General features: G+C 44.7%; 39 protein-coding genes and 1 riboswitch. Of the genes, 10 read left to right on the top strand and 29 right to left on the bottom strand.

Translation table 11 applies throughout. The annotated features are described in order from the left end of the window. Window positions 1–159: 159 nt before the first annotated feature. The 5 genes from ndoA to acpS form a co-directional block, all read right to left on the bottom strand. On the bottom strand, window positions 160–510 hold the full coding sequence (gene ndoA / locus J7E32_RS20055; protein WP_041967053.1) for a type II toxin-antitoxin system endoribonuclease NdoA: 351 nt from the start codon (window positions 508–510) through the stop codon (window positions 160–162). Window positions 511–514: 4 nt separating this feature from the next. Then, entirely contained in the window at window positions 515–796 is a 282-nt protein-coding gene (locus J7E32_RS20050) for a CopG family ribbon-helix-helix protein (protein ID WP_031308192.1), read from the bottom strand. A gap of 192 nt (window positions 797–988) precedes the next feature. Further along, on the bottom strand, window positions 989–2,146 hold the full coding sequence (gene alr, locus J7E32_RS20045) for an alanine racemase (RefSeq protein WP_214911089.1): 1,158 nt from the start codon (window positions 2,144–2,146) through the stop codon (window positions 989–991). Window positions 2,147–2,430: 284 nt separating this feature from the next. Beyond that, a complete protein-coding gene (locus tag J7E32_RS20040) occupies window positions 2,431–3,444 on the bottom strand; it encodes a LolA family protein (RefSeq protein ID WP_214911081.1) in 1,014 nt (337 codons plus the stop codon). Window positions 3,445–3,691: 247 nt separating this feature from the next. Next, window positions 3,692–4,045 carry a holo-ACP synthase gene (acpS, locus tag J7E32_RS20035; protein ID WP_214911079.1) on the bottom strand — a complete coding sequence of 118 codons (354 nt, stop codon included), beginning with the start codon at window positions 4,043–4,045 and terminating at the stop codon, window positions 3,692–3,694. Window positions 4,046–4,203: 158 nt separating this feature from the next. Between acpS and J7E32_RS20030 the strand changes: the two genes are divergently transcribed. Then, window positions 4,204–4,788 (top strand): rhomboid family intramembrane serine protease, encoded by a 585-nt coding sequence (locus J7E32_RS20030; protein ID WP_214911077.1) that lies wholly within the window; start codon window positions 4,204–4,206, stop codon window positions 4,786–4,788. Between the two features lie 45 nt (window positions 4,789–4,833). Here J7E32_RS20030 and J7E32_RS20025 read toward each other — a convergent pair whose 3' ends face one another. The 9 genes from J7E32_RS20025 to J7E32_RS19985 all read right to left on the bottom strand — a co-directional run bounded on the left by J7E32_RS20025 (window position 4,834) and on the right by J7E32_RS19985 (window position 15,773). Beyond that, complete coding sequence (locus J7E32_RS20025) at window positions 4,834–6,300, bottom strand: PH domain-containing protein (RefSeq protein WP_214911076.1); 1,467 nt, start codon at window positions 6,298–6,300, stop codon at window positions 4,834–4,836. Further along, a complete protein-coding gene (locus tag J7E32_RS20020) occupies window positions 6,293–6,775 on the bottom strand; it encodes a PH domain-containing protein (protein WP_214911074.1) in 483 nt (160 codons plus the stop codon). The genes J7E32_RS20025 and J7E32_RS20020 overlap by 8 nt, the downstream gene beginning before the upstream one ends. Before the next feature lie 100 nt (window positions 6,776–6,875). Then, window positions 6,876–7,841, bottom strand: coding sequence for a UV DNA damage repair endonuclease UvsE (uvsE, locus tag J7E32_RS20015; protein ID WP_214911072.1), 966 nt, complete (start codon window positions 7,839–7,841; stop codon window positions 6,876–6,878). 341 nt (window positions 7,842–8,182) lie between these two features. Beyond that, window positions 8,183–9,658, bottom strand: a complete 1,476-nt coding sequence (gene cshA / locus J7E32_RS20010; protein ID WP_286183610.1) for a degradosome RNA helicase CshA — start codon at window positions 9,656–9,658, stop codon at window positions 8,183–8,185. Window positions 9,659–9,985: 327 nt separating this feature from the next. Then, on the bottom strand, window positions 9,986–10,696 hold the full coding sequence (locus J7E32_RS20005) for an alpha/beta hydrolase (protein ID WP_214911070.1): 711 nt from the start codon (window positions 10,694–10,696) through the stop codon (window positions 9,986–9,988). 147 nt (window positions 10,697–10,843) lie between these two features. Beyond that, window positions 10,844–12,223 carry a UDP-N-acetylmuramoyl-tripeptide--D-alanyl-D-alanine ligase gene (locus tag J7E32_RS20000; RefSeq protein WP_214911068.1) on the bottom strand — a complete coding sequence of 460 codons (1,380 nt, stop codon included), beginning with the start codon at window positions 12,221–12,223 and terminating at the stop codon, window positions 10,844–10,846. A 63-nt stretch (window positions 12,224–12,286) separates the two neighbouring features. After that, entirely contained in the window at window positions 12,287–13,369 is a 1,083-nt protein-coding gene (locus J7E32_RS19995; RefSeq protein WP_214911066.1) for a D-alanine--D-alanine ligase, read from the bottom strand. Window positions 13,370–13,790: 421 nt separating this feature from the next. Beyond that, window positions 13,791–14,210: a universal stress protein gene (locus J7E32_RS19990; RefSeq protein WP_214911064.1), complete on the bottom strand. Its 420-nt coding sequence runs from the start codon at window positions 14,208–14,210 to the stop codon at window positions 13,791–13,793. A 90-nt stretch (window positions 14,211–14,300) separates the two neighbouring features. Continuing rightward, complete coding sequence (locus tag J7E32_RS19985) at window positions 14,301–15,773, bottom strand: SulP family inorganic anion transporter (protein WP_286183609.1); 1,473 nt, start codon at window positions 15,771–15,773, stop codon at window positions 14,301–14,303. Between the two features lie 267 nt (window positions 15,774–16,040). Between J7E32_RS19985 and J7E32_RS19980 the strand changes: the two genes are divergently transcribed. Then, window positions 16,041–17,318: an MFS transporter gene (locus J7E32_RS19980; protein WP_214911060.1), complete on the top strand. Its 1,278-nt coding sequence runs from the start codon at window positions 16,041–16,043 to the stop codon at window positions 17,316–17,318. An 845-nt stretch (window positions 17,319–18,163) separates the two neighbouring features. Here J7E32_RS19980 and J7E32_RS19975 read toward each other — a convergent pair. From J7E32_RS19975 to J7E32_RS19955, 5 genes are all read right to left on the bottom strand, one after another. Next, a complete protein-coding gene (locus tag J7E32_RS19975) occupies window positions 18,164–18,547 on the bottom strand; it encodes a VOC family protein (RefSeq protein ID WP_214911085.1) in 384 nt (127 codons plus the stop codon). A gap of 52 nt (window positions 18,548–18,599) precedes the next feature. Beyond that, entirely contained in the window at window positions 18,600–20,042 is a 1,443-nt protein-coding gene (locus J7E32_RS19970; protein ID WP_214911058.1) for a heme ABC transporter ATP-binding protein, read from the bottom strand. Beyond that, window positions 20,039–21,100: a FecCD family ABC transporter permease gene (locus tag J7E32_RS19965; RefSeq protein ID WP_214911056.1), complete on the bottom strand. Its 1,062-nt coding sequence runs from the start codon at window positions 21,098–21,100 to the stop codon at window positions 20,039–20,041. Before J7E32_RS19965 ends, J7E32_RS19970 begins: the two co-directional genes overlap by 4 nt. Beyond that, complete coding sequence (locus tag J7E32_RS19960; RefSeq protein WP_214911054.1) at window positions 21,066–22,022, bottom strand: ABC transporter substrate-binding protein; 957 nt, start codon at window positions 22,020–22,022, stop codon at window positions 21,066–21,068. Before J7E32_RS19960 ends, J7E32_RS19965 begins: the two co-directional genes overlap by 35 nt. A 186-nt stretch (window positions 22,023–22,208) precedes the next feature. After that, window positions 22,209–22,390, bottom strand: a riboswitch (cobalamin riboswitch). Between the two features lie 65 nt (window positions 22,391–22,455). Next, window positions 22,456–23,238: a hypothetical protein gene (locus J7E32_RS19955; RefSeq protein ID WP_353654081.1), complete on the bottom strand. Its 783-nt coding sequence runs from the start codon at window positions 23,236–23,238 to the stop codon at window positions 22,456–22,458. Between the two features lie 291 nt (window positions 23,239–23,529). Here J7E32_RS19955 and J7E32_RS19950 point away from each other — a divergent pair, with 291 nt between their 5' ends. Then, window positions 23,530–24,717, top strand: a complete 1,188-nt coding sequence (locus tag J7E32_RS19950) for an FtsW/RodA/SpoVE family cell cycle protein (protein ID WP_214911050.1) — start codon at window positions 23,530–23,532, stop codon at window positions 24,715–24,717. After that, window positions 24,714–25,571, top strand: a complete 858-nt coding sequence (locus J7E32_RS19945; RefSeq protein ID WP_214911048.1) for a GNAT family N-acetyltransferase — start codon at window positions 24,714–24,716, stop codon at window positions 25,569–25,571. The genes J7E32_RS19950 and J7E32_RS19945 overlap by 4 nt, the downstream gene beginning before the upstream one ends. A 20-nt stretch (window positions 25,572–25,591) precedes the next feature. Here the strand turns inward: J7E32_RS19945 and J7E32_RS19940 are convergent, their stop codons facing one another. Then, entirely contained in the window at window positions 25,592–26,455 is an 864-nt protein-coding gene (locus J7E32_RS19940; RefSeq protein ID WP_214911047.1) for a sulfite exporter TauE/SafE family protein, read from the bottom strand. Window positions 26,456–26,670: 215 nt separating this feature from the next. Here J7E32_RS19940 and J7E32_RS19935 point away from each other — a divergent pair, with 215 nt between their 5' ends. Next, a complete protein-coding gene (locus tag J7E32_RS19935) occupies window positions 26,671–27,249 on the top strand; it encodes a YqaA family protein (RefSeq protein ID WP_214911045.1) in 579 nt (192 codons plus the stop codon). Window positions 27,250–27,558: 309 nt separating this feature from the next. After that, complete coding sequence (locus J7E32_RS19930) at window positions 27,559–29,283, top strand: mechanosensitive ion channel (protein ID WP_214911043.1); 1,725 nt, start codon at window positions 27,559–27,561, stop codon at window positions 29,281–29,283. A 406-nt stretch (window positions 29,284–29,689) separates the two neighbouring features. Here J7E32_RS19930 and J7E32_RS19925 read toward each other — a convergent pair whose 3' ends face one another. Both J7E32_RS19925 and mtnK read right to left on the bottom strand, forming a co-directional pair. Beyond that, window positions 29,690–30,331, bottom strand: a complete 642-nt coding sequence (locus J7E32_RS19925) for an L-fuculose-phosphate aldolase (protein WP_214911041.1) — start codon at window positions 30,329–30,331, stop codon at window positions 29,690–29,692. A 46-nt stretch (window positions 30,332–30,377) separates the two neighbouring features. Next, window positions 30,378–31,598 carry an S-methyl-5-thioribose kinase gene (gene mtnK / locus J7E32_RS19920; protein WP_214911039.1) on the bottom strand — a complete coding sequence of 407 codons (1,221 nt, stop codon included), beginning with the start codon at window positions 31,596–31,598 and terminating at the stop codon, window positions 30,378–30,380. 206 nt (window positions 31,599–31,804) lie between these two features. Here mtnK and J7E32_RS19915 point away from each other — a divergent pair, with 206 nt between their 5' ends. Then, on the top strand, window positions 31,805–31,990 hold the full coding sequence (locus tag J7E32_RS19915) for a hypothetical protein (RefSeq protein ID WP_214911037.1): 186 nt from the start codon (window positions 31,805–31,807) through the stop codon (window positions 31,988–31,990). Window positions 31,991–32,521: 531 nt separating this feature from the next. Here the strand turns inward: J7E32_RS19915 and J7E32_RS19910 are convergent. Next, on the bottom strand, window positions 32,522–33,757 hold the full coding sequence (locus tag J7E32_RS19910) for an ATP-binding protein (RefSeq protein ID WP_214911034.1): 1,236 nt from the start codon (window positions 33,755–33,757) through the stop codon (window positions 32,522–32,524). 404 nt (window positions 33,758–34,161) lie between these two features. Further along, window positions 34,162–34,362 carry a cold-shock protein gene (locus J7E32_RS19905; RefSeq protein WP_023626356.1) on the bottom strand — a complete coding sequence of 67 codons (201 nt, stop codon included), beginning with the start codon at window positions 34,360–34,362 and terminating at the stop codon, window positions 34,162–34,164. Window positions 34,363–34,633: 271 nt separating this feature from the next. Here J7E32_RS19905 and J7E32_RS19900 point away from each other — a divergent pair, with 271 nt between their 5' ends. Next, window positions 34,634–34,807 carry a hypothetical protein gene (locus J7E32_RS19900; RefSeq protein ID WP_214911033.1) on the top strand — a complete coding sequence of 58 codons (174 nt, stop codon included), beginning with the start codon at window positions 34,634–34,636 and terminating at the stop codon, window positions 34,805–34,807. Window positions 34,808–34,854: 47 nt separating this feature from the next. Here J7E32_RS19900 and J7E32_RS23055 read toward each other — a convergent pair whose 3' ends face one another. The 5 genes from J7E32_RS23055 to J7E32_RS19880 all read right to left on the bottom strand — a co-directional run bounded on the left by J7E32_RS23055 (window position 34,855) and on the right by J7E32_RS19880 (window position 39,597). Further along, complete coding sequence (locus J7E32_RS23055; RefSeq protein ID WP_353654079.1) at window positions 34,855–35,832, bottom strand: MMPL family transporter; 978 nt, start codon at window positions 35,830–35,832, stop codon at window positions 34,855–34,857. Between the two features lie 54 nt (window positions 35,833–35,886). Then, the gene (locus J7E32_RS23050) at window positions 35,887–37,008 is read right to left on the bottom strand and encodes an MMPL family transporter (protein WP_286183604.1); all 1,122 of its coding nucleotides are present in this window, start codon (window positions 37,006–37,008) and stop codon (window positions 35,887–35,889) included. Window positions 37,009–37,061: 53 nt separating this feature from the next. Further along, complete coding sequence (locus J7E32_RS19890) at window positions 37,062–37,445, bottom strand: hypothetical protein (RefSeq protein ID WP_214911031.1); 384 nt, start codon at window positions 37,443–37,445, stop codon at window positions 37,062–37,064. 86 nt (window positions 37,446–37,531) lie between these two features. Then, complete coding sequence (locus tag J7E32_RS19885; RefSeq protein WP_214911029.1) at window positions 37,532–38,923, bottom strand: sensor histidine kinase; 1,392 nt, start codon at window positions 38,921–38,923, stop codon at window positions 37,532–37,534. Further along, window positions 38,920–39,597 (bottom strand): response regulator transcription factor, encoded by a 678-nt coding sequence (locus J7E32_RS19880; RefSeq protein WP_214911027.1) that lies wholly within the window; start codon window positions 39,595–39,597, stop codon window positions 38,920–38,922. The genes J7E32_RS19885 and J7E32_RS19880 overlap by 4 nt, the downstream gene beginning before the upstream one ends. 232 nt (window positions 39,598–39,829) lie before the next feature. Here J7E32_RS19880 and J7E32_RS19875 point away from each other — a divergent pair, with 232 nt between their 5' ends. Together J7E32_RS19875 and J7E32_RS19870 are read left to right on the top strand one after the other, a co-directional pair. After that, entirely contained in the window at window positions 39,830–40,894 is a 1,065-nt protein-coding gene (locus J7E32_RS19875) for a M14 family zinc carboxypeptidase (protein WP_214911025.1), read from the top strand. Window positions 40,895–41,058: 164 nt separating this feature from the next. After that, window positions 41,059–41,973, top strand: a complete 915-nt coding sequence (locus J7E32_RS19870; protein ID WP_286183603.1) for a nuclease-related domain-containing protein — start codon at window positions 41,059–41,061, stop codon at window positions 41,971–41,973. Window positions 41,974–42,168 lie beyond the last annotated feature (195 nt).

Here is a 42,168-nt window from a genome sequence, read left to right as displayed (position 1 = left end):
GCACCCATGCTGGGCGCACACTAAAAAAGAGACAAGCCGCTAAGCTTGCCTCTCCACACAGAAAACATCCGTTTTTTATTTTATGGTTATGTATAAGGCCTGCTGGCAGGCCAGGTGTTCGGTTACAAAAAAACGCTCATTAAAGAGCGTGCTGTTCATTTAGAATTCGATAAGACCTAAACTTACCTGAAGGGCTTCATCCACTTTTTCCATCATTTCGTCATCGAGATGGGTAATTTTATCGGTTAGGCGCTGTTTGTCAATTGTGCGTATTTGCTCCAATAAGATGACCGAATCTCGTTCAAAACCGTACCGCTTCGCATCTATTTCTACATGAGTGGGAAGCTTGGCTTTTTGGATCTGTGCTGTGATCGCTGCGATAATGACTGTGGGACTAAACCGATTCCCGATGTCGTTTTGGATGACCAGGACAGGGCGCACTCCGCCTTGCTCTGAACCAACAACTGGGGATAGGTCCGCAAAATAGACGTCACCACGTTTGACAATCAAAGGATTATCCTCCGCTGACTAGACGTTCAACTGTGTGTTCTGCCTCGTATTCTGCTTGAAATGCTTCAGATGCAATGGTCAGATTAATTTTGGCCATTTCCATATAGCCACGTCTCATGGATTCACGAATTTGTCTCTTTTTCTTCTCACGCAAGAACATTTTTGTTGCCTGATAAATAAATTCGCTGCGGTTTACGTTCTCTTGCTTAACAAATCCATCTAGTTCACTTAAAAGATGCTGCGGTAACTTTACCAAGATCTCCGTTGTCGCGCTGGATTCAGACACAAACATACACCTCCACCATCATCACTACATACCATTATTAAGTTCGTTATCTCTCTACCATTTCTAATCTTATCACTATTTATGCAAGATGCAAAGATAAATCCGCAATTCTTCTGTATTATCCGCCAGAAAAATAGTGTTTTATTCAGGTTTTTAGCCAAATTGAACAGGTTTGTTAATAATTGGAATTGTTTATAAAAGCGAATTGTTTAAATCGACTACTTTGCCGTCCTGCCTGTACAGCCGCGGGACTCTGGAAGAGATGATACATGGGACCTCATAGTTGATGGTTTCTAGCTTGCTGGCAATCTCATTGATAGAGATTGTCTCATCTCCCTGGCTGCCAATCAGGGTAGCGATTGTGCCGACAGGAACTTCATTCGGAAGCTTCACCATGCATTGGTCCATGCAAATACGCCCTATGATGGGGGATCTTTTGCCATCGACCAGTACTTCCTGGCCCTGAAGTCTGCGTATCCATCCATCAGCATACCCAATCGGAAGTGTTCCTACCCAAATTTCTTCTGGTGCTTCATAGGTTGCGCCGTAGCTGACCTTTTCTCCTTTTTCCAGTTTCTTTACGTGCACAAGCCTCGAATGGAGCGTGAATGCCTCCTGCAAATCCACCGGTAACTCGGGGGCAATCTCCATCGAGGGCGCTAGTCCATACATGGCGATTCCTACTCTTACAGCGTTAAATTGTGCATCTGCGTGCATCAGGGCTGCGGCACTATTGCTGCTGTGTACGACCGGCGGCTGCTTTTCCATTGAGCCCAGCATTTCCCTGAACAAGGCAAGCTGCTTGTTAAAATACGCATCATTCAGTTCATCAGCTGTCGCGTAGTGGGTGTAAATCCCATGAAGCTGTAATCTCGCATCTTCTTCACTCAGTCTCTCTACTGCCTTCAATTCCTCAATTGACCGAATTCCGATCCGGCCCATTCCGGTATCTATTTTTATATGCAGCATAAGGGTTGAATCCTTTTTCAACACATCCTGCGCTTTTTCCAGCCATTCCTCCTGGAAAACGGTCAGAATGATCCCTTCTTCAGCGGCGATATTCACATCCTCTGGTCTGCTTGCACCAAGTACAAGAATCGGGGCAGTAATCCGCTTTTTCCTTAACGCAAGCGCCTCATCCATGAACGCCACCGCAAGCATTGATGCTCCCGCTTCCAACGCCGCCTCTGCCACTTGGGAATCTCCGTGGCCATAGGCATTAGCCTTCACAACTGCAATAAATTCAACATCTTCAGGCAGATGACCCTTGACCTCTTTCACATTCATTTTGACTCGATCCAGGTCAACTTCCGCCCATGTATCACGGTAAAAAAATCCTTGCTCCTCCAACGAAAACTCCACTTCCTTCAACCCGAACGTTATTTATATTGTTTTATTATCAAACCGAAAGAACTCAATGTCAAATGGATAATATTTATGGATTTTGGATCAGGAAGTATGCGGAGGAGGAACGCGGGTTGAACTTCAACACTCTTTATTCCGAAAATAAGCAGATTTATTCCTTAACAACGTAAAAATAGATTCTTCTCCTTTAAACTCGCATTATATTCCTTACATATTTCTTACCTCACAAAAAAACAGGCCCAGGTTACACTGAGCCTGCATTCGGAAGCTTATTTTTCCATATCAGCCAGGACCGATTTAGCTACCATTTCCAATTCCTCTGGTGATAGATCTGTTGAAGCCAGCATATAATCGACTCCGAGGTGCGTCCATGACACCGAGGTTTCGTTCATGGCACCGATTGTGAATCCGAGGTCGACAGGTTTTCCAGTCATGTTGATCGCAGAGGACATCGCAGGCATGGCGTCTGCTTTTTCCTGGATCAGCGTGAATGATTTTTCGCCGTCATATGTGAGCACCACACGCTTTCCGTTCTCTGTCGTGATTTCTTTTTCATCAATCAATGTCACTCCAGGGATTTCAGCGACTGGATATTTCACAGTGAATTCCTTGTCTTCACCTTCTGCCATAACCGGAACATCAAGCTGTGCACCTGTCATGTTTTTCTTCATATCAAACGCATCTTTGTCAAAGCTTGCGTCGAATTTTACATCTGAGAATTCAACTGTTACCAGTGAATTCCGGTCTGGGTCCATCACCTTGACGCTGACTGGCGCCAGGTTCTTTTTGTTCAGCTTGATTTCCTGGATCGGAAGCATTTTGTTGTTCTGATATCTTGTTTTCGTTTCGAACACATAATGTTCCTTCGTCGCCGAGAATTTCGCTTGCTTATCCTCGAGAATATCCATGATTAAAGATTCGTAAAGGTACGCCTGGCTGCTGTTTTTCGGCCAGTCACTCTGGAATTTGAAGCTTTTGTTAAGGGCAGGCGTCAAAACAAATACTCCTTCTTCATTCCTGAGGATCATCTGGCTCTGGTCCTTCTGGGCATTCTTTAGGTTCACACGGTAAAATGACGGATCTTTATGCCAAATCTCCACATCGTACACTTGCGGCTCGGTACCCATTTGCAATGTCATCTTTGCCTTAGCCTTGTAGCTCTTCAGATCTTCAAGCGTTCCATCCAACTCCTTAACCACAGATTCCTGTGATTTTGTACCGCAGGCAGCCAGAGCAAAAATAACCATGAGCCCGGCGAGAAGCAGCAATAACCTTTTCTTCATTCTTCCAACCCCTTTTAGTCTCATTTAAACGTGTAAAGGGAAAGAAAGGACAGGAATAAGACACTGGCTGCAAAATTGCTTGAGTAGTCTTCGTGCAGCCTTGTTCTCGCCGCCCTAGCCTTGTCTCCCTTACTGCATTATGAATATATGAGACAACCTGGGCGAATATGCCCCCGGGATTGACAAGCATTTTAAAATTTTTGATTTACCCTTGCTTAATTTTTAAAAAACATAAGTGCACAAGCATTTAAATTTTTTCAATGACCACCTGCGCAATCGCATATTGTTCACTGTGTGAAATGGAGAGGTGGACTCCCTCCATATAAGGCTTTGTGACAAGAGGACGGCCGTGCGGGTCGGATTCAATCTCGATATCCATGAAGGACAATTCCTTGCCGATGCCAGTCCCTTTCGCTTTTGAAAAAGCCTCCTTTGCCGCCCAGCGACCGGCAAGAAATTCAATTCCTCTCCGTTCATTATATTGCCTGTAAACTTCCCTTTCTTTTTCCGTTAAAACCCGCTCTGGAAAACGCGGCTGCGATTCCACCAGCTTGCGAATCCGGCCAATTTCCACGATATCGATTCCCGTTCCGATAATCATTTTTCCAGCTCCCTTCTAAAAAAGATGAATGCCGCATAGAAAATAGTGTACAACTTTCGCCGATTAAGGCTATCCTTTAAATTAGGACTTTTACGCATAACGCACTCTTTATTTACAAATATCCGTTTCTCACGATAATGAGGACCGAGGAGGTTTCCATGTTTACAAGAACTGAAAGCTTGCGCGACTTCATCCGGCTTTACCCGGTTATTTCAATCATCATTACCATCCATATCTTATTATACTTGCTGACGGCATTGCCAATTTTCCCGAGTAAATACCTGTTTGGGCTTTTAGCGGGTGTGAATTTGTACGTTGTGAATGGTGAGTACTGGAGGGTAGTCTCACCGATCTTCATGCATGCGGGTTTTACGCATATGCTGTTCAACAGCTTTTCACTCGTCCTGTTCGCCCCGGCACTCGAACAGCTGCTTGGGAAAACGAAATTCATCCTGCTTTATCTCTTTACAGGCATCGCCGCAAACATCGCCACACTGATCCTCGAGCCGCTGACTTACACACATGTCGGCTCAAGCGGCGCGATCTTCGGACTGTTCGGTTTCTATATTTCTATCATTATGTTCCGAAAAGCCATGATGTCGCGTGAAAACTCCCAGACAATCATGACCATCGCCATCATCGCCGTGATCATGACATTCGTCCAGTCGAACATCAATATTACCGCCCATATTTTTGGTATGCTTGCCGGTTTCCTGACAGGTGCCGCGATTTACCGAAGATAAGTTAATGTAAAAAGCGCCTCAGGGGCGCTTTTTTATTGTAGAAGGTTAAAATTTAAGATTTTCTTGCTCTACTGTTTCATGTGAGTACCAATGATACATCATGTCGACATGCTTTCTCTCAAGGTCAATGACTTTGCCGCCAGCGCCGCCGTGCCCCGACTTGACAATTGCCTCGACGGTGGCCAGATTCTTTTTCCGCTGGAAATAGCTTTCTTTGACGCTGAAGGACTGGACTTTATTTTTCCTCATATACACTGTGTTCTTGACAATATTGCGGTATCGAAAGGTCAGCATTCCCTGGTCAAGGCTCCAGCCAGCATCCTTATAATTAAGGTAGGACCATAATGCCGATATTGGCAGCAAAATCAGCGCAGCGTAGCCCCATGGCTTCAAAAACCAGATAGCCACAATGATGATCGGCAGCGTGAACAGCCAGCTCTTCAATAAATATCTGCTGTATGCCCGTACGGGTGCAGGCGATATATTGACACGGAAGTGATATTCCGTCAAATGAGGTTCAAGCAGGACGGGAATTTTTCTTTTTTTCACGATCGGCAGGACAAGCACCTTGGAACTTTCCTGATCCAGTGCCGAGCCCCCGGCACTCTCTACATAGGCCGAGGCATAGCCTAGCGGCTGCCTGATAAGGTTCTCGCTGATGCGGACTGCCTGGATTCGGTTAAGCGGAATTGTAAACTGGCGTTTTTCCAGCAATCCACGGGTAATGACAAGATCATTATCCACTTTTCTCACGGTAAAATTAGCGTATTTCAGCATCGTGCCAAACAGCGCGATCATCCATGCAAGCAGGAACCCGAGAAAGACCACGACACTGATAAAAACAACACCATTTTGGACAAAATGCTCGACCCCATCAAAAATCTGCTCATAAGGAATGAATTCTTCAAATTGGAAAACGAACGCAAACACCGCGGAAATGACAACACCGACTCCGCCTGATGTTGTAGCAAGCATCAATAACTCTGAAACCGATATTCTATATAGAAGGTCATCGGATGATTCTGGCTCTTCTTCCCCTTGGAGGATTTGTCCCGACTTTTTGATAGAAACCAGATAGTCGTGGATTGCTTGGGCATCCTGCTTTGTGATTGCCGTGAGTACCGCTTCTCCATCCTGCAGCCCCATCCCGCCGGAGCCGGCTGTCTCTACCTTCACCTTCACAAGGCCGAACAGCCGCTGTAAAATCCCTTCTGACAAATCCAGGCTTTGGATTCGGTCAAATGGAATATAGCGCTTTTTCCTGACGATCAATCCGTATTCAATTCGCAATTCACCTTGCTCGATGCGGTATGTAAATCTGTACCATGATAAAACACCATAAACTAACACCAGCACGACAACGCCAATCGACCCAAAGAAGTAAAACAGATCCCAATCCGTTCCCCTGCTCCCGAAAACAACGAAAATGAGGAAAGGAATAATCATTTCCTTCAGCTGGCGCAGCGCATTGACGACAGCAGCAATCGGATGCAGCCTTTTCGGATCAGACATCTTCATCCGCCACCCTCGCAAGTCTTGAAATGGAAATCCTCAAGTTTTCGGCTTCCTCCATATCAAGCGCAGGTATTTCATGGATGGTTGCAGCTGTCGAAACCGTCACTGTCGATAATCGGTATTTCCGCAGCAAAGGCCCCTGCTGTGTATCAACATGCTGGACTCGGATCATCGGAATAAGCGTCCTTTTAATGATAAATACACCGTATTGAAGCTCAATTTCCTGCTCTCTCACTTCGTAGCGCCAGCGTTTCCAGCGCAAGGTCGGCAGCAACAAGATAAATAAATAGCTATATACAACAGCCACAGCTATAGCTGCAGCGATAATCCATTTTGGAAAATCAAAAATAAGCGTAATGGCGATCAGACCGCCCGCTAATACCCATACCACAAGGGAATGAAGGGTTGCGGCAATTTTCCATACAGTCAATGCCTGCTCGGAAATCCGCTTTTGCGGCTCAGAAATCGTCATAAAGTCTCCTCCCATTTTTCCAATTAATAGCACCTTCCTAAGTATACAACAACAATACATATGTATGGCACTATATTGGGAGGAAAATGAGGTATTCTGATTATTTTAAGAGGAAGCTGCTGCCGTCAATGGCTTCTACTTCAGGCATTTGCTTTAGATCCTCAACCAGCTTGAATAGGGCAAGATCCTTCTTTTTCGCTTCAATCATGCAGTGGATTTCCGGGACAGAACCTTTAATTCCGTTAAGAAAATCCTTGAACATCTCAGCATCGACATATTCAGCGTGCGCCCGAAACTCTTTTTCCGATCGAGGGCTCGAAATATGCATTTTCACCGGCAGCTTCGAGTGTTCCCATGTCCCAACGATCCGCCCCCATTGCTCCTGCCAGTTAATGTCCTCATGATGGGCCAGGTGATGGTGATAATCGAATACAAGCGGGATTGCAAGCTTTTCGCAAAGGTAAAGCGTATCGTGGAGCGTGAACGATGTATCATCATTTTCAAGCATGATCATGTCTTGCAGCCTTGTTGAAACCAGTCCCCAGTTATGGATGAATTGCTCAAGCGCTTTTTCCCGATCTTCGTAGACTCCGCCGACATGGAGGACACATCGATGCTCAGGGTCGATCTCCATCCCCTTCAATAATGCATGATGCATCGCAAGCGTCTTGATCGAATTATTCAGTGTTTCAGTTTTCGGTGTATTCAGCAGGACAAAGTGATCCGGGTGAAAATCAACACGCATCGGATTCTCCTGTAAAAAATCCGCTATTTCCTTTAATGGTTCTTTTAACGCGCGCATATACTTCCAGTCGGAAAGCTCTTCATGATTGGCAAGAGGTATGAGCCTCGAGCTCAGCCGGAAAAAGTGAATCTCGTTCGCCTTGCTATGCCTTAATAGACGCAGACAGTTTTCAAGGTTGGACACTGCAATTCTTTCCAGTTTATTGATGGCCGCGTCCCTGTCTTTGATTCCCTGGAATTGCTTGAAAGTCATCGTCTGTGACGGAGAAGCATTCTTCAGTTCCTCGCTCATCGCTACAAACCCTAGCCTGACGATCGTCATTTCAGCCACCCCCATTTTTTAATGGTAGTATGCCCAATTTTAAAGGTGGGGATGGGTAAAATCACCGCTTATATGAGGGTGGTCGAAATGATGTGGAATGTGGTTGAATTATCTTGGAAAGTGGTCGATAAAACGCTGAAAGTGGTCGATATATTTTAAAATGTGGTCGATATATCTTGAAATGTGGTCGAAATCTCAGCAAGAGGTTCATGCAATAGGTGGTTAAGCAGGATATTTCCGATAAATCAACTTAATTTATAAGATCATTCAGTTAAAAGGTACACATTTTCAAATAAAAAACCCCCGGTTTAGTTAAAAAACGGGGGGTTTGGTGTTTTATTTTAGCGTGGTGATCTTGATTTGAAGCTGCCGCCTTCTCTGCCGCCGCCACCTGTGCGTTTTGTTCCAGAGCGTGGCTTGTAAGGCTTTTTATTGCGTCCATCGCTGCCTCTGTTATCGTATCTTCTGCGGTCTCCTTGAGGCTTTTTGTTTCTGTTTGGAAGAGGCTTTTCCTCAGTAAGCTTAACAGGAGTTGTATCAGGTTCTTTAGTCAGCATTTTCAATACAGAAGCAACGACTGTTTGAGCATCATGATTTTTCAATAGCTCATCTGCAGCCTGGCGGTAGTATTGAAGGTTATTTGACTCGATTGTTTGTGTAATCTTATCAACAACTGCTCTTTGCTGACCTTCAAGTGCTTGGTCCAAGGTTGGAGCAGTCATTTTTTCCATGCGGCGTTTTGTCGTTTTTTCCACTACATGAAGGTAAGAAGTCTCTCTCTGTGTGACAAACGTGATCGCCATACCCTCTTTACCTGCACGGCCCGTACGACCGATACGGTGTACATAGCTTTCAGGGTCCTGCGGGATGTCGAAGTTGTATACGTGCGTTACACCGGAAATATCAAGTCCACGAGCTGCCACGTCTGTTGCAACTAGAACGTCGATTGAACCTTCCTTGAACTTTCTTAAAACAGACATACGCTTCGCCTGCGTAAGGTCTCCGTGGATTCCTTCAGCAGTATAGCCGCGCAGGTTCAAGGCTTCAGCAAGCTCATCAACACGGCGCTTCGTGCGTCCGAAGATGATTGCTAATTCTGGAGATTGGATATCAAGAAGTCGTGTAAGAACATCGAACTTGTTCTTCTCCTGTACTTCAACATAGTATTGCTCGATCAAAGGAACTGTCATTTCCTTCGCTTTGACCCGAACAACTTCCGGATCCTTCATGAAGCGCTCAGCGATCTTGCGGATCGGCCCTGGCATTGTTGCCGAGAACAATAATGTCTGGCGTTCGCTAGGGATTTTTGCAAGGATTGCTTCGATATCTTCGATGAAGCCCATGTTCAGCATTTCATCTGCTTCGTCAAGGATTACAGTTTCGACCGTATCAAGACGGATCGTCTTTCTGTTGATGTGGTCAAGAAGTCGTCCTGGCGTTCCAACGATGATATGAGGCCCTTTTTTCAATGCACGGATCTGGCGATTGATATCCTGGCCACCGTAGATTGCAAGAACGCCCAATCTCTTGCCAGCACCGATTTTGTATAATTCCTCGGAAACCTGGATTGCCAATTCACGAGTTGGCGCGATGATGATTCCCTGGATGTTATGGTTTTCTTTCTTAATTTTTTCCACTAGAGGAATACCAAAAGCAGCAGTCTTACCAGTACCTGTCTGCGCCTGGCCAATCACGTCTTTATTTTCAAGGCTGATTGGAATCGTTTCTGCTTGAATTGGAGTTGCTTCCTCAAAACCCATATTCTTTACAGCTTTTAATGTTGCGGGGCTAATGCCCATGTCTTGAAACATTGTCAACTTTGCTCATTCTCCTTTATGTTTACATTTATCCCGCACCGGTTACAACCGACACTTCGTTTATTTTAAGTGGCTGTTTAAGGATCCAAACCATTTCTGATTCTGGTTAGTTTATTGTACCTTTACGGCAAAATAGGTGTTAGTACCTTGTGTTTTAAGCAGGGCTGAATCAGCAGTTACAACACGCTGAAGCACAGAACCTGAAATATTAGCAAAAAAAGACATCTCCAACACGGGAGTATGTCCGCTTAAAGGATTTTCTCAGTTAGACACTCAATATTCATGATACCATCTTTAGGAAGGAAAAGCAATTTTTGAGGAATTGCTTCAGCTTCTGATTTCTTCTCTCGGTTTAGAGGTCAAAAAATCATATACCTCGTCAAATAAGTGTTCTTTTTCATCACAGTGACAGATCAGATGTTTGGAGTTCTTATAAAAAATCAGCCGTTTTTCTTCAGCGCCAATATTTTCATATAAGTAATGGGCGCTTTTCGGGGGGACGATGCCGTCACTCTCGCCTTGCGCGATCAATGTAGGCACCTTCACATCGTTGAGAATAGGCTTGATTTTGCTCACAAGCCTGCGAAACTGCAAGGTAGCGGTCATGGGTGTTTCTTTGATTTTCCGTGTATAACGCCTGAATAACTCGTTTTCTTTAAGATTCCCTTTTAACGTGTCCCTCATCATTTCCTTGATGTCAGAAGCAAGCTGTTTCGGATTCACATAGTAAGCAGCCGCACTGAGAAGGACAAGCTTGTCAACCCGATAATTCGAGGCGAGATAGCTGGCAATCAGCCCGCCCATCGAAAATCCGACAACATACACGGTGTCACACTCTTTCAATAACGCCTTCAGCTCGTTTTCGGCATGGTTAAGCCACTCATCATGCTTGATTCCCTTCAATCTGAGCTCATCGCCATGGCCAGGAAGGGTAGGAACAACTATTTTCCAATCGGTTCTTTCTTTCAGCGACTGGGCAAGTGGTTCCACTTCGAACGGCGACCCGGTAAAACCATGTATTAGCAGACAACCTATCATAACCCATCACCCATTAGTTTTTCTCGTATTTAATCTTTCCCCATTTTAGAACATTTAACCCGGAAATTCCTTGATCATGCCTTTTGTCATAATATCGTTAATTGCAACAAGATGCCCTTGCTTGCAGGACATCTTGTTGGCGGACTTTTATTGCTGCAATGCGTGGACGACTTCTTCGAGCGCCATGCCACGTGAACCTTTTACAAGCACGATTGTTTCATCTGTTACGTATTTCTTCAGTTCATTGCTCAGCTGTTGCTTATCCCGGAAGGAAAATGCTCTGTCGTCGCCAAGAACTTCTTTTGCCCCTTTGGTGATGCCTTCGCTCAACTTCCCAAAGGTGAATACATAATCAATTTTTTCCGCATCGATGGAAGCGCCAAGCTTGTAGTGATACTCTTCCTCAAGGGGCCCCAGCTCAAGCATGTCACCGAGCACAAGGATTTTACGATTGTAGCCTGAAAGGCCGGCAACAAGGTCGATTGCAGCCTTCATGGATGTCGGACTCGCATTGTAGGCATCATTGATAATTTTTTCACCATTAGCGCCTTCGGAGAGCTCCATTCTCATATTCGTCAGCTTCAAGCTAGCGAAGCCTTCATTCATTTTTGCAAAAGGAACGCCCAGGAACTCTGCTGCAAGCATCGCCGCAAGCGCATTCAGGATATTATGGTTGCCGAGTACCGGCAGATAGAAGGTTTCATCACCAACGTTAGTCCTGAATTTGTTACCATTTTCGATCGACTCAATATTGATCGGATAAAGATCATTTTCTCGGCTCGCCCCGAAGGTTTTTAGTTCACCATTCCCCGTATAATCCTTCAGCCTTTCCTGCAAAAGCGGCTCGTCTCCATGGAATATGATCCGTCCGTTCTCCTGAAGGCCATCGATGATTTCAAGCTTTGCATCAGCAATCGCTTCCCTTGAACCGAGGTCAAGTAGATGAGATTCACCGATATTCGTGATGATCACAGCATCTGGCCGGCCCATTTTTGTTAAAAATTCAATCTCACCTTTGCTGCTCATGCCCATTTCAAGCACGGCAACCTCTGTATCTTCACTCAGGCGAAGAAGCGTCAGCGGAAGACCCAGGTGGTTATTGAAGTTCCCTTCGGTCTTTTGCACTTTGTATTTTTGCGCCAGCAGATTTGCTGTCATATCTTTCGTTGTCGTTTTCCCGTTGCTGCCTGTAATACCGACAACCTTGATATCCAGCGAGTTGCGGTAGACTCTTGCCAGCTCCTGTAAGGCAATGGTGGTGTCTTCCACGACGATGATCGGCAAATCCTCCGGAGGATTCGGAACATCTTTTTGCCATAGTGCTGCTGAAGCTCCGCCATTCTGAATGACATCAGCGACGAAATTATGTCCATCTGTCCTTGCACCTTTAAAAGGAACAAACAGATTTCCTGCTTCTATTTTACGAGTGTCGATTGAAACGCCCTTGACGATTACATCAGCAAATTTGCTGACATCATTCAAGGCACCAGCCATTTGGGCGATCTCTGATAATGGTTTTTGAATCATTTTTATTTCCTCCCATGAAAAGAGAACACGGCCGCCGCCGTGTCTCCCTGGTTGATTTATCGGTTAAAATGTAAATTTGATCTTCTGCTTTTCAGAGTGGCGTTCGATTCCAAGATTCACTAGCTTTTCAATTAGCTGCGGGTATTCGACACCAGTATGCTTCCACAATAGCGGGAACATGCTGAATGGCGTGAAGCCAGGCATTGTGTTCACTTCATTGATCAGCAGCTGGCCATCCTTTGTCAGGAAGAAATCTGCCCGGACAAGTCCAGAACAATCCAGCGCCTTAAACGCAGTGATTGCCATTTCTTTCAAATCAGCATATTGCTGCTCAGTGATTTCAGCAGGGATGATCATCGCTGTATCGCCATCTTCATACTTCGCTTTGTAATCATAGAAATCTTTTTTAGGAACAATTTCACCAACGACGGAGCATTCCGGTTCATCGTTTCCAAGTACGCCGATTTCGATTTCACGGGCAACGACACCCTGTTCAATGATGATTTTACGGTCGAATTGGAAGGCCTCTTTGAACGCTTCCTCTAGCTCCTGCTTGTTGGAAGCCTTGCTGATCCCTACGCTGGACCCAAGGTTTGCAGGTTTTACAAAACAAGGATATCCCAGTCTTTCTTCAACTTGGATGTATACTTTTTCACTATCCTTTTCCCATTCGCTTCTTAGAGCGGACACATAGTCCACCTGAGGAAGTCCCGCCTGCGCGAAAACATTTTTCATGATGATCTTATCCATGCCTGCAGCAGAAGCAAGAACACCATTGCCGACATAAGGCAGGTTCAACAATTCCAGCAAGCCTTGAACCGTTCCATCCTCCCCGTTCGGTCCGTGGAGCAATGGGAAGATGACATCAAGAGTCTGCCCGGATTCTGCACCGCCCGCCTGGAATAATGCCGGTGTAAATGAAGGAGTCGGCAGGTTTGAGTTATCGGAAAACTCAAGTGCTTTTACATTCTCTGCAGGAGCATTGAGCTCGGGACCCTTGACCCATTCTCCCTCCTCCGTTATGTATATAGGATAAATCTCGAATTTTTCAAAATCCAATGCTTTCGTCACAGCCAAAGCTGTCTGCATTGATACTTTATGTTCAGCCGATTTGCCGCCGTAGAGCAGCCCGATTCTTGTCTTCATAAAAATAGACCTCCAATGAAATTCAATCCGTTTATTATTTTACCACTTTATTTTTTAATTAAGGAATTGTTATCAATTTTTAATATTTGCTCTCCAGCTATACTATTTCCTGTTTTAACAGCATGAAACCTGTCAGAGAGTTAAAAGTTTACATCTGCTGAATAATTTCCCTTTCAAAGTCACTTATAGGCAATCAACCAGATTCAGCGCCTAAATTACCATATGAACTGATTTATAATTCTGTGAATGAGTGAAGCTGTTTTTAAATGGCCATTCAATCAACTGCCATATGAACTGATTTACAAAACTGCGCATGAGTGAAACTGCTTTTAAAAGGCCATTCAAAGCCATATCGGATTAGAAACCGAAAAAAGCAGTCAGATCATTAAAATGATCTGACTGCTGATTATAGTTAGCTAGCTTATTTCACAATGAGAACAGGTGCTTTTACACGCTTTGCGACTTTGTGGCTGACGCTGCCAAGAACCATTTCCTGCAGGCCATTCAAGCCCCTGCTGCCGAGGACGACAACATCAAATTGATTTTTGTTGGCATAGTCGACAATTGCCGGTCCTGGTTCACCGAGCAATTTCTCAAACCTAAAGTTCAAGCCTGCTTCTTCAAGCATGTTTGTTACCGGCTGGAGGCGGATTTTTCTTTTCTCCTCGACTACTGTTCGATCTGTATTGTGAAGGACGTCTTCCTTGGAAGTCTGTCCATCAACAACATAAACTACTGTTATTTCACTATCACCGGTAAGTTTCGCTAATTCTACTGCTTTTTTTGCCGCGCGCACTGAATGGTCAGATCCATCAGAAGCTAACAAGATTCTATTAAACATCTTATTCCCCCTACATTAATTTCCATTATCTAATATATAAAGAAAGCACGCTGATTCGTCAACGCGCTTTCTGAAAATAATTATTACATTTTAGTGTCCGGAGAGCTTTGCGCCTTCCTGTTTGTGGACAGCTAGCTTGTCAATCAAATGAGAACTTGGAGCATTCAATCCGTGCAAACGGACCACTGTGCCATTCTCCCTCAATTTGATGACAATCTTATCGATTGCCGCAACGGCTGAATCATCCCAGACATGGGCATGTGTCAGGTCGATTACGACTTCTTTTGCTGTTTCTTTTAAATCAAATGCTTCGATTAAGTCAGTAACAGATGCGAAGAATACCTGTCCAGTTACAAAATATGTGCGGCGGTCAGCTGCAACATCAAATGTTGAAGTGATTTTCACCTTTGAAATTTTCGCTACGAAGAAAATTGCACTTAAGATGATACCAGCAAATACACCTTTAGAAAGGTCATGGGTAACTACTGTTGTGACAGTTGTGACAACCATTACGATTGAATCTGTAACCGGGGTTTTGGCCATTCCTTTAATGGAAGACCAGTCAAACGTTCCAATTGCCACCATGAACATGACGCCAACTAGGGCAGCCATTGGTATCTGTACAACGACATTTCCCAGAACAAGGATCAGGAACATCAGGAACACACCCGCTACTAAAGCAGACAATCTTCCTCGGCCGCCAGATTTAACGTTGATAACGGATTGTCCGATCATTGCGCAGCCAGCCATGCCGCCGAAGAATCCGGCAACGATGTTCGCAATCCCCTGGCCGCGGCTTTCTTTATTTTTATCACTATTAGAATCAGTCATATCATCGACAATTTGAGCCGTCAGCAAAGATTCAAGCAGGCCGACAACAGCCAAAGCCAATGAGTATGGGAAAATAATTTTTAGTGTTTCAAGGTTGAGCGGAATATCCGGGATCAGGAACATCGGCAATGCAGATGTCAGTGTACCCATATCACCAACCGTCTTAACACCACTGTTGGTCATGATTGCAACTAATGTAATAACAATAATTGCTACAAGTGGTGACGGAACTGCTTTCGTAACACGCGGCAAAAGATAAATGATCGCAAGTGCACCCGCCACCATTGTATACATTACCCATGTTGCGTCTACAAACTGCTCCAGCTGTGCCATGAAAATCAAAATCGCAAGTGCGTTTACGAAGCCAATCATAACGGAACGCGGAATGAACTTCATGAACCTCGCTAATTTAAACACACCAAACAGAATCTGCAGGACTCCTGTCAAAATCGTAGCTGCCAATAAATATTGTAAACCATGGTCTGCAACAAGCGTCACCATCAGAAGCGCCATCGCACCGGTCGCTGCTGAAATCATGCCAGGACGGCCGCCGACAATCGCGATTGTCACAGCAATCGCAAATGAAGCGTAAAGTCCTACCATTGGGTCAACGCCAGCAATAATCGAAAAGGCAATCGCTTCAGGAATCAAAGCAAGCGCAACGACGATTCCCGCAAGGACATCTCCTTTGACGTTGCCAAACCATTGTTCTTTAATTGTACTAGTATTCAAATAAACACCCCTTAATATTTTTGGTGGCTTCCTACTCTCAAGCAAGCCGGGTCCGATAAAAACAGGATTTATCATAACACATTTACAAAAACGAGCAACCGCCATTGTAAGCGCTATTAATTTGGTATTCCTTCAAATATCGACTGATATCTCTGTTTTTCATATATGTATGGTAAAAACCTTAAAATGTAAAAATGTATTTCCACCCTTTCTTCCTGCAAGCTTTTTAATGCTAGATTTTGATATGATGGTCTGGGAGGTTTTTACATGAAGACATCAGGACTATCAGCACCATTCAAAACTAATTTTTATTACGGCTGGGTTATCGTATTTATTGCCGGTCTTGGCGTGTTTTTTTCAGGTCCAGGGCAAACATACTCGGTATCTGTCTTTATAGACTCTTACATAAAAGATTTCGGCTGGAGCCGTTCGCATGTATCGGCGGTTTATTCACTTGCAACACTTGCTGCAGGGATTTGCATGTTCTTTGTCGGTCGCTTCGTTGATAAATGGGGACAACGAAAAATGTCAGTTATTGTTGGCATTGGGCTGGCGCTGGCCAGCTTCTGGAACAGTATGGTTGTTAACACAGCGATGCTGTTCATCGGCTTTTTCCTGATCAGGATTCTCGGTCAGGGTTCAATGACGTTGATCCCAAATACCTTGGTCCCTCAGTGGTTCATAACGAAACGCGGAAAAGCGATGAGCTTCATGGCAATCGGCGGCTTTGCCAGCTCTGCTGTATTTCCCCCATTGAATGCCTGGCTTGTTGCCAACTGGGGCTGGAGCTTCTCATGGATGCTTTGGGGAATCCTGCTTCTCGTGGTCTTCGTGCCATTGGCTTATTTTTTGATCAGGAACAAGCCTGAGGACATCGGTGAGCATCCTGATGGAATCAAGCCTGATTGGATAAATAATACGACTGAATCTAACAGAATCACCAAGCCTATTGAAGAGGTGAACTGGACGGTCCAGGAAGCGAGCAAAACACGCGCATACTGGCTTTTGCTTTTTTGCGTGGGTATTCCGTCTCTCGTCAACACCGGACTGACGTTTCACCTAATATCTATTTTTAAGTCGAATGGGATTTCACCAGGAATAGCCGCTCTTGTATTAAGCTTGATGGCTTTGATTGGTTTCCCCGTCACATTGATAGCAGGCCCTCTCCTCGACCGGGTAAAAGTGCAGTATGTGCTTGCAGGCATTTTCGCAGGGGAGATCCTTTTCATTCTCATTTTGCTGGCAGCTGACAAACCCGCCATCGCAATCGCTTTCGGGGTATTCTGGGGAATCAGCGGAGGATTTGAGCGAATAACACTAAACTACGTCTGGCCGAGCTTTTTCGGACGAAAATCGCTTGGCAGTATCAAAGGTTCAGCAATGACCGTCACTGTGCTCGGTTCAGCGTTAGGGCCATTGCCATTCGGACTCGCCTACGATTATTTCGGCGGTTATGAGGAAATTCTCCTGATGACCATCATCCTTCCGATTTTAGGCATCACTGCATCATTACTTGCAAATAAACCAGTGAAGGAAGCTGCTTAGATTTGTTTTGAGCTTGACCCAGGATTGTGTATAGGAGAAAGTGCTTCTATAGAACGTTTCTGAGGGTTTCAACCTCATTCGGGCTTATAGAATTTTTCTATAGGACCTTTTTGAGGGTTTCAACCTCATTCGGGCTTATAGAACTTTTCTATAGGACCTTTTCGTGGGTTTTAACCTCATTTGGTCTTATAGAATCTTTCTATAAGACCTTTTCGTGGGTTTTAACCTCATTCGGGCTTATAGAACTTTTCTATAGGACCTTTCTGTGGGTTTTCACCTCATTCGGGCTTATAGAACTTTTCTATAGGACCTTTTCGTGGGTTTTAACCTCTTTTGGGCTTATAGATTCTTTCTATAGGACCTTTTCGTGGATTTTTACCTCATTCGGGCTTATAGAACTTTTCTATAGGTCCTTTTCGAGAATTTTAACCTCTTTGGGCTTATAGAACTTTTCTATAGGACCTTTTCGTGGATTTCAACCTCTTTTGGGCTTATAGAATTTTTCTATAGGACCTTTTAGAGAATTTTAACCTCTTTTGGGCTTATAGAACTTTTCTATAGGACCTTTTCGTGGATTTCAACCTCTTTTGGGCTTATAGAACTTTTCTATAGGACCTTTTCGAGAATTTTAACCTCATTCGGGCTTATAGAATCTTTCTATAGGTCCTTTTCGTGGGTTTTAACCTCAATCGGGCTTATAGAATCTTTCTATAGAGACCTTTTCAGCGATTCCTGCCTCATTTAAGCTTACATGGAAACTTTTCTTTAGTTTCAGCTCCACCCGGGCTTAATGACATCAATTACAAAACAAAGTCCTGCAGCTCATTAAGCTGCAGGACTTTGTTTTACCCAATCGGGGTACAGATTTCTATGTAGTGCCCATCCGGATCGGCGGCATAGGCGACGACCTGGCCCCATGGTTTTTCGGTTGGCTCGAGCAGGATTGGGACTCCAGCGGCTCGCAGTTTTTCTACTGCGCCCGGGACGTCCTCTGTTACAAATCCGAGCTCGAAGGTTTGTTCTTTCCTGACTTCATCTGGAATCGGCAGATTAGTAATCTCGCGGCCGCTTTCCCTTGTATTCATCGATAGCACGGTATTGCCGGTTTCGTACTCAATATAAGTGCCAAATTCATTTCGAAGGTTAAGGCCAAGCAGCTCACCGTAAAAATGCTTTGTTTTTTCCAGATCAGCCACATATAAAATCACATAACCCATTTTCAATTCCATCATCATCACCTCTAAAACAAGAATTCGAGACTCAATGATGCAATTCCTTCATTTAATGCTTGAATGCAGCTTTACTGGCTCTGTACTTCAATATCGCTTCCTTCGTACAGGTATAAATTCCTTCACTGATCAGCTTGCCGAGCGGGGTGGCTGTGCCTGCATAGGCAATCGGCTCCCCCTGCTGAGTTGCGGCGATGCATATGCTGTCTGTCGAAATGCCAGCTGACTGTCCAGAAATGCGAGCCCCGCTTCCCTCAAGCTCATTCAAAACGCTTATTTTCGCTTCTGCTGCGGTCATTGCGCTCTGGATAAAAGCTTCCTCTGAAATCCTGCCATTAATGAACAGCCATGTATTGATATTCCGGGGTCTGTCACGCTGGGTATTCCCGGCAGAGACAATGATGAAAATGGAAAGGCCGTCAGCAGCAAAGAGGCGGTATGATGCTGTCTCTGCAGGAACAGCTGTCATCATCCCAACCGTCTCGCTAGGCAGAAAGCCATTTTCCTGCAAGTACTCTGCCATTTCCGCCTTATGGTCGCTGCAGTCATATTCCATCAGAACAACCCGGTGTACGAACGAACTGTGCCAGCCAATCCCGGCACCGGTGATTCCGGAAGACATCGTCCTCAATTTCACCGGTGACTGCAGGACAATCCTGTCTTGTCCTAACTCGAGAAATCTGCCGTCTAGTATAAAATTAACCTCATGACCACCATCCGCTTCGGGAACCAGCAGCATTTGCGGCTTGGCAATTTCCGGATGCGGATGGTTTTTGATCTGGGTTTTATATACCTTTTTAATTCGTTCTTCCTTTAAAACCTCAGCAGGAGTGTCAACTATCAAGACTTCCCCGTTTTCCATCAACAGCAGCCTGTCACAATATAATGAAGCCAAATTCAAGTCATGAAAAATCGAGACCACCGTCAATTCCTCTTCCGCTGCCCACTTTTTCAGCAAGTCGAGCAGTTCCTTTTGAAAGCTGAGGTCAAGGTGATTCGTCGGCTCATCAAGAAGGAGGATCCTGGGCTGTTGAGCCAGCGCCTGCGCGAGAAATACCCGCTGCTTTTCACCGCCGGATAATTCCACGATCGATTTATCCTGGAGGCGAGTTATTCCTGTCTGTTCCATCACCTTCTGGACAATCTGTTCATCCTCATCACACCAGCTATTGAACCAGCCTTTCTGGTGTGCATAGCGCCCGAGTGAAACGGTTTCTTTTACCGAATAAGGAAAGGCCTGTTCTCCGTGCTGAGGCAGGACGGCCATCATCCTTGCAAGATGCTTTGGCGAGTATTGTGTCAACGGACGCCCATCCACGTCGATAGAGCCTTCTCTAAAATCTAGAGCTCCGCTGATCATTTTTAAAAGCGTTGTTTTTCCGCTGCCATTGGGGCCTAGGATTCCAAACAATTCCCCCTTGCAAACGTCAAAGGAGATTCCCTTCAACACCTCTCCGCCTGCATATCCGCCTTTCAAACTCTTGACTGTAATCATCGGCCAGCACTTCTTTCCTTACGATTTCTCATTAAAATCCATGCAAAAACCGGAGCTCCGATCAAGGCTGTGATCACGCCAATCGGCAATTCTGATGGCGCGATGATTGTCCTCGATACAAGGTCGGCAAGAATCAGGAAGCCGCTGCCAATCAAAACGGATAGCGGCAGTAAATGACGATGGTCCGGCCCCCAGACGGTCCTTGTCAGATGCGGGATGACGAGGCCGACGAAGCCGATCGTCCCTGAAACCGCAACTGCTGAACCTGTCAAAAGAGAACCAGACAATAAGATCAGCAGCTTGCGGCGCTCGACATTGACACCAAGGTGCTGCGCCCGTTCCTCACCGAAGGACATTGCATTTAACTCCCTGGTATTAGCAAGCAAAATCACCAAACCAATAATAAAGAAAGGAAGTATTATTTTGATGTATTCCCAGCCGCGCATCGACACGCTGCCAAGCAGCCAGCCAATGATTTGCCGCAGTTCCTCGCCGGACAGGGCAATCATCAATGAAATGAATGACCCAAGAAATGAACTTAAAATGATTCCCGTCAATATAATCGTCTCTACCCTGAGCAGCCTGTCGACTCTCCGGGCAAAAAACAGCACAAATAACACGGTTGCGAATGCGAACAGAATACTCAGCACCGGCAAGGTGAATGCACCAACCAGAGGCAATGAGAGTCCAAAAAACAGTGTGATGACCGCTCCGATCGAAGCTCCTGATGATATCCCCAGTGTATAAGGGTCTGCCAGAGGGTTGCGGAGCAGTCCCTGGAACGCGGCACCGGCAATGGCAAGCGAGGCGCCGACGAGTCCTGCCAGCAAAACGCGAGGCAGCCTGATGTCCATGACTATGCTTTCATGCATCGAATCGATTCCCTGTCCCTGAAAGCGGAAAACCTCAGCACCAATGATTTCAATAATAGCGGGTACAGGGATGGAAACCGTTCCGATCGATATGCCCAACAGCATCGAAATGATTAAAAATGCTGTTGAAACGATATATGCAAATCCTTTTTTATTTAAAAACATCCGGATAAATGGCTTTTGCAAGCTCCTCTGCTCCTTCAGCGAGCCTTGGGCCAGAACGGGTTACGAGGTCAGAGTGGACATCGAATACCTGCTGGTCGTTGACCGCTTTTACATTATTCCAGCCTGCTCGGGCAAGAACCTGTTCGATCGGCTTTTCTGTGTAATAACCATAGGTTGTCACAATAACATCGGGATTACGCTCGACGATTGCTTCCGGATCAACCTTCGGCCAGCCATCCATATCGCCGGCTGCATTCTTGGCACCAATTAACTCAAGCATTTCATTAATGAAAGTATTTTTGCCGGCTGTGTAGATTTCCGGTGCAGGAGAGACCTCGACAAATACTGACTTCTGCTCTTCTGGTTTAATTGCCTCTGCTTTTTTCTTCAATTCTGCAAAACTGTTTTTCATTGAGTCTACAAGCTCATCTGCCTTTTCCGGCTCGCCGATTGCCTGGCCAATCATTTCAATTGATTGGTACACTTCTTCAAATGACTGCGCATCGTTCACAACCACAACAGCAATTCCTGCGTCCTTCAATTGCTGAAGACCTTCTTTTACAGTGTCGGCAGTTGATCCTGGAGCAAGAACAAGGTCTGGTTTCAGTGAAATCATTTTCTCAATATTGAATTCCATCCCGCCGATTTTTTCCTTCGACATTGCTTCTTCTGGATAATTGTCGAAATCCGTGACACCGACAATCGCATCACCGCTATCGAGCGCGTAAACGATCTCGGTATTGCTCGGAATAAGAGAGATGATCTTTTCTGGCTTTTCTTCAATGACTACTTCTTCATCAAGCGCATCTTTTACAGTGACGGGGAAACCCGGCTTTTGCTCCTGTGCAGTTTTTTCGCCTTCATTCTTTTCAGGCTGTGCTTCAGTACCACAGCCAACCAGGATCATGGCAGCTGCCATCATCAACAATAATATTTTTTTCATTTGCTTCTCCTCCAATTTTTTGATCAGCTTCGTTAAATCAGGCTGTTAAAACCAGCATTGGCCTTCAACAAAGCTATTAATAAAATAAAAAACATCTCCACCTGAAGGGGAGATGTCCGAGTAAGCAAATGTACTTTATCATAAAAAGACATAGAGCCTGTCGGCACCTCCCTATCCTCGTAGGTTTGCTGGTGCAATGGACAGGCAGGTCTCCTGGCTCATGGTCAATGCTCGCTGCGCCTTCCCATACATTTGTACAGTGGCATGTTGCAGCTTGCTCCCATTTACAGTGGCGGGACCGCGTTGGATTTTCACCAACTTCCCTATTAAGTCTTGTTTAAAAAGACACCTGTTCATTTCGATATGTAATTTTCCGCTAAATCCCATTATACACGTTTTGCCAAAAATTGCTCCAAAAAATTTTTTTCGACTTTTATTGGGCAAGCAGACTCCATTCTTTTACTTTTTTATCAAAGACAAGCCTGCCATCTGGATTGCTGCGGCTTGCTTCTTTATATTCATCATGCATGTCATCCATGTTGGCAAAATCTCCGATAATCCAAATCGGTATTTCAATTCTGTTGCGGTTTTGCTGGATGTTTTTCAGCGAAAAAACCGCCCCTTCTTTTAATGCTGGCGTCAACGATTTCAGGATCTCCTTGCTGACGGCTGGGTAGGACTTCTTTTTCCTGATGCCGAGCAGTGTTTTTTCCGGTTTCATTTCCCCGAGCTTGCCAGAAAGGACCGTTCCGAGCATCCGGAAAAAATCATTGAAGTTGCGGTAATATATTTTGTTGAACCAGCCATCCTCATGGGAAAGGTAAACAAATCGATTATCGAGCTGGTTATAAAACGGCTGCTTCAGATGATGCTTGATATGGCCTAGATAAAGAAGCTCGGCAATCTCCTGGGCCGTCAGCACATTCAGTGCTTCCACTTCCTCAAAATCAATCCAGCAAAAATCCCCATATGCATGGACGTTTGCGGCGACCAACTTTTCGACGCTGTCTTCAGGTACATATTCAAATAAGGTATGTCTATTGAACTCACCATCCTCATAGCGATGCTTCAACAGCAGCAGATGGTTAAGAGAATCTGACAAGACCCGCGCAAATTCATGGAATTCCATACCATGCGAGAGCACGTACTGATCCCGCTCGTTCAAATGGACATATAGTAAATCCCTGCTATAAGGATGGTTCTTTTTCAAAAGCACAACCTCCCGGAAAATTCTCAGCTGCATGATTGCCAGCGACACTCTTGCTCCGTACAATTAACACTTCTTCCATTCTAACAAAAACACATGAAAATATCTTATTCTTACTCTTCAAAAACATAATTATTATCGCACTAACATGTTAAAAGAATCCCTATCATATAGAAACTATTCTCCCTTTTCATTCGTCTATTAATTGCATCGGAAAATGTTACCTGAGAAGGGATTGTAAGGATAATTCAACTCTGCTAGCATAATATTGTAAAAACGGATTGAGACAGGGTGTAGCAAATGGAAAAGCCTAATAAAAAATTTGACCGGTTTGATTGGACATTGACGCTCTTTTTATTCTTGTTCTTTCTGACAAGCTGCCTTGCGATATACAGCGCTCAGAGAACAGGCCAGTATGTTGGACAGAACTTTTTATACAAACAAATCTTTTGGTACGTCGTTGGGTCGGGGATCATCGGTGTCGTCATGATGTTCGACAGCGAACAGTACCGCAAGCTCAGCTGGTATTTGTACGGCTTCGGAGTCTTCCTGCTCATCTTCCTGTTTTTAGCTCCCTCCAGCATAGCCGAGGAAAGGAATGGTGCAAAAAGCTGGTTTTTCATCGAGCCGTTCGGTTCCATCCAGCCTTCTGAATTCATGAAAGTCTTTCTGATTCTTGCCCTTAGCAGCACGATCTATGCCCACCATAAAAAACATTCACGAAAGACACTTCAAACTGACTTCCTGCTTTTCATCAAGCTTGGCTTCATCACTGCCTTGCCACTTGGAATGATCATGCTGCAGCCAGACCTGGGAACCTCTCTCGTCGTGCTTGCAATTTTCACAGGAATCATCCTTGTTTCAGGTATCACCTGGAAAATCATCCTGCCGCTTTATGGCGGAGGTGCGGCACTTGGGGCAGGCATATTGTATCTCGTGATCTGGAAGCCGGAAATCCTTAAAGAATACCTCGGGGTAAAGACGTATCAGTTCGGGCGCATTTATGCTTGGCTTGACCCTGACAGCTACCCCGAATATGGATACCATCTATTAAAATCGCTCAGTGCAATTGGATCAGGAATGCTGACGGGAAAAGGCTTGAACGGCAGTGAAGTCTACATTCCCGAAAGTCATACGGACTTCATCTTCAGTGTGATTGGCGAGGAATTTGGCTTTGCGGGCGGCAGTTTTGTCATCGGCCTTTACTTCCTGCTAATCTACCATTTGACAAAAACCGCACTGGATACGAATGACCCATTCAATACCTACATCAGCGCGGGTGTCATCAGCATGATCACCTTTCACGTCTTCCAGAATATCGGGATGACGATCCAGCTGCTGCCGATTACCGGGATTCCGCTGCCATTCATCAGTTACGGCGGCAGCTCGCTTATGGGCAATATGCTCGCAATCGGTTTGATTTACGGTATCCGGTTCCATCATAAAACATATATGTTTGCCTCGAATGACAGGAGTTTTGATATATGAAGATAGTAAGCCATTACCGTGAGAATAAGGCTTTGAGAAAAAGCTTCATGCAGCTGGCACTTGATGTTTTCGGGATTGATTTTGAAAGCTGGCATGAACATGGATATTGGGGAGAGCGATACATCCCATTCTCCTATGCAGATGGCGACAAGATCGTTGCCAATGTATCGGTAAACGAACTCGACTTTATTATTGAAGGAAAAAGCTATAAAGCACTGCAGATCGGCACCGTCATGACCCATCCGCAGTATCGGAACAAAGGCCTGTCAGCAAGCCTGATGAACCATGTTTTGAACGTATATCAGGGAAAGTATGATTTTATGTACCTGTTCGCCAATGACAGTGTGCTCGACTTTTATCCGAAATTCGGGTTTGAACAAGTTGAAGAACATCAATACGCGACGAAAGTTTTGATCGGGACAGATCCGCTGCCATTAAGGAAACTGAGGATTCCTGAGGATCTTGAGATGATTGAAAGATCCGTCTATACCAGAGTTCCGGTTTCCAACACCTTTGCGACTGCCAATTCCGCCGGGATTACGATGTACCATATTCTTAATGTATTTACCGACCACCTATACTGCCATGCAGAAGCAGATTCTATTTTGATTTTCACGAGAGAAAACAGGACCGTCCACCTGTATGATGTAATCAGCACCGCAACTGTAAACATGAAGGACATTATTTCATCCTTTGGAGACACAGATATAATTAAATTCCACTTCACACCCGACCAAGGTGATTTCTTATTTCAACATGAGCCTTTTAAGAGAGATGGGGCATTTTTTGTTAAAAAGAGAACCGGACTTGAGATCCCTCCCTTCATTATGCACCCTGTTACATCTGAGGCATAAATAGAAAAAAGGCTGAGCAGTCAGCCTTTTTCCTTTGCCCGTTTTGTCTTTATTTTGCTGATAGACATTGTAAAAAAGTAGACGATGAACATTCCCATGATCACCAGGCCGGTTTTATTCAGGTCAAAAAGCTTCAGGACAGCTCCTGCCAGCGTGACAAGATACAGGACCCCAAGCAGCGCGTTCATTTCCTTGTTTTCAAAATAGGAAGTCATTCTTGCGCCAAACTGGGAGCCTACCAGTGCACCGGCTATTAGCATAAGACCAATAAAGTAATTGATATCCGTATTGATTGCGTAGGAGACAAACCCTACTGAGACAATGAGCAGCACCGCAAATAGACTCGTTCCGACTGCCTTTTTCGGATTGAAGCCCAGCGATGTGATGATCAGCGGCACGATGATGAACCCGCCTCCCACGCCTAGCGTTGCCGAGACAAAGCCGCCGAAAAAGCCAAAAGCCAACAGTTTTGGCAGCGAAAAATCGGCAGGTGCAGAGGTCTCTTCGTCTTTCTTCCTGCCCTGGCGAACCATTTTTATCGCAAAATAAGCAAGCAGCACAATATAGAGGAATGGAATGACAATATTATCCCAGCCCCTAGCCTCCAGGGAATACACCATCGGCCGTGCCAACTGTGTCGCGGCAATTCCGCTCAAACCCATGATCAGCCCCTCTTTCCAGAGGATATTTTTCATGCGAATATGTGCGGTAATCCCCGAAATCGATGTACCCACCGTGAAAAATAAGCTGGTTGTGATTGCCTCAAGCGGCGAAAAGCCGATCAGCAGTAATATAGGCGTCAGGATAAAACCTCCGCCCACCCCGAAAAAGCCGGACAAAACACTGATCAAGCCGCCCAGCAGCAAATAGAGTATATATTCCATAGACAACCCTCTCTTTTTATCGAGTTCCTTAATAGAGTACCACTTTTAGCCTAAAAATTAATAATCGCTGACTTATCTTTTACCTGCGGCTGATTATAACCCGCCCGAGTAACGCATTACTGAAATAGTTGGCTCTCGCAGAATTAAACATGGTATACTTTTTACTAGGCTCATTTTGCGGCCTTCCTATAACAACTTAAAGGAGATACTGTTTCATGTCTGAATGGATACATGCGTTTGAAGAATGGCTGCTTGAATTTGGTTCCTGGGGACTATTCTTCGTGTCTTTCCTGGAATCTTCCTTTTTCCCGATTCCGCCTGATGTCTTGATGATCCCAATGGGTATTGCCAATCCTGACAAGGCACTCTGGTATGCCTTCATTACAACAGCAGGTTCTGTAATCGGTGCCCTGCTTGGCTGGTACATTGGTAAAAAAGTTGGCCGACCAATTCTGCGCTATTTTATAAAAGAAGAAAAAATCGCCCTAGTAGAAGGGTACTTCAATAAGTACGGCGCGATGGCGATTTTAATAGCTGGATTCACTCCAATCCCATACAAAGTGTTCACGATTTTTTCCGGAATCTCCAATGTGAAGATTCCAACATTAATCATCTGGTCCATCATTGGACGAGGCCTGCGCTTCTTCCTTGAAGCAGCGATCATCGTTGCTCTAGGTGACAAAGCAATGCCATTCATTGAAGAAAACTTCGCGATGCTCACGATCATTTTAGGAGTTGTCGTGATTGTCGGATACCTGATTTACGCGTATTTAAAAAGATCAAAGAAAGCATAACCGGGCGATTGCCCGGTTTTTTTTATTAAATGCCCCTCTCAAATCAATCGCTAATAATTGAAGACATCATTAAAATACCAGCAACAATCCCTTTACTCTCTCTTTTAATATCGATTTTCCAAAACATCTCTTCCTCATAAGACAAGATTCTCTGCTTTGTTTACACAGACAATATTTGGGTAGATTAAAGTATGCTTGCTAGCTAACTAAGTACTTTTTTCACAGGTTGATGCTGCACTAGTTCTAGTTCTTATCCATACACATCCGCAGCTCGCTTTGAAAGTCCAATTTAAATAAGGAGTGAGAGGTTTGAACAATAATTTTTATAATGGCTGGGACAGCATTCTTGGCAAACTCCCAAATGTGCTGATTGCGCTTGCAGTCCTGCTCGTCGGATGGCTTGTTGCAAAATTGATAGAAAAAGCAGTTTACAAGGGGCTTCAAAAGACAAGTCTTGATAACAAGCTTTTTTCGAATGTGAACAATAAAAAGTACTCAGCTGAAAAAATCATCAGCAAAATTGTCTATATTTTAATTCTAGTATTTGTCTTCATCATGTTCCTGAATATTTTAGATTTATATGTTTTAACGGAGCCGCTCGTCGGAATGTTCTCTACGATTGCCGCAGCGATTCCTAATATCCTGAAAGCAGGATTGATTCTATTATTTGCCTGGCTGATTGCTTCAGGCTTGAAATTCCTGATCCAGAAGGGCGGCAAGACGCTAGGTGTCCATGAAAAATTAAGCAAGTACAAGCTTACGGACGACAATTCTCAGACGACGAGTGCAGTTGATAAAGTCGCGAACATCGTTTTCTATCTTGTCTTGCTGATGGCATTGCCGGCCGTATTGTCCGCACTGAACCTGCATGGCGTTTCAGAGCCTTTCGAAAACATGATCGCAGGGATCCTTTCCTTCATTCCTAAACTTTTTGCAGCAGCGCTGATTCTTTTAGTCGGTTACTTTGTTGCTAAAATTGTTCGTGATATCCTGACGAACTTTTTACAGAGCATTGGCACTGAAACCTTAGTCCAGCGTTTCGGGCTTTCCCGCTTATTTGAAGGCACTAGCCTTTCACGCGTGATCGGCACTGTTGCTTTCGTCTTGATATTAATCCCGACTGTCATCGCCGCTCTCGAGCGACTTGATGTCGATGGAATATCTGAACCAGCCATCGCAATGTTGAATGACATCCTGACGATGATTCCAAATATCGTCGTGGCCATCATTCTTGTCATGATCGGCCTATGGCTTGGTAAATGGCTGAAGAAATTCACTGCTGATTTATTAAGAAGAATTGGTTTCGACTCCTATTTTAAAGGAGTAATTGTAGGTGGCGCAGCAAAGCGTCCTAACTCATTAAGCTTATCGGAAATTGTCGGCTATATCGTCCAGGTCATCGTCGTCCTGCTATTTGTAGCTGAAGCATTGAATGTAGTAAACCTTGATTTCTTCGTCGACCTGGCACGAGGCGTCATTGCTTATCTGCCTCATGTGATTGCAGCGATTGTTATCCTTGGTGTCGGCCTATGGCTCGGCGGCCTTGCAAAGAAAGTACTCAGCAGCATCCTGCAAGGGGACTCTTCAAATGTGCTGGCAACTGTCGCAAAATATGCGATCATCACCATTGCGGTCTTCATGGCACTTGACCAGCTTGGAGTAGCACCAGCAATCGTGAACGCGGCGTTCATCCTGACACTTGGAGGGCTGGCGCTCGCATTCGGCTTGGCATTCGGTCTGGGCGGCAAGAACTTCGCATCGAAATACCTGACCAAGTTCGATGAAAAAATCGAAAAAACCAGCATTGACCAAGCGGCGGTTCAACAGCAGAAAATGAAAAAAAACAGCCCTACCAACCCGAATCCGGCAACACCGCCAAACTTGAATAACCTGAACCAGAACCCTGGAACTGGTCCAAACCTGAACAATCCGAACCAGAACCCTGGAACTGGTCCAAACTTGAACAATCCGAACCAAAACAGAAACCATAATCCTATGGATCCGCATAACCACGACAATCCGTTCAATCCATAATAGAATAAAACACAGCTGCCAATCACGGCAGCTGTGTTTTGTTTTATGTATTTAGCTAAAATTATCAATGAAAAAAACTACGAGAAACACGATGAAGGCATAAAAACTAAGATGCAGAATCACAGTAGTGAAAAAATCCTTCAGTTTATCAAATGAAAAAGGTTCACTCTTCCTTGTCCTTGCTCTCATAGCCAGCCTGTCCCCCTCTAGTAAAACTATCCATTAAGTCCATTTTTTTCTTTTCATAATCATAGCATAATCTGGTGACTTTGTGATTCCCTTTTATGAAATATAGCTGACAGTTAACTATAAAATGGACCGAAAACTTATCAGGCCGACTAAAGGCAAGAGGAGGTTGTTTCAGAGTCCCAGACAAAAAAAGAAAAACCCTCAAAATAGAGGGTCATCATCTCTGGCCGTAACTTTCAAATTTCCTGAACAGAACTGCCATTTCTTCTTCAGTAAGTTCTGTTGGCTCGCCAATCGCTTTCGCCTGATAATAAATCTGAGCGCTGAACTCGATTTCCTCAGCGACTGTAAATGCTGTTTCGATGTTATGGGCACCGGCAATCATACCGTGGTTCGCCAACAGCACAGCTCTTCTATCCACCATGCCTTCAAATGCCTTTTCGGCAAGCTCCTTCGTTCCAAATGTGGCATAGGGAGCGCACCTTACATTCGGACCGGCAAACGCCACCAAATAAGTGATCGGCGGAATGTCCCAGCCAAGTGTGGCTATCGTTTTTGCATAGGGCGAGTGGGTGTGGACAAGCGCGTTTAAATCTTCGCGGCGCTGGTAAAAAATCAAATGCATGTCAAGCTCACTCGACGGCTTTTTCTCGCCATCGACGATTTCGCCATCCAAATTAATGATGACAACATCCTCAGGCTTGGTTTCGAAATAATCGATTCCGCTCGGACTGATGGCAACCAGCTGCTTCTCTCGATTGAAAATGCTGATATTTCCACCTGTTCCTTTTGTCAGGCCGCTAGAAATGATTTTCTTGCCGTATTCTACGACTTTCATCCGTTCTTCCAGAAGCAACATACGATGCGCCTCTCTTTCTCTAAAAATCTAGATAGGGAACGTCCTATTATCGCATATTATGGCTTGAAGCTGAATCCTTTAATACTTTTAAAAATTGTTCGCCCGTTTTGAAGCCGCCTGATTCCAAGATGAACTGCTTCGCTGCAGACAGGCAGATTCTCTCTGCTGTTACACGCTGCTTTTCGTCTGCAATTGTCGTCAAATCCTTGACCTTCGCCAGGCCGGCAATACGGCGGATCATCTCCATACCGGTTACCGATGCCGTATCCTTAAGAACAGAATCCAAGTACCAGCGGTCGAAGCCCTGCTCCTTTGCCATGACCTCCGTGACATTTTCATTCCAGCTTGCCAGGAATTTTTCAGCAAAAAGGTTTACCGTATCTTCAATCGTCTCCTCAAGCCAGGAAACATACTTCTCATCAGCATTAATTACATGTGCGCGTGACCATGCAAACATCAGGTTCGCAACCACGTTGCCAACGTCATAACCCATCGGCCCGTAAAACGCGAATTCAGGATCGATCACTTTTGTCGAATCATCTTTTACGAAAACAGAACCCGAATGCAAATCCCCATGCACAAGCGCCTGAGCATTGGTCATGAAAGCAAACTTAAGCTTCGCAGCCTCAAAGCGGAGTTGATCATCTCCGTATATATTCTCTTCAATCCACTCTTTGTTGGGTGGGAACAAGTCATTTCGGCTGTTATGGTCAGTGAAAGGTTCAGAGTATACAAGGTCCTCCGAAATTTCGCACAATTCAGGGTTGATATAATCCTGGACAAGCGCTTTTTTCGCTTTATGCTCCATGACCACATCCGAAGTGAGCAGAAGCGTATTGACCATGAAAGTCGTCATGTCATCGGCAAGCTTTGGAAAAATACGGCCTTCATTAAGCGCTGTACGGAGGATAGTATGATCAGAAAGATCCTCCATCACGCAGCAATTCATCACATCATCAAACAGATAGACATCCGGGACCAAACCTGGTGCCAGTTCACCTTGAAGCTTCAGCACATTGGATTCAATCCTGATCCGGTTTGTGGAAAGCTTGAACTCATCGGAAATCCTCGCAGTATCACCAGCCTGTTTAACAATCAATGACTTTCCCGATTGCTCATCAATCACCCGGAAGACATAATTCAAATTGCCATCCCCAATTTCAGTGCAGCTCAATTCAGCATCTTTATCAAAGAAAGCGGTCTTTTCTTTTACATATAAAATGACCTCATCAGCATTCATTAAAAAGTAAGTATTAAAATCAGCCATGCTTCTCTTCCCCTTTCCCGCAAAAACAATTATAGGAATCTTTTAAAAATTATTATAGCTTAAGATTGTATTTCGACGCACTAAAAAATACTTCCAAACTAGAAAAGCGGAGGCGACTGCTTAACTCCGACAAGCGCTGCCCGCCTATAACGCCACGTCCTGTGGCTGGCGGGTCTAGCACATCGTGTGCCTCGGAGTGCCTGACAGTGAAGTCGCTCTTTGACTTCATTGGCAGGACCGAAATTGAAATGTATAGCCGACTGTCCAGAAACGAAGAAACTGGAGACTCCGACAAAGAAGCGCTTTTTGCTTCTGCCGGCGGAGTTGAAGTTTCGGCGTTTCTAGGAGGCAACACTAGACAAGCGTCTCGAGGAGTTAGGAGCCGCAGCTAGACAACCAGAAAAGCGAAGGCGACTGCTTAACTCCGACAAATTTCTCGTAAACTTATGAACCTATACAAAAAGAGAAGACCGTCATATCTGCCTTCTCTTTCATTTACAATCTCGTTTTCTGGCTTCCGTCTGTACAGTAGGTTCTCTATCGGACACTTTTCCACGCGTAAGCCTTCCGTTTGGCCGATAGAGCCCTTCTATCGGACATTTTCTCGCGCGTTCGTCTTCTGTTTGGCCGATAGAGCCTTTCTATCGGACACTTTCCACCGCGTTCGTCTTCTGTTTGGCCGATAGAGCCTTTCTATCGGACACTTTTCCCCGCGTTCACCTTCCGTTTGGCCGATAGAGCCCTTCTATCGGACACTTTTCCGCGCGTTCGCCTTCTGTTTGGCCGATAGAGCCCCTCTATCGGACATTTTCCCGCGCGTTCGCCTTCTGTTTGGCCGATAGAGCCCCTCTATCGGACATTTTCCCACGCGTTCGCCTTCCGTTTGGCCGATAGAGCCCTCCGCCTATCAGAAAAGTATTCCATTACTCACATGGCAGGAGAATCGTGAATGTGGTGCCTTTTCCTTCTGCACTATCTACATTGATTCTGCCTTTCATTCTTTGAATAATATCAAAGGAAATCATCATGCCGAGGCCTGTTCCTTTTTCCTTCGTGGAGTAATAAGGATGGCCAAGTCTGTTGAGCTGCTCTTTGTTCATCCCGACGCCTTCATCCCGGAACTGGATTCTTACGTTATTCTTGTCGACCTTGGCGATGATGTAGATGCTTCCGCCGGAAGGCATAGCTTCAATTCCATTTTTTAAAATATTGATAAAAACCTGTCTGATTTCATGAGCATCACCTTTGATGCAAAGATTCTTATCGATCGCCTCCACCAATTCCGTATTGGCGAGATGAGAATAGGATCTCATGAAATCAATCGTTTCTGTTAAAAGTTCACTCAAATCAATTTTCGCCATGCTCCCTGTATTTGGTTTTGCCAGCGAGAGGAAATTATCAATGATGGTCTGGGTGCGATCCAGCTCCTGAAGGGATATTGTGATGAAGAGATTCTGGTTATCATTCAAATTACGTTCTCCCTGGAGCACCTGCATGAAGCCTCTGATCGTGGTCATCGGATTGCGGATTTCATGGGCAACCGAGGCTGCGAGCTGGCTGATTGCTGAAAATTTCTCAGCTTTGTGAAGCTCATGCATCAGTTTTAGCTGCAGGTTGGTGATTTCAATAATATAAATAGTTACCGAGAGCGCAGCGAAAGAGACGAGTGAAAATACAAGCAAATAAAGGTAGTCCTCCGCTTTGCCGGCGTTGATCATTGCCGCAAGTCTTGTCGTTGTGATCATGCCGTACACAAAAAGGCCGAGCGCAATTTTTCTGGTAACAGTTGTGTTCTTATATAATTTTTCAACTGAAAAAAATAAAATTAATATGACAATATAATTGACAGCCGTGACCGGGAGCTTGTCCATCCCCACAAATCCCTGCAATAACAACAGGACAGCCACAAGCAAAAAGCTATCGGTCCTGCTTAGATAAAAAAAGGCAATGAAGACTGGAATCAGCTTCAAGTCGAATTCCATGCCACCATGGAATCTTACAGGCAACGCCATTGTCATTAATAGCGCTGCTAAAATGGCCATTTTAAAGACTTGTTTCTTATATACCGGGCGCTTCTGCATCCATAGAAAGTTATACATGAAGCCGAGCGATAATATAATTGAAAAATGCAGGATCAAATCTTTTATAAACTCTACCATTGTATCCCCCAGGATTCTCCAGAATATGAATATATGCCTACACCATTATTATCTACTCCCATTATGGATACTTCAATGGAAAATTCAGATATTTTTGATAAAATTGCATGATTATGTCTATTACAAAGGATTGCTGTCGTATTCCTGAAGTTTATTGCTGGTCTCAAATATTTGAAGGGAACTAAAGGGGTCGATATATTGTGGATATAACCAACAAAGTTTATAATCCGAAAACTTTTTTCACAGTGTCTGTAATACTTATGCTATAATAAGAACAACCATTGCTTTACCGCATTAAACCCCACTCAATTGGAGTGGGGTTTTTTTAATATTCAAATATATATATGAACATAAAAAAACAAGCTCTGATGACTCAGAGCTTGTTTGTATGGGCTAATCCGTTATTATAGTTTTGTAACGTTAGCTGCTTGTGGTCCACGAGCACCTTGCTCAACGTCGAAAGAAACTTCTTGGCCTTCTTCAAGAGTCTTGAAGCCTTCGCCTTGGATAGCTGAGAAGTGTACGAATACGTCTTCTCCACCTTCGCGCTCGATGAATCCGAAACCTTTTTCTGCGTTAAACCATTTTACTTTACCGTTTTCCATTTTTGTTGCCTCCTAGTGTGATATCCACACAATTTGTTACTATTCTTGTCTCAGTGATATCCAGGCGAATCAAGCAGTGCATGTTCTTTCCTTGCATACCGAACAAAAATAATTCTTCCTAAGAATAACAGAATTGATAAGATAGTGCAAGCATTTAGGAATTTTCTAAAAACAGGGTTTTATAAAAAATCATTCAAAAGTCCATAATGGATTAATAAAAGTGGATCAGAAAATGTGGTATAATTAAAAGAACATGAAAGGGCGTGGCTAATTGAAAAGCGCAAGCAACATTTATAAAACAGGTCAATCGGTCAATATCAAGGAAACCGGCGAAACAGTGACAATCATGAAGTCCCAATACGTAAAAAACATGAAAAGATATTCATACACTGTGAAGGAATACCCAAGCACATTTTATTTCGAGGAAGAACTAGAGAGTAATTAATGCCCCCACTAAAAAGCGTGCCACAGCTGAGCACGCTTTTTTTGTTTCTATTTTACTTTGTGAGGCCAAAGGCTGTATCTTCCCAGCTTGACCATAATCGCTGGTACTAGAATTGTACGAATCAGGAATGTATCAATCAAGACGCCGATCGCGACGGTGAACCCGAACATGAACAGCTCCATGATTGGCTGGGTGATCAGGACGGCGAATGTTGCGGCAAGAATGACTCCTGCTGATGAAATGACTCCACCTGTATGGGATAAGCCGAGACTGATCGCCTCTTTAATCGGTTGTTTCCTTGCTTCCTCTTTTATCCTCGAAATGAGCATGATGTTATAGTCCACACCAAGTGCCACCAGGAAGATGTACGTGTATAACGGAATCCGGTAACTGATTTCGGAATAGCCGAAGAACTGGTCAAAGATGAATGATCCGGCTCCCAGCGCTGTAAAATAAGACAGGATGATTGTTGCCATCATATAGATGGGAGCGATCATGGATTTTGTCTGCACACCAAGCAGGACCATGATGACAACGGTCGTTAACAGGACGACCACCCAAGTATCGCGGTCATTCACTTCGCGGACTTCCGCCTGCTTAGCGGTTTCACCAGCATAGTAGAAGTTTGCTCCTTCAAGGCCAGCACCTTTCTTCAGCTCTCCTTCCTGAATACGGATTTCATTCAACTGATCGAATGTCTTTTGGTCATAAGGATTGCCGGCAAAAACGATCTCCAGCTTTGCTGCATTTTTATCTTTGGAAAAATAAGAATCAGCATGCAGGGCGAAATCAGGATTCACCTGTTCAACCCCTGCCATATCAAGGAGCTCACCCCTTAAGGCTTGCAGTTCTTCTTTTACGATTTCACTGTCACCTTCAACGATCAGGGTTGTCGGTGCCAGCTCACCCGGCGAGAAGTTCTTCTCCAGGATCTCATATCCCTGCCTTGACTGGATGTCATCAGGAAATGATTTGATAAGATTGAATGAATATGTGATATTGACCGTATTCAAGGCAATTGCCACAAGAGGAATGAGCACGAAGACCCCACTCTTCACTGGATTTTTTACAACGATATCTCACAGTCTGGACCAGATGCCCGCTTTAGCAGGTGCCTGGTCGTCCACTTTCGGAAGAGACGGCCAGAACGCCTTCCTGCCAAATAGCACATAAAGAGCCGGCAGCAACGTCAACCCGCCAAGGAGAATCAATACTAATGCAATCGAGAAAACAGGCGCAAAGTTGCGATATGGCTCAAAAATGGCAGCGAACAACACAAGCATGGCCGCGAGTACGGTCCCGCCGCTGAAGAGAATCGGTTCAGTGACTTCCTCCATCGCCCGCTTCATTGCTGTGAATTTGTTTCCCGCTTTTTTTAGCTCTTCTTTAAAACGCGCCACGATGAAAAGCGAATAATCGGTCAGTGCCGCAAATAACAGGATCGACATAATCGAGGTCGATTGTGTCTCGATTTCCATCCCGGCAGAACCTAATATCCCAATACTTTTATTGACCACTTCATAAACAAGTCCTGCTCCCAATAGCGGGACCAGCGCCAACAGCGGCGAACGGTAAATCAGAATCAACAGGATAAAGATCAATCCGACTGTGCCCAGCAAAAGCACGATATCCGCCCGGGCGAATATGCCGATCATATCGGCGACAATCCCCGCTGGACCGGTGATGGCCAGCTTAACCTCCTCCTGCCCTTTCAACTCTTTTTTGGCAAGCTGCCCTATCTTTTTAATAGTGTCATTGATTGTGCTGCGTTCGAGATTTTCATTCAGTGATACTGGCAAAATAAGTGTCGTATGGTTTTCTGATAAAAAAGATGCTTTTGCCTGCGGCGTCATCTGATGAAACGGCACTACCGCCTTGACACCCTCTAACTCCGCCTCCGTCAGCTTTTTGCTGACCTGGTCAATGATCGCAAAATCATTCCCGGTGAATTCTCCCTTTTTATTAAAAACGAGCAGTGCGGGAATCCCCTCGTCATCCGGAAAATGCTCATTGATTTTCTCATCTGCTTTCAGTGAAACGGAATCTTCAGGAAGCCCGGACTCATTGATGCTTGTCGCATAATCACTCGCACTTGGAGCAAGCCAGCCTAGCAACAATGCTGCCAGGACCCAAATGGCCACGATTCCTTTCGAGCCTTTTTGGCTGCCCGAAAAAGCCGTTAATTTCCTTGCCCACTTCATTCTTCCCTCTCCCCCTCTTTAACTTCTTTCGATAAGGCTACAATCTTTCGAAATCAGCCTTCGATAAAGAATGTCGACACCAGGAAGAGGATAAAGCTGACAAGCAATGTCACCCCTCCACCAATATAAAGGATGAGTGAAAAAGCCTCTGGTAAATCAAACGGCTTCAGGTTATGGACCCACATACCTGCTGTCAATCCTGTCGTGCCAATGATCGCTGTCCATGTGTGCCACGAAGCCAATTTTTTCGACGTGATCGTGAATACCTCATAATAAACTGCCCAGGCAAACAACGTTAGCCACCCGACAACCAGGATATGGGCATGGATCGGACGGAACGCATACGAACCCGCACCCGCCATATGAGCCCCAAGCACCGCCCCGACTACTGAAAACACTGCTGAAAATCGAAGCAGTGCCAAATTTTTACCCTTCATTAAAAATCCCCCTCTATAAAAAAACCTTCTGTTTACTTACGATTCTCATTATAAGAATCGAAAGTGAACAGAAGGTGAACTGGATATTACAAATGGGGCGGTGCTTTAGGCAGGAGCACAACGAATTCAGAACCTTTGCCTGGCTCGCTGTTTACAGTGATGGTTCCATGGTGCAGCTTTATAATCCTGTCTACAATAGACAGGCCCAGGCCGGTGCCCTCAATTTCCTTTGATCTCGATGGATCAGCACGGTAAAAACGGTCAAATATCCGCTCGACCTCATCCGGGGACATCCCGATTCCGGTGTCCTTAAAGATGATTTTTACCAGGTCGTTTTCTTCATGAAGGGTGATTTCGATCTCTCCGTTTTCCTTATTGTATTTGATCGCATTTGACAAAAGATTCTCCCAGGCATTATGAAGAAGGTTTCCATCGCCATGGAAGATGACGTCAGGCAAATGAAAGGAGAGGGCAATCCCCTTCTCATTCAGCTGCCATACATATTTTTGGATGAGTTCCTTCATTTGGGTGCCTAAATTGAAAGCAGCCGGCTTGAAGATAAACTCTTCTTTTTCCAGGGATGTCAGTAACAGCAGCTGCTTTGTCAGTAGTGACAGCCGATTCGTTTCCTGTTGGATCACATGGATATAATGGGCCTTTTCTTCCTGCTTCAAATCCTCTTTGCCCAGCAGCTGGGTGTAGCCCTGGATATTTAGTAACGGAGATTGGAAGTCATGCGATACATTTGAGACGAATTCTCTCCTCATCTGATCAAGCTGGCTGAGCCTCAAACTCATTTCCTCAAAGCTTCTGGCCAGGACACCGAGTTCATCCTTCCGGCTGATGTCCAGATTGATATCAAAATTCCCCGTCTGGATCTTTTTTGTTGCGGATGTCAGCTTTGTGATCGGTTTTACAAGATACTTTGAAGCTATCAGTACAAGAAGGACACTAATAATGAACATAATCAAAATCATCCAGCCCATCAGCACATGGACTTCACTGAACAAAAGCTTAATGTCAGGCCGGATGAATAGTGCATATCGATCATTATTAAAGGTGAAGGGCACACCTACCGTATTTCGGAGCTCATTGGCGAAAAAGCCAGTGACGAACGTTTCCATCGGGTAGTCTCGCATACCGTGGTAGATTTCCCCACTCAATACCGAATCTATGGCTCTCTTCTGAAGGTTTGGGTTTTTGAAAGGTGCCCCAAAGTATTGTTCGTAGCCACTTACATTGACTGCGTAGATTTGGTAACCCATCGATGCGGCACTTTCGAGATAGTTTTCAAGCTCGATATTCTCCTGGCTCTCTATGTAACTTGAAAGATTCTCCGCAACATTGACATTCTTCTCGTCGTTCAATGGTTTCACCAGCTGATGATAGTAGGTATTGGCTATCAAAAATCCAAGCAGCGTGCTCGTCAGGATAATGGCTATGGTCGCTATCACAAATTTTGAATAGATGGATTTCATTTGCTTTGTACCTCGACCAAATAACCAACGCCGCGGATCGTCTTGATCGTGAAGTCCTCGGTCAGCTCGGAGAACCGGTCCCGAAGCCTTTTGACATGGACGTTCAGCGTACGTTCATCCCCTGAAAAATCAAGGCCCCAGATTTCCTCGATCAATTGATTCCTCGTAAACACCTGATTCGGCTTCGCTGCCATATAAGAGAGAAGCTCAAACTCCTTCAGAGGCAAAATCAGTGTCTTATCACCCACCTGGACCTCGAAGTTTTGCTGGTTGATCGTTACATTGCCGATGGTGATCAGCAGATTGCTCCGCTTCTGATAGCGCCGGAATAATGCGTTGATCCTGAAAATCAGCTCCTTTGGGTCGAATGGCTTTACGATATAGTCATCCGTGCCTGAAAGGAATCCCTGCTCCTTGTCCTCAATCTGCCCCTTCGCCGTCAGCATGATCACCGGGATATCATGCAGTTCCCGGATTTGCTTTGTCAGCTCATACCCGTCCATTCCGGGCATCATCACATCCACTACCGCCAAATCGATGACAGTTTCATTCACTATTTTCAAAGCCGCGGTACCATCCTGAGCCTGGTAAACAACATGGCCTGCTCCCTGAAGCTGGCTTTTTACCAAAAATAAGATATTAGGATCATCATCGACAATTAAGATTGCTGCCATTACTGTGTCTCCTTACTCAGTTCTAGTTATGTTTATTATAGCGATTCCTGCTTATTTCGCCTAACTACTTACTTTTTACCTATCAAACCCCGTTTTCACTTTTTAAAACTCTATCATTTTTACTTATTTCGAGGCTCGAAATTTGTCTAATAAATAGGCATCTTACTCTATTAAATGTTTTTTAAAAATTCAGTAACATGTATAGTGAATCTAGTTTATAGGAGGAATGACGATGAATTTGAAAAAGAAGGTTCTATTGGTTTCTTTATCAAGCATGATGGCTCTTGGCGCGGTGACTGCGGTGGCCCTGCCTACTGGTGCTGTCGGGAATGGACCGGGTGCCGGAAATGGATCCGTACAAACATCGATTTTGCATACATATGAAAGTTTAGTGGATTACCTGAAGACTCAGGATGCCAAACAGGAGGCAATGGAGCTGGAAGTGATCGGGCAGACCGTCAAAGGCCGTGATATTCATATGGCTAAGTATATTTCCAACCCGGATAATCCAACCATCCTGTTTTTAACGCAGCAGCATGGAAACGAGCAGCTGACAACTGAGGGTGCACTAGAATTCATCAAGCATTTAGGCACTGGTAAAACTAGTGATGTACTTGATAATGTGAACATCCTTGTCATTCCGATGCTGAATGCGGACGGAGCAATGGGCGATGTCGACTTCTCACTTGAAGATTACCACGCTGATGGCGACCGCCACCTTACCCGCTACAACGCAAACTACGTAGATTTAAATCGTGAGCACGCAAAGGCAACTAGCGAGATGGAACCAGAAGCACGCGCACTACACGAGAATGTTTTTGAAAAATATGAAATCGATTACATGATTGACCTTCATCACCAGGGCACGCTCAGCGAAACAGAAGGTGAACTTGTTTCTGGATCGATTCTCTACCCAACGAACCCTGACGTGAAGCCAGATGTGCTGGAAGGCTCCAAGAAGCTTGGTGCCGTCGTATACAATGCGCTTGAAGATACTGGCTGGGGCCATATCGGCAAATATAGCGGCGGGGAAGGTGCCAACATTGGACGTAACGGTGCGGCTGTCCGCTATGATATCTCGACTCTATTATTCGAAATGCGCGGCATGTCCGACCATTATTACGAGCCTTATGCTTTAGGCCAGAAGAGCAACGGCTACCTGATCAAGCAGACCATCACCACTTTGGATGCTACAGTAAGAGCGATTGCTGATGACTCTATCGAAACAATGGATACCAGCTTCTGGGATACCCTGCCTTACCAGACGAACAGACAGAGCGAAGAAGCAGACGAATAAGTCTTTTATCAGTGTGATCCGTGGCGGATCACACTGTTTTATTTTGCTGATTCTAAGGACCAGGCATTTATCGTATATAAGTGTCCTGGTGATTAATTAGAAAAACTGCCTTAAAATGTTCACTGGCTATTTAAACTCTTTTGCTTAAAAATGGAGGAGAAAGGATGTGGAGTATGATTTTAAAAGAACGGGTTAAATCAAATGAGTTAAAAATGCTGGACTGGTTAGCACCCCGGATGGAATTTACCGAGAAAGAGAAACAAAGGCACTTTAATCTCAGGAAAGGATTTGAAGGCGAAATCAAGTTTGATATATGGATGGAAAGCCTTGAAATTGAACATCTTACACTGAATGACCTGCTCCTGGAAGTAGGAGGCACAACCTTCCAGATTGATTCTCTGATCATCATTCAAGATGCAATCCTAGTTTTCGAGGTAAAGTACTATGAAGGTGACTACTACTACGAAGGTGAACGCCTCAAAAAAATCAATGGAAGTGAAATCAAAGATCCCCTGCTCCAATTAAAACGGAGTATCTCCCTGCTTCGACAACTATTTGAAAGCTTAGGCTTTCGCCTTGTGATTGGATCCTCCGTTGTCTTCATTAACCCTGAATTCACTCTATACCAGTCCCCTAAAGATGCACCTATTATTTTTCCAAGCCAGTTAAATCGTTATATGAAAAATCTAAACAAGAAACATTCCAAACTGACAAACCTTCATAAAAAAATTGCAGAGAAGCTTTTACAATTGCACCAAACCGACTCCCCTTATAAGCGAATTCCAAGTTACGAATATGATCAATTGGCGAAAGGGCTTATGTGTAAAGAGTGTCATCAGCTCATGGATAAAATTGAAAGGAAGGAATTCGTTTGCAGCCACTGTGGAACACATGAAAAGATTGATTCCGCGGTGATGCGAAGTATCGAGGAAATAAGGTTACTTTTTCCGGAGAGGAAGTTAACTACAGCTTTGATTTTTGATTGGTGTAAGGGAGTACTGCCTATCAAAGCAGTTAGAAGAGTGTTAAACAAAAATTTCAGACCGGTAGGAGACAGGCATACACGACATTACACATGATATTTTTCGTTTTTCTCTTTTTCCGTTCCCAGCTATATTTTGGGGTAATGCAGGAGCTTTCCTTTTACCCTTTTTCCTTCTCTGCGACGTTTTGGGGTAATGCAGGAGGTTTCCTTTTACCTTTTTTCCTTCTCTGCGAAGTTTTGGGGTAATGCAGAGGCTTTCCTTTTACCCTTTTTCCTTCTCTGCGACGTT

This window comes from Bacillus sp. ISL-55 (genome assembly GCF_018613155.1).
In the GTDB taxonomy this organism is placed as follows: domain Bacteria; phylum Bacillota; class Bacilli; order Bacillales; family Cytobacillaceae; genus Mesobacillus.
This window is presented reverse-complemented; position numbering and strand designations above follow the sequence as displayed.

Excerpts from the sequence above, each read along its gene's own strand:
- J7E32_RS20040 (WP_214911081.1), bottom strand. The coding sequence starts at position 3,444 with ATGAAGAAAAGGTTATTGCTGCTTCTCGCCGGGCTCATGGTTATTTTT.
- acpS (WP_214911079.1), bottom strand. The coding sequence starts at position 4,045 with ATGATTATCGGAACGGGAATCGATATCGTGGAAATTGGCCGGATTCGC.
- J7E32_RS20030 (WP_214911077.1), top strand. The coding sequence starts at position 4,204 with ATGTTTACAAGAACTGAAAGCTTGCGCGACTTCATCCGGCTTTACCCG.
- J7E32_RS20025 (WP_214911076.1), bottom strand. The coding sequence starts at position 6,300 with ATGTCTGATCCGAAAAGGCTGCATCCGATTGCTGCTGTCGTCAATGCG.
- J7E32_RS20020 (WP_214911074.1), bottom strand. The coding sequence starts at position 6,775 with ATGACGATTTCTGAGCCGCAAAAGCGGATTTCCGAGCAGGCATTGACT.
- uvsE (WP_214911072.1), bottom strand. The coding sequence starts at position 7,841 with ATGACGATCGTCAGGCTAGGGTTTGTAGCGATGAGCGAGGAACTGAAG.
- J7E32_RS20005 (WP_214911070.1), bottom strand. The coding sequence starts at position 10,696 with ATGATAGGTTGTCTGCTAATACATGGTTTTACCGGGTCGCCGTTCGAA.
- J7E32_RS20000 (WP_214911068.1), bottom strand. The coding sequence starts at position 12,223 with ATGATTCAAAAACCATTATCAGAGATCGCCCAAATGGCTGGTGCCTTG.
- J7E32_RS19995 (WP_214911066.1), bottom strand. The coding sequence starts at position 13,369 with ATGAAGACAAGAATCGGGCTGCTCTACGGCGGCAAATCGGCTGAACAT.
- J7E32_RS19990 (WP_214911064.1), bottom strand. The coding sequence starts at position 14,210 with ATGTTTAATAGAATCTTGTTAGCTTCTGATGGATCTGACCATTCAGTG.
- J7E32_RS19980 (WP_214911060.1), top strand. The coding sequence starts at position 16,041 with ATGAAGACATCAGGACTATCAGCACCATTCAAAACTAATTTTTATTAC.
- J7E32_RS19975 (WP_214911085.1), bottom strand. The coding sequence starts at position 18,547 with ATGGAATTGAAAATGGGTTATGTGATTTTATATGTGGCTGATCTGGAA.
- J7E32_RS19970 (WP_214911058.1), bottom strand. The coding sequence starts at position 20,042 with ATGATTACAGTCAAGAGTTTGAAAGGCGGATATGCAGGCGGAGAGGTG.
- J7E32_RS19960 (WP_214911054.1), bottom strand. The coding sequence starts at position 22,022 with ATGAAAAAAATATTATTGTTGATGATGGCAGCTGCCATGATCCTGGTT.
- J7E32_RS19950 (WP_214911050.1), top strand. The coding sequence starts at position 23,530 with ATGGAAAAGCCTAATAAAAAATTTGACCGGTTTGATTGGACATTGACG.
- J7E32_RS19945 (WP_214911048.1), top strand. The coding sequence starts at position 24,714 with ATGAAGATAGTAAGCCATTACCGTGAGAATAAGGCTTTGAGAAAAAGC.
- J7E32_RS19940 (WP_214911047.1), bottom strand. The coding sequence starts at position 26,455 with ATGGAATATATACTCTATTTGCTGCTGGGCGGCTTGATCAGTGTTTTG.
- J7E32_RS19935 (WP_214911045.1), top strand. The coding sequence starts at position 26,671 with ATGTCTGAATGGATACATGCGTTTGAAGAATGGCTGCTTGAATTTGGT.
- J7E32_RS19925 (WP_214911041.1), bottom strand. The coding sequence starts at position 30,331 with ATGTTGCTTCTGGAAGAACGGATGAAAGTCGTAGAATACGGCAAGAAA.
- mtnK (WP_214911039.1), bottom strand. The coding sequence starts at position 31,598 with ATGGCTGATTTTAATACTTACTTTTTAATGAATGCTGATGAGGTCATT.
- J7E32_RS19910 (WP_214911034.1), bottom strand. The coding sequence starts at position 33,757 with ATGGTAGAGTTTATAAAAGATTTGATCCTGCATTTTTCAATTATATTA.
- J7E32_RS19905 (WP_023626356.1), bottom strand. The coding sequence starts at position 34,362 with ATGGAAAACGGTAAAGTAAAATGGTTTAACGCAGAAAAAGGTTTCGGA.
- J7E32_RS23050 (WP_286183604.1), bottom strand. The coding sequence starts at position 37,008 with ATGAAGTGGGCAAGGAAATTAACGGCTTTTTCGGGCAGCCAAAAAGGC.
- J7E32_RS19890 (WP_214911031.1), bottom strand. The coding sequence starts at position 37,445 with ATGAAGGGTAAAAATTTGGCACTGCTTCGATTTTCAGCAGTGTTTTCA.
- J7E32_RS19885 (WP_214911029.1), bottom strand. The coding sequence starts at position 38,923 with ATGAAATCCATCTATTCAAAATTTGTGATAGCGACCATAGCCATTATC.
- J7E32_RS19880 (WP_214911027.1), bottom strand. The coding sequence starts at position 39,597 with ATGGCAGCAATCTTAATTGTCGATGATGATCCTAATATCTTATTTTTG.
- J7E32_RS19875 (WP_214911025.1), top strand. The coding sequence starts at position 39,830 with ATGAATTTGAAAAAGAAGGTTCTATTGGTTTCTTTATCAAGCATGATG.
- J7E32_RS19870 (WP_286183603.1), top strand. The coding sequence starts at position 41,059 with ATGTGGAGTATGATTTTAAAAGAACGGGTTAAATCAAATGAGTTAAAA.